The organism is Nocardiopsis codii (assembly GCF_036327455.1).
In the GTDB taxonomy this organism is placed as follows: Bacteria; Actinomycetota; Actinomycetes; order Streptosporangiales; family Streptosporangiaceae; genus Nocardiopsis; species Nocardiopsis codii.
In genome coordinates this window covers 1-57,671 of record NZ_JAUZMY010000029.1, presented here as the reverse complement: position 1 = coordinate 57,671, position 57,671 = coordinate 1, and the positions used below count along the sequence as shown (strand labels likewise).

At 72.4% G+C, this 57,671-nt stretch carries 49 protein-coding genes (1 of these 49 running past the window's edge); 41 read left to right on the top strand and 8 right to left on the bottom strand.

The features are described from left to right. The 3 genes from coaBC to Q8791_RS24815 all read left to right on the top strand — a co-directional run. Window positions 1–215, top strand: the 3' end of a protein-coding gene (gene coaBC, locus Q8791_RS24825; RefSeq protein ID WP_330094245.1) for a bifunctional phosphopantothenoylcysteine decarboxylase/phosphopantothenate--cysteine ligase CoaBC. 976 nt of this gene lie to the left of the window's left edge; the window shows 215 of its 1,191 coding nt (coding positions 977–1,191); the start codon falls outside the window, past its left edge; its stop codon occupies window positions 213–215. Window positions 216–522: 307 nt separating this feature from the next. Continuing rightward, complete coding sequence (gene metK / locus Q8791_RS24820) at window positions 523–1,716, top strand: methionine adenosyltransferase (RefSeq protein WP_330094211.1); 1,194 nt, start codon at window positions 523–525, stop codon at window positions 1,714–1,716. Between the two features lie 152 nt (window positions 1,717–1,868). Next, window positions 1,869–2,561 (top strand): hypothetical protein, encoded by a 693-nt coding sequence (locus Q8791_RS24815; RefSeq protein WP_330094210.1) that lies wholly within the window; start codon window positions 1,869–1,871, stop codon window positions 2,559–2,561. Between the two features lie 128 nt (window positions 2,562–2,689). Here the strand turns inward: Q8791_RS24815 and Q8791_RS24810 are convergent, their stop codons facing one another. Beyond that, a complete protein-coding gene (locus Q8791_RS24810) occupies window positions 2,690–3,922 on the bottom strand; it encodes a DUF349 domain-containing protein (protein WP_330094209.1) in 1,233 nt (410 codons plus the stop codon). Window positions 3,923–4,371: 449 nt separating this feature from the next. On the opposite strand from Q8791_RS24810, the gene Q8791_RS24805 reads away from it, so the two are divergent. After that, entirely contained in the window at window positions 4,372–5,049 is a 678-nt protein-coding gene (locus Q8791_RS24805) for an MBL fold metallo-hydrolase (protein ID WP_330094208.1), read from the top strand. A gap of 267 nt (window positions 5,050–5,316) precedes the next feature. Then, window positions 5,317–7,077, top strand: a complete 1,761-nt coding sequence (gene aspS / locus Q8791_RS24800) for an aspartate--tRNA ligase (RefSeq protein WP_330094207.1) — start codon at window positions 5,317–5,319, stop codon at window positions 7,075–7,077. A 103-nt stretch (window positions 7,078–7,180) separates the two neighbouring features. Here aspS and Q8791_RS24795 read toward each other — a convergent pair whose 3' ends face one another. Continuing rightward, on the bottom strand, window positions 7,181–7,321 hold the full coding sequence (locus tag Q8791_RS24795; RefSeq protein ID WP_330094206.1) for a hypothetical protein: 141 nt from the start codon (window positions 7,319–7,321) through the stop codon (window positions 7,181–7,183). Between the two features lie 581 nt (window positions 7,322–7,902). Here Q8791_RS24795 and Q8791_RS24790 point away from each other — a divergent pair. Then, on the top strand, window positions 7,903–9,954 hold the full coding sequence (locus tag Q8791_RS24790; protein ID WP_330094205.1) for a SpoIIE family protein phosphatase: 2,052 nt from the start codon (window positions 7,903–7,905) through the stop codon (window positions 9,952–9,954). A gap of 79 nt (window positions 9,955–10,033) precedes the next feature. Beyond that, window positions 10,034–11,443 (top strand): replication-associated recombination protein A, encoded by a 1,410-nt coding sequence (locus Q8791_RS24785; protein ID WP_330094204.1) that lies wholly within the window; start codon window positions 10,034–10,036, stop codon window positions 11,441–11,443. 271 nt (window positions 11,444–11,714) lie between these two features. Here the strand turns inward: Q8791_RS24785 and Q8791_RS24780 are convergent, their stop codons facing one another. Beyond that, on the bottom strand, window positions 11,715–13,277 hold the full coding sequence (locus Q8791_RS24780) for a serine/threonine protein kinase (RefSeq protein WP_330094203.1): 1,563 nt from the start codon (window positions 13,275–13,277) through the stop codon (window positions 11,715–11,717). 387 nt (window positions 13,278–13,664) lie between these two features. On the opposite strand from Q8791_RS24780, the gene Q8791_RS24775 reads away from it, so the two are divergent. The 33 genes from Q8791_RS24775 (at window position 13,665) to Q8791_RS24615 (ending at window position 53,274) form a co-directional block, all read left to right on the top strand. Further along, window positions 13,665–14,057 carry a DUF948 domain-containing protein gene (locus Q8791_RS24775; RefSeq protein ID WP_330094202.1) on the top strand — a complete coding sequence of 131 codons (393 nt, stop codon included), beginning with the start codon at window positions 13,665–13,667 and terminating at the stop codon, window positions 14,055–14,057. After that, on the top strand, window positions 14,054–14,335 hold the full coding sequence (locus tag Q8791_RS24770) for a magnesium transporter CorA family protein (RefSeq protein ID WP_330094201.1): 282 nt from the start codon (window positions 14,054–14,056) through the stop codon (window positions 14,333–14,335). Before Q8791_RS24775 ends, Q8791_RS24770 begins: the two co-directional genes overlap by 4 nt. A 213-nt stretch (window positions 14,336–14,548) precedes the next feature. After that, entirely contained in the window at window positions 14,549–15,256 is a 708-nt protein-coding gene (locus Q8791_RS24765; protein WP_330094200.1) for a hypothetical protein, read from the top strand. A 256-nt stretch (window positions 15,257–15,512) separates the two neighbouring features. Continuing rightward, a complete protein-coding gene (alaS, locus tag Q8791_RS24760) occupies window positions 15,513–18,182 on the top strand; it encodes an alanine--tRNA ligase (RefSeq protein WP_330094199.1) in 2,670 nt (889 codons plus the stop codon). A gap of 1,068 nt (window positions 18,183–19,250) precedes the next feature. After that, the gene (ruvX, locus tag Q8791_RS24755) at window positions 19,251–19,736 is read left to right on the top strand and encodes a Holliday junction resolvase RuvX (RefSeq protein ID WP_330094198.1); all 486 of its coding nucleotides are present in this window, start codon (window positions 19,251–19,253) and stop codon (window positions 19,734–19,736) included. Then, the gene (mltG, locus tag Q8791_RS24750) at window positions 19,736–22,162 is read left to right on the top strand and encodes an endolytic transglycosylase MltG (RefSeq protein WP_330094197.1); all 2,427 of its coding nucleotides are present in this window, start codon (window positions 19,736–19,738) and stop codon (window positions 22,160–22,162) included. The genes ruvX and mltG overlap by 1 nt, the downstream gene beginning before the upstream one ends. After that, a complete protein-coding gene (locus tag Q8791_RS24745; RefSeq protein WP_330094196.1) occupies window positions 22,162–22,986 on the top strand; it encodes a shikimate dehydrogenase in 825 nt (274 codons plus the stop codon). The genes mltG and Q8791_RS24745 overlap by 1 nt, the downstream gene beginning before the upstream one ends. A gap of 405 nt (window positions 22,987–23,391) precedes the next feature. After that, window positions 23,392–23,976 (top strand): translation initiation factor IF-3, encoded by a 585-nt coding sequence (infC, locus tag Q8791_RS24740; RefSeq protein WP_330094244.1) that lies wholly within the window; start codon window positions 23,392–23,394, stop codon window positions 23,974–23,976. A 183-nt stretch (window positions 23,977–24,159) separates the two neighbouring features. Continuing rightward, entirely contained in the window at window positions 24,160–24,354 is a 195-nt protein-coding gene (gene rpmI / locus Q8791_RS24735) for a 50S ribosomal protein L35 (RefSeq protein WP_267948934.1), read from the top strand. Window positions 24,355–24,522: 168 nt separating this feature from the next. Further along, window positions 24,523–24,894: a 50S ribosomal protein L20 gene (rplT, locus tag Q8791_RS24730; RefSeq protein ID WP_330094195.1), complete on the top strand. Its 372-nt coding sequence runs from the start codon at window positions 24,523–24,525 to the stop codon at window positions 24,892–24,894. Window positions 24,895–24,921: 27 nt separating this feature from the next. Further along, window positions 24,922–25,770 carry a TrmH family RNA methyltransferase gene (locus Q8791_RS24725; RefSeq protein WP_330094194.1) on the top strand — a complete coding sequence of 283 codons (849 nt, stop codon included), beginning with the start codon at window positions 24,922–24,924 and terminating at the stop codon, window positions 25,768–25,770. Between the two features lie 533 nt (window positions 25,771–26,303). Then, complete coding sequence (locus Q8791_RS24720) at window positions 26,304–27,548, top strand: sensor histidine kinase (protein ID WP_330094193.1); 1,245 nt, start codon at window positions 26,304–26,306, stop codon at window positions 27,546–27,548. A 179-nt stretch (window positions 27,549–27,727) separates the two neighbouring features. Continuing rightward, window positions 27,728–28,846: a phenylalanine--tRNA ligase subunit alpha gene (gene pheS / locus Q8791_RS24715; protein ID WP_330094192.1), complete on the top strand. Its 1,119-nt coding sequence runs from the start codon at window positions 27,728–27,730 to the stop codon at window positions 28,844–28,846. Then, entirely contained in the window at window positions 28,846–31,335 is a 2,490-nt protein-coding gene (gene pheT / locus Q8791_RS24710; protein WP_330094191.1) for a phenylalanine--tRNA ligase subunit beta, read from the top strand. Before pheS ends, pheT begins: the two co-directional genes overlap by 1 nt. A 465-nt stretch (window positions 31,336–31,800) precedes the next feature. Then, a complete protein-coding gene (locus Q8791_RS24705; RefSeq protein WP_330094190.1) occupies window positions 31,801–33,027 on the top strand; it encodes an aminotransferase family protein in 1,227 nt (408 codons plus the stop codon). A gap of 244 nt (window positions 33,028–33,271) precedes the next feature. Further along, on the top strand, window positions 33,272–33,757 hold the full coding sequence (locus Q8791_RS24700) for a MarR family winged helix-turn-helix transcriptional regulator (protein ID WP_330094189.1): 486 nt from the start codon (window positions 33,272–33,274) through the stop codon (window positions 33,755–33,757). 196 nt (window positions 33,758–33,953) lie between these two features. Further along, window positions 33,954–35,369: an NAD(P)/FAD-dependent oxidoreductase gene (locus Q8791_RS24695; protein ID WP_330094188.1), complete on the top strand. Its 1,416-nt coding sequence runs from the start codon at window positions 33,954–33,956 to the stop codon at window positions 35,367–35,369. A gap of 155 nt (window positions 35,370–35,524) precedes the next feature. After that, window positions 35,525–36,553, top strand: a complete 1,029-nt coding sequence (gene argC, locus Q8791_RS24690) for an N-acetyl-gamma-glutamyl-phosphate reductase (protein WP_330094243.1) — start codon at window positions 35,525–35,527, stop codon at window positions 36,551–36,553. 18 nt (window positions 36,554–36,571) lie between these two features. Beyond that, the gene (locus tag Q8791_RS24685; RefSeq protein WP_330094187.1) at window positions 36,572–37,348 is read left to right on the top strand and encodes a bifunctional ornithine acetyltransferase/N-acetylglutamate synthase; all 777 of its coding nucleotides are present in this window, start codon (window positions 36,572–36,574) and stop codon (window positions 37,346–37,348) included. Beyond that, window positions 37,345–38,346 carry an acetylglutamate kinase gene (gene argB / locus Q8791_RS24680; RefSeq protein WP_330094186.1) on the top strand — a complete coding sequence of 334 codons (1,002 nt, stop codon included), beginning with the start codon at window positions 37,345–37,347 and terminating at the stop codon, window positions 38,344–38,346. The genes Q8791_RS24685 and argB overlap by 4 nt, the downstream gene beginning before the upstream one ends. Next, window positions 38,343–39,554, top strand: coding sequence for an acetylornithine transaminase (locus Q8791_RS24675; RefSeq protein ID WP_330094185.1), 1,212 nt, complete (start codon window positions 38,343–38,345; stop codon window positions 39,552–39,554). The genes argB and Q8791_RS24675 overlap by 4 nt, the downstream gene beginning before the upstream one ends. Further along, window positions 39,551–40,495 carry an ornithine carbamoyltransferase gene (argF, locus tag Q8791_RS24670; RefSeq protein WP_330094184.1) on the top strand — a complete coding sequence of 315 codons (945 nt, stop codon included), beginning with the start codon at window positions 39,551–39,553 and terminating at the stop codon, window positions 40,493–40,495. Before Q8791_RS24675 ends, argF begins: the two co-directional genes overlap by 4 nt. Continuing rightward, entirely contained in the window at window positions 40,495–41,028 is a 534-nt protein-coding gene (locus tag Q8791_RS24665; protein ID WP_330094183.1) for an arginine repressor, read from the top strand. Before argF ends, Q8791_RS24665 begins: the two co-directional genes overlap by 1 nt. Before the next feature lie 126 nt (window positions 41,029–41,154). After that, window positions 41,155–42,573 carry an argininosuccinate lyase gene (gene argH / locus Q8791_RS24660; protein WP_330094182.1) on the top strand — a complete coding sequence of 473 codons (1,419 nt, stop codon included), beginning with the start codon at window positions 41,155–41,157 and terminating at the stop codon, window positions 42,571–42,573. A 295-nt stretch (window positions 42,574–42,868) separates the two neighbouring features. Next, the gene (locus Q8791_RS24655) at window positions 42,869–45,391 is read left to right on the top strand and encodes a sensor histidine kinase (protein WP_330094181.1); all 2,523 of its coding nucleotides are present in this window, start codon (window positions 42,869–42,871) and stop codon (window positions 45,389–45,391) included. 1 nt (window position 45,392) lies between these two features. Continuing rightward, a complete protein-coding gene (locus Q8791_RS24650; protein ID WP_330094180.1) occupies window positions 45,393–45,827 on the top strand; it encodes a roadblock/LC7 domain-containing protein in 435 nt (144 codons plus the stop codon). Beyond that, complete coding sequence (locus Q8791_RS24645; RefSeq protein ID WP_330094179.1) at window positions 45,824–46,318, top strand: DUF742 domain-containing protein; 495 nt, start codon at window positions 45,824–45,826, stop codon at window positions 46,316–46,318. Before Q8791_RS24650 ends, Q8791_RS24645 begins: the two co-directional genes overlap by 4 nt. After that, a complete protein-coding gene (locus tag Q8791_RS24640; RefSeq protein ID WP_330094178.1) occupies window positions 46,299–46,895 on the top strand; it encodes a GTP-binding protein in 597 nt (198 codons plus the stop codon). Before Q8791_RS24645 ends, Q8791_RS24640 begins: the two co-directional genes overlap by 20 nt. Before the next feature lie 155 nt (window positions 46,896–47,050). Beyond that, a complete protein-coding gene (locus Q8791_RS24635; protein WP_330094177.1) occupies window positions 47,051–47,968 on the top strand; it encodes a sirohydrochlorin chelatase in 918 nt (305 codons plus the stop codon). Between the two features lie 273 nt (window positions 47,969–48,241). Next, the gene (locus tag Q8791_RS24630; protein WP_330094176.1) at window positions 48,242–50,869 is read left to right on the top strand and encodes a nitrate- and nitrite sensing domain-containing protein; all 2,628 of its coding nucleotides are present in this window, start codon (window positions 48,242–48,244) and stop codon (window positions 50,867–50,869) included. Beyond that, window positions 50,859–51,326: a DUF742 domain-containing protein gene (locus tag Q8791_RS24625; RefSeq protein WP_407942049.1), complete on the top strand. Its 468-nt coding sequence runs from the start codon at window positions 50,859–50,861 to the stop codon at window positions 51,324–51,326. Before Q8791_RS24630 ends, Q8791_RS24625 begins: the two co-directional genes overlap by 11 nt. A gap of 67 nt (window positions 51,327–51,393) precedes the next feature. Beyond that, window positions 51,394–52,617, top strand: coding sequence for an L-2-hydroxyglutarate oxidase (gene lhgO / locus Q8791_RS24620; protein ID WP_330094175.1), 1,224 nt, complete (start codon window positions 51,394–51,396; stop codon window positions 52,615–52,617). Between the two features lie 150 nt (window positions 52,618–52,767). Beyond that, window positions 52,768–53,274: a hypothetical protein gene (locus Q8791_RS24615; protein ID WP_407942048.1), complete on the top strand. Its 507-nt coding sequence runs from the start codon at window positions 52,768–52,770 to the stop codon at window positions 53,272–53,274. A 52-nt stretch (window positions 53,275–53,326) separates the two neighbouring features. Here Q8791_RS24615 and Q8791_RS24610 read toward each other — a convergent pair whose 3' ends face one another. The 4 genes from Q8791_RS24610 to Q8791_RS31880 form a co-directional block, all read right to left on the bottom strand. Then, window positions 53,327–54,016, bottom strand: coding sequence for an HNH endonuclease family protein (locus Q8791_RS24610; RefSeq protein WP_330094174.1), 690 nt, complete (start codon window positions 54,014–54,016; stop codon window positions 53,327–53,329). 151 nt (window positions 54,017–54,167) lie between these two features. Beyond that, window positions 54,168–54,749, bottom strand: a complete 582-nt coding sequence (locus Q8791_RS24605) for a permease (RefSeq protein ID WP_330094173.1) — start codon at window positions 54,747–54,749, stop codon at window positions 54,168–54,170. Next, window positions 54,749–55,378, bottom strand: coding sequence for a TetR/AcrR family transcriptional regulator (locus Q8791_RS24600; RefSeq protein ID WP_330094172.1), 630 nt, complete (start codon window positions 55,376–55,378; stop codon window positions 54,749–54,751). Before Q8791_RS24600 ends, Q8791_RS24605 begins: the two co-directional genes overlap by 1 nt. Further along, a complete protein-coding gene (locus Q8791_RS31880) occupies window positions 55,371–55,529 on the bottom strand; it encodes a hypothetical protein (protein WP_407942047.1) in 159 nt (52 codons plus the stop codon). The genes Q8791_RS24600 and Q8791_RS31880 overlap by 8 nt, the downstream gene beginning before the upstream one ends. A gap of 250 nt (window positions 55,530–55,779) precedes the next feature. Here Q8791_RS31880 and tyrS point away from each other — a divergent pair, with 250 nt between their 5' ends. Continuing rightward, window positions 55,780–57,078, top strand: a complete 1,299-nt coding sequence (tyrS, locus tag Q8791_RS24590) for a tyrosine--tRNA ligase (RefSeq protein WP_330094171.1) — start codon at window positions 55,780–55,782, stop codon at window positions 57,076–57,078. A 413-nt stretch (window positions 57,079–57,491) separates the two neighbouring features. On the opposite strand, the gene Q8791_RS24585 is transcribed toward tyrS, so the two are convergent. After that, window positions 57,492–57,671, bottom strand: a 180-nt coding sequence (locus Q8791_RS24585) for a hypothetical protein (RefSeq protein ID WP_330094170.1), incomplete at its 5' end; no start/stop codon positions are given.

The following is a 57,671-nucleotide window of genomic DNA, read 5'->3' as shown; positions in this document are numbered from 1 at the left end:
CCGACGACGTCGTCGCCAACGGCCGGGCGAAGCTGGAGCGCAAGGGCTGCGACCTCCTCGTGGTCAACCAGGTCGGGGGAGGGCGCGCGTTCGGCACCGAGGACAACCAGGCGGTGGTCCTCGGCGCGGACGGCTCCGCCACGGACATCCCGACCGGGCCCAAGGACGACCTCGCCGACCGGGTGTGGGACCTGGTCGTCGAACGCCTCGCCTGAGCCGCCGTTCGCCGGGTCCCGCGCTCCCGCACGGGCGTACGCACAGGCAGAACGGGTGCCCGCGCCCGAACCGCCTGGGGGCCAGGACTGGATTCCTACCGCCGAGTACGCCACACTTCCAACGGGCGCCCGTGCCGACACGTGACGAATGACGTTTCCGGTACGGGGACGCCCGTCCCCACCAGTCCAGTTACAGTGGACGGATAACCAACCGAGTCGGTCGGCATTGGTCGCCCCGGCAGGCCGCCGGAGCGCAGTCCCGCACCGACACATGTCAGCCAGCAGCCGCTGCAAGGAGTCACGCAACGTGTCCCGCCGCCTTTTCACCTCCGAGTCGGTCACCGAAGGCCATCCCGACAAGATGGCCGACCAGATCAGTGACGCGATCCTCGACGCGATGCTCACCCACGACCCGCGCAGCCGGGTCGCCGTCGAGACGCTGATCACCACCGGTCAGGTCCACATCGCGGGTGAGGTCACCACCCAGACCTACGTCGACATCCCCGCCATCGTGCGCGAGAAGATCCTCCAGATCGGATACGACTCCTCCGCCAAGGGGTTCGACGGTGACTCCTGCGGGGTCAACGTCTCCATCGACGCCCAGTCCCCGGACATCGCCCAGGGTGTCGACACCGCCTACGAGGCGCGCGTCGAGAACGAGGACGACGTCCTCAACCGCCAGGGCGCCGGCGACCAGGGCCTGATGTTCGGCTACGCCAACCGGGAGACCCCGGAGCTGATGCCGCTGCCGATCAAGCTGGCGCACTCGCTGTCGGAGCGCCTGGCCGAGGTCCGCCGCAACGGGACCGTGCCCTACCTGCGCCCTGACGGCAAGACCCAGGTCACGGTCGAGTACGACGGCCAGACCCCGGTCCGCCTCGACACCGTCGTGGTCTCCAGCCAGCACTCCGCGGACATCAACCTGGAGGAGATGCTCTCCCCGGACATCCGCGAGCACGTGATCGAGCCGGTCGTGGCCGCTTTCGGCCTGGAGTCCGACAACTACCGGCTGCTCGTCAACCCGACCGGCCGCTTCGAGATCGGCGGCCCCATGGGTGACGCCGGCCTCACCGGACGCAAGATCATCGTGGACACCTACGGTGGCTACGCCCGCCACGGCGGCGGCGCCTTCTCCGGCAAGGACCCGTCGAAGGTGGACCGCTCGGGCGCCTACGCCACCCGCTGGGTCGCCAAGAACATCGTCGCCGCGGAGCTCGCCGAGCGCGCCGAGGTCCAGGTCGCCTACGCCATCGGCAAGGCGCACCCGGTCGGGGTGTTCATCGAGACCTTCGGCACCGAGAAGGTCGCCCCGGAGCTGATCGAGAAGGCCGTCAAGGAGGTCTTCGACCTCCGTCCGGCCGCGATCGTGCGCGACCTGGACCTGCTGCGCCCGATCTACTCCAGGACGGCCGCGTACGGTCACTTCGGCCGCGAGCTGCCCGAGTTCACCTGGGAGAGCACCGAGCGGGCCGCCGCGCTGCGGTCGTTCGTGGGCGTCTGAGCCCCGGAGACCTCCACCTTCCGTCCCGGTACGGAACCCGCCCCCGGAGTGTTTGCGCCTCCTCCCGCATGGCGCACGACCAAAATGATTACTGCGTGTTATCAACTGTGAACGTAGGGTAATTACCTGTGTTCGCACGCGGAGGAAGCACCATGGCCGTGACCACGGCGATGTCGGCACTGGGCCTGGCCGCCCTGATCGCCCTGCCCGGCGCCCACCACGCGCCCGGCCCGGGCCCGTCGACGCAGGACGAGGCCGTACCGGGGGCGGAGAGCCTGCACGTGTCACTGGAGACCCCCTCCGACGACGAGCGGCCGGCCCCCGGAGACCACGTCGGCTACACGATCCGGGTGCGCAACTCCGGAGCCGAGGCGCTCCCGGAGGCCGAGATCGTCCAGTTCCTTCCGCCGACGGTGCGCTACGTCTCCGGATCGGCCGGGACCAGGGCCGCGGTCGAGGACGGACGGGTCACGTGGACCCAGGACCTGGGACCCGGCGAACGCGCGAGCTTCCGGGTCACCGGGGAGATCACCGGAGTCCTGGAGGACGGCGCGCACCCCGTCACCACCGTGTGCCTGCGGCCGGAGCCCGGCGCCGCACTGGCCGCCTGCTCCTCCGCCGTGCACCGGGTCCACGCGACCGTGCCCCTGGTGTGGGTGGTCGCGGGACTGCTGCTGCTCGCCGTCGCCACCGCTGTCGGCACCGTCGGCTGCCTGTGCCACCCGGGCACACGGCGCCCCCGCCCCGCCCCGGCGGTTCCCGACAACCACACGCCGGAGCCCGCCCCGAACGTCCGGGCGTTCACGGACGAGGCGACCGTCTACGAACTGGACGCGCACCGCTAGCGGCACGGGCGGGGGAGGCGGAGGAGTGCGCCGGCACCCGGCGCCCGGCCCCACCGCGCGGGCCCCGTACACGCGGACGGGCCGCACCCCGGAGGGTGCAGCCCGTCCGCCGCCGGTGACCGACCCGGTCAGCTCAGCTCGTCGAGGGCCTTCTCCGCCTCGGCCAGCCACGCGCGGCGCGCCTCCAGCGCGTCCTCATGCTCCTTGACGCGGCGGGCGTCGCCCCGGTCCCTGGCCTTCTCCAGCTTGGCCTCCAGGCCGGCGATCGCCGACGCCAGCTGGGAGACCGTGTCCCTGGCGCGGGCCAGCGTCTCCGGGTTGCTCCGCTCCCACTCGGCGTCCTCGGCCCGGCGCACGCCGTCCTCGATCTGGCGGAAGGCGCCCTCGAGCTGGTCGCGCACGTCGCGGGGCAGCTCGCCGGCCTCCTCCCAGGCCTCCTGGAAGTCGCGCAGGCGGGCACGGGCCCGGCGCGGCTCGGAGATCCCCGGGATCTCCGCCCTGGCCTCGGCCAGGATGCGCTCCTTGGCGTCGGCGTTCACCCGCAACTCGGCGTCCCGCTCGGCGAAGGTCGCGTTACGCGCGTCGAAGAACCGGTCCTGGGCCGCCTTGAAACGCGTCCACAGTTTGTCCTCGCTCGCTCTGTCCGCGCGACCGGTCCTCTTCCACTGCTGCATGAGGTCGCGGTAGGCGCGGGCCGTGGGCCCCCAGTCGTCCGAGCCCGACAGGGACTCGGCCTCGGCGACGATGCGCTCCTTCTCGACGCGCACCGAGTCGCGCTCCTGGTCCAGGTTCGCGAAGTACGTCTTGCGCCGCTTGGAGAAGGAGTTGCGCGCCGCGGACATCCGCTTCCACAGCGCCTGCTCGGTGGGGCGGTCGGCCCGGGGGGCCTTCTTCCACTCCTCGATGAGCTCGAGCATCCGCTCGCCGCCGGACTTCCAGTGCGTCGTCTCCGCCGCGACCCGCTCGGCCTCGGCGACGATGCGCTCCTTGGTCTCCCTGGCCTGGCCGCGGGCCTCCTCCTGCGCCTGCTTCTGCTCGACCTTGCGCTCCTCGGCGCGGCCGGAGAGCGCGTCCAGGCGCCTGCCCAGGGACTCCAGGTCGCCGACGGCGTTCGCATCGGTGACGGAGGCACGCAGCTTGTCGATGTTCGACATCGCGGTGGCGGCGGACAGGTCCGTGCTGCGGAGCCGCTTCTCCAGAAGCTCCACCTCGGTGACCAGGGCGTCGTACTTGCGTCGGAAGAACGCCAGGGCCTCCTCCTGCGCCCCCGCCTGCCACGATCCGACGACCCGCTCACCTTCGCTCGTGCGGACGTAGACCGTGCCGTCGTCGTCTACGCGGCCCCAAGGGTCCGTGGTCACCGTGTCCTCCTGCTGTCATGAGCCCGGTGTGGGGCGGGCTCGGGTCGTCGCGCCGCTCTCGCGCCGCGTCGTGATGGGAACCACCGTGCTGAGCACGATATCCATACGATCCGACGGGCGGCGACGCGCCGTGATTCACATCGGCGCAGATCATGCGTGTCCGCGCGTCGCCGTGTGGCACTCCGGGCCGCGTACCCGGCCCGTGGAGGCGCAGGTCGGGGCCTCGGCGCACACGACGACGGTGACCAATATGGCATTACCACGCGGTTTGGCAAAGAGGCCAGCCGCGCGCGGTGATCGAATGGTGATCAAACGCTTTCCGCGACGCCCCGGACGGGTCGCCCCTCCTCCCGTGCCTCGGTAGGCTCTGCACCTGAGGGTTCGCGCGTCCGAACCGCGGGCCCGCCCCTCCGACCGCGCACCCAACCGAGGACAGGACGACAACCGCCGTGCTCATCGCCGCACTTCCCACCGGGCCCCTCGCCGCGAACTGCTACGTGCTCGCACCGGCCCCTGGCGGCGACTGCATCATCGTCGACCCCGGCCAGGAGGCCGCGGAGCAGGTCGAGAAGGTGCTGACGGAGCACGCCCTGACCGCCGTCGCGGTCCTGCTCACCCACGGGCACTTCGACCACGTGTGGTCCGCCGCCGAAATCGGTGAGCGCCACGGCGTACCGGTCCACGTGCACGCCGAGGACCGCCGGCTGCTCACCGACCCCGCCGCGGGAGTCGACCCCGGTTTCGCCGAGCAGCTGTCCTCGCTGCTGGGGGAGGGCCCCCACACCGAGCCCGCCGACCTCGTCGAGGTCTCCGGGGGCGACACCCTGACCTTCGCCGGGCTGGACGTCGAGGTGGAGCACACCCCCGGCCACACACCCGGGTCGGTCGTCTACACGGTGACCACGGAGGACGGGGTCCCGGTCATGTTCGCGGGCGACCTCGTCTTCGCCGGGTCCATCGGGCGCACGGACTTCCCCGGCGGCGACCACGACGCCATGCTGCGCAGCCTCGCCGACGCGGTGCTGGCCCGGCCCGACGGAACCCAGGTCCTGCCCGGCCACGGCCCCGCCACCACGGTCGAGCGCGAACGCGCCACCAATCCGTACCTGCGCGATATCGCCGGCTGACCGCAGTCCCGGACGGATCCACCCCCGCAGGAACGACGTGATGACGACCGAACACCACCGAGGCGTCGACAGCCCGAGCGCGTGCCCCTGGCCGCGCGACGGACGAGATATCGGCACCGGCCCCGCCTGAGGCGGGTTCCGGTGGTTTCACACCGCCCTCCCCGGGCCGGGCCCGGGTGCGCGTGGGCGGTGTGCACAGGACTGGCCCGTACCAAAGCGCAGGTCGGGCACACTTGACACGAACCAAGACGCTGAAGGAGAAGTCCGTTGATACGCACGCATGAGGCAGGTGCGTTGCGCGCCGAGCACGCCGGCGCGACCGTTGTCCTCGCCGGCTGGGTGGCACGCCGCCGCGACCACGGCGGCGTGGTCTTCCTCGACCTGCGCGAAGCCTCCGGAGTGGCCCAGGTCGTCGTCCGCGAGGACGACCTCGCCCACGACCTCCGCGCGGAGTACTGCATCAAGGTCACCGGCACGGTCCGGGTCCGGCCCGAGGGCAACGAGAACCCCGAGATCCCCACCGGCTCGATCGAGGTCGCCGCCGACGAGATCGAGGTGCTCAGCGAGTCCGCCCCGCTGCCCTTCCAGCTGGACAGCGCCGCGGACGTCGCCGAGGAGACCCGGCTGCGCTACCGCTACCTGGACATCCGCCGCCAGGAGATGGCCGAGAACCTGCGCCTGCGCTCCAAGGCGACCTACGTCGCCCACGACGTGATGCGCGACCTCGGCTTCGTGTACGTCGAGACGCCGTACATGACCCGCTCCACCCCCGAGGGCGCCCGCGACTTCCTGGTCCCCGTCCGCCTCCAGCCGGGCCACTGGTACGCCCTCCCGCAGTCCCCGCAGCTGTTCAAGCAGCTGCTCATGGTCGGCGGAATGGAGCGCTACTACCAGCTCACCCGCTGCTTCCGCGACGAGGACCTGCGCGCCGACCGCCAGCCGGAGTTCACCCAGATCGACCTGGAGATGAGCTTCGTCGACGAGGAGGACATCTTCGCCGTCGGCGAGACGCTGTTCACCCGCCTGCTGCGCGAGGTGCGCGGCGTCGAGCTGCCCGAGCGGTTCCCGCGGATGCGGTTCGCCGAGGCCATGGACCGGTTCGGCTCCGACAAGCCGGACCTGCGGTTCGGCCAGGAGCTGGTCGAGGTCACCGAGTACTTCGCGGACACCTCGTTCCGGGTCTTCAAGGCCCCCTACGTGGGCGCCGTGGTCATGCCGGGCGGCGGATCCCAGACCCGCAAGGAGCTGGACGCCTGGCAGGAGTGGGCGCGTTCGCGCGGCGCCAAGGGCCTGGCCTACGTGCTCGTCCAGGAGGACGGCACCCTGGGCGGACCGGTCGCGAAGAACCTGTCCGACACCGAGCGCGAGGGCCTGGCAGCCAAGGTCGGCGCCGTCCCCGGCGACGCCGTCTTCTTCGCGGCGGGCAAGCGCTATGACAGCCAGGAGCTGCTGGGGGCCGCGCGCCTGGAGATCGGCAAGCGCTGCGACCTGATCGACACCTCCCGCTGGGAGATCCTGTGGATCACCGACATGCCGCTGTTCGAGGAGGCCGACGAGGAGGGCGCCTGGAAGCCGGTGCACCACCCCTTCACGGCTCCGGCGGTCGAGGACGAGGCCGACTTCCAGGACCACCCGGGCACCACCAACTCCCGGGCCTTCGACCTGGTGCTCAACGGCTACGAGCTGGTCTCGGGCTCCATCCGTATCCACCGCGCCGAGATGCAGCAGCGCGTCTTCGAGACGATCGGCCTGAGCAAGGCCGAGGCGGAGTCGAAGTTCGGGTTCCTGCTGGAGGCGTTCAAGTTCGGACCGCCCCCGCACGGCGGCCTCGCCGTGGGCTGGGACCGGATCATCATGCTGCTGGCCGGCCAGCCGACCATCCGCGAGGTCATCGCGTTCCCGAAGACCGCTTCGGGCGGTGACCCGCTGACCGGGGCGCCCACGCCGATCACCGGGGCCCAGCGGGCCGAGGCCGGTGTCGACGCGGACCCGGAGGCCGAGGCGCAGGCCAAGGCGGACCGGAAGTAGGCAGAGGAAGGCCCTGAGGACTCTGTCGCGGGGGCGGTGCGCGGTGACGCGTGCCGCCCCCGACGTGCTCCCGGGACCGTCTCCCGCATCCCGGGGACGGGGGCTAGCGCTTTCTGCCGCCGCAGCTCCAGCAGGAGTGGTCGACGTCGGTGTTGCTGCTGCCGCACAGGCGGCAGTCCCAGTCCCAGACGGTGCCGCGGACGAACGTCATGACGGCACGCTTGAGCACCAGTGACATGGGCATGTCCTCAAGGGGTCGGAGAATTTCACACTGCATGTTCGGTGCCCGAATTCGACCTACTTTGAACCTTCCTAAACGGTCACACGGAGAAATCTGTCGACTATCGGGCGTAGCCACCCGGGGGGAAGCCGACCGAACCCGGCCCCGGTGCCCCGGTACGGATGCGCCGGGGGCCGCCATCCCCTACCGTTGAAGGCGAATCACCCTTCCCGCGCCGCGATCCACACGTGTCCTGGAGTGAACACGATGTGACAGTGGGGATGTCCCCATTCGCGTGCGGAGTGGTGGCGGAGTGCAGTCTGCGCTATTGAGTCACACGCGCGTAACGATTCACGTCCCGTGTCCGGACGAATGCGGCCATGGGCGTGGAACCCGGCGCCCACCCCCTTCACTGGTGGACCATGGTGGTCCGTGTCCGACCGGGTCCCGTCGGTGCCGGACGGAGCAGGATGTGCCGCCCGCCCGGTCCCACCACCGGAACAGACCCTGCCCCGGACACTAGAATGAGCCGATCGGCACGTTCCAGGGGTGACCGCGCCTGAACGCGGGTGTGACGTCCGAGACGACATGAGGATGAGTCATACGTGAACGGAAAACGCGCTTCAGGCGATGGCTCCGAGAGCACGCTCGCGGGGGCGTTCGCCCACGCTCCGGAACCCATGGTGCTGGCCGCGGCCGACGGCGCGATCGTGCACGCCAACCACGCCTTCACCGAGCTCTTCGGCCGTGAGGGCGCCGACCTCGCCGGGCGCGTGTGGCACGACCTCCTCGACGGCGACGACGCCCAGCGCGGAGCCCACGCCCACGCGGAGGCCGTCGCCGGAAACCGGGGCCGCCGCTCCCGCCTGCACCTGGGCGTCACCGACAAGGGCGCCCGCCTGGTCGAGGTCGAACTGCGCCCCCTGCCCGCACGCGGGGACGAGGGTGCGGGCGACGGCCGCGTCGTCGTCCTGATGCACGTGCTCTCCACCGAGGAGGCCGACCTGCGGGTCGTCGGGGAGCTCCGCACCGACAACTCCGACTCCGTGCTGTGGAGCCTGGACCTGGGCACCGGCCGCCTGCGCGAGCTCTTCGGCCCGACCCCGCTCGGCGCCCTCCTGGCCGGGAACGACCGCGAACTCGAACGCATCCTCGAACGGGTGCACCCCGACGACATCGCCCGCGTCCGCGACGCCATGTCCGCGTCCTTCGCCGGACGGGACTACGAGCAGCGCTTCCGCGTGTTCGACCGCCTCGGCGACGAGCGCTCCCTGCACGTGCGCGCCCGCTTCGTCCCCGGGGACCCCGACCGGCTCGTCGGCATCATCGACGACGTCACCGAGCACGTCCAGCTGGTCCGCCGCCTCGCCGACCGCCGCCGCACCGAGGCCGAGCACGGCCGCCTGGTCACCGAGCTGTCCTCCAAACTCGTCTCGGCCACCACCGTCGACAAGGTCATGGACCTGCTCAGCGACGAGTTCCTGCCGATCTTCGGCGGCGTCCAGGCCGTCGCCCTGTACGTCGAGGGAGGGCTCCTGCGGGGCTCGCCCGACGCACGCACCCGCGGCGGCAACATCGACCACATAGACGGTCGCCGGGCCGACGACACCGACTTCCCCATGGGCGCGGTCATCCAGGACCGCCAGCCCCGCTTCTTCGAGAGCCGTGCGGAGATCATCAGCCGCTTCCCCGCCGCGGTCGAGCTCATGCGCCAGGTGCGCGGCCAGGCCTGGGCGACCGTGCCCATCTTCGGGGACGGCAAGGTCGCCCTCGGCGTCTGGCAGATGGTCTGGGACCGCCCCCACCACGCCAGCCGCGACGAACGCGCGCTCATGCTCACCTTCGCCGGCCTCGCCGGCCAGGCCCTCCAGCGCATCAAGGCCCAGCAGGCCGAACTGGAACTGGCCGACGCCGTGCAGCGCCGCATGCTGCCCCGCCAGGTGGCGAGCTTCCCCGACATGGACATCGCCACCAAGTACCTGCCCTCCCGCGCGGACTGGCGGATCTGCGGCGACTTCTACGACGTCATCGAACTCCCCGACAACAAGGTCGGGCTGCTCGTCGGCGACGTCCAGGGGCACGGGGTCGAGGCCGCCGCGGCCATGGGGCAGATCCGCGTGGCCTTCCGCGCCTACGCCACCAACCAGTCCGACCCCGGCGTGGTCCTCGGCGAGACCAACCGGCTGCTCACCGAGACCGGCGAGATCGTCTTCGCCACCTGCGGCTACCTCGTGATCGACCGCGAGAGCGGCGTCATGCAGGCCGCCTGGGCCGGGCAGCCCCCCGTCGTGCTGGCCTCCGGGAGCGGCTACGAACTGTGGGAGCCCGAGACCGGTCCGCCCCTGGGCGTGCTCGCCGACACCGAGTACGCCGTCACCACCCGCATGCTCCCTCCCGGCAGCACCCTGCTGCTCTGCTCCGACGGCCTCGTGGAGAGCTCCGAACTCCCCATGGGAGACGGCCTCGCCCTGGTCGGCGAAGCCCTCGCAGAGCACTTCGAGGACCCCGAGGCGGCCGCGCACGTCCTCGCCGAGATGGCCCCCGCCGGCCGCGGCGACGACATCGCCCTGCTCATCACCCGGATGACCCCGGTCCCCGCCGCACCCGCGCCGGACACCGCCCCCGCGCCGACCACGACAGCGACGTCCGCGCCCTGACCCCCGCGGGGCGGCACCGCCGCGGACGAGGCTCCGCGCTCCGGCCCGAACGGTCACCCGCCCGACCTACCCTGGGTAGGTGTCCGAAACACTGTTCGACGATGCCGGGGCCGAAGCGGCCAGGGGGCAGGAACCGCTCGCGGTCCGCATGCGCCCCCGCACCCTCGACGAGGTCGTGGGCCAGCGGCACCTCCTGGGCGAGGGCAGTCCGCTGCGCCGCCTGGTCGAGGACGACGCGCCCATGTCCGTGTTCCTGTGGGGCCCGCCGGGAACAGGCAAGACCACCCTGGCCACGGTCGTCAGCAGGGTCACCAAGCGCCGGTTCGTGGAGCTGTCCGCGGTCAACGCCGGAGTGAAGGACGTCCGCGCGGTCGTGGACGAGGCCAAGCGCCGGATGGGCATGCACGGCACGCGCACCCTCCTGTTCGTCGACGAGGTCCACCGGTTCAACAAGACCCAGCAGGACGCGCTCCTGCCCGCCGTGGAGAACCGGTGGGTGAGCTTCATCGGCGCGACCACCGAGAACCCCTTCTTCTCCGTGGTCAGCCCGCTGCTGTCCCGCTCGCTCCTGCTCTCCCTGGAGTCACTGGACGACGACGACGTCCGCGCGCTGGTGGACCGCGCGCTGACCGACGAGCGCGGGCTGGACGGCCGGTACGCCCTCTCCGACGACGCCGCCGACCACCTCATCCGCCTGGCCGGGGGCGACGGGCGCCGCTCCCTCACCTACCTGGAGGCCGCCGCCCTGGTGGCGGGGCCCACCCCGCCGCGGTCCCGCGGCGCCTCGGACGGGGACGGGCCCGCCGCCGGGGAGGACGCCTCCGAGGACGCACGCCCGGGGACCGGGCCGGTGACCATCACCGCCGAGAACGTCGAGCGGGCCGTCGACCGGCACGCCGTGCGCTACGACCGCTCGGGCGACCAGCACTACGACGTCATCAGCGCGTTCATCAAGAGCATGCGCGGCTCGGACCCCGACGCCGCCCTGCACTACCTGGCCAGGATGATCGAGGCGGGGGAGGACCCCCGCTTCCTCGCGCGCAGGATCGTCGTGCACGCCAGCGAGGACGTCGGCATGGCCGACCCCACCGCCCTGCAGACGGCCGTGGCGGCCGCCCGGGCCGTGGAACTCATCGGTATGCCCGAGGCGCGCATCAACCTCGCCCAGGCCGTCATCCACATCAGCCTGGCGCCCAAGTCCAACTCGGTCATCACCGCGATCGACGCCGCCATGGCCGACGTGCGGGCGGGCCTGGCCGGGCCGGTGCCCCCGCACCTGCGCGACGGCCACTACAAGGGCGCGGCCGAACTCGGCCACGGCAAGGGCTACCGCTACGCCCACGACTTCCCCGGCGGGGTGGCTCCCCAGGAGCACGCCCCCGAGGGCCTCACCGAACGCGAGTACTACAAGCCCACCCAGCACGGGGCGGAGCGGCGGTTCTCCGAGGTGCTCCAGCGCATCAAGGGCGTGCTCAAGAGCGGAGGGTAGGCACGCCGGAGGAGGGGGACGCAGATCCCCCCGCCCACCCTTTTACGTCCAGTCTCCACACCAACGGGCGGGTGGCACAGCCCCCGCCCGTTCCTGTGGACAACCCGCCGCGCCCCGCCGCCGCACCCTCGCCGTGCCTCCGGCCGCAGCACCCCCGCAGCATCCCTGCCGTCGCACCTCCCCGCCGTGACCCCGGAGAGGCGGGGCGCCCACGGGCCCCGGGTGCACCGGCCGGCACGGCGCGGAGGGGCGGAGGGGCGGAGCCCCCGGCCTAGTCGGTGTACAACTCCGTGATCTGCACGATCTCGCGGGGGCCCTCGCCCGGCTCCTCGTCGGCGAAGGTGACCTCCACGATCACGACGGGACCCCACGACAGGTAGTCGACGAAGTCGTTGCCGGTCAGCTCCCAGGTGCCGCGCCCCTCCTCGTCGAGGAACACGTGGTCGGGGGCGGCGCAGAACTTCGCGCACAACACCTCGGCGTCGGGCGCGATCGTCGCCTCCGCGGGCTCACCGGCCTCGTCCCACTGCTCCGCCCACGCCGAGTGGCTGGGCAGGCCCTGGCCGCGGATCGGCTCGTCGTCGCGGTCCACCGGGGTGTAGACCCACGGCCCCTCCGCCAAGTCCTCCTGGTCGGCCGGGTCGAACCGCGCCACCAGGGTCCGAGGCGCGTCGTCGGCCGACGGGCTCGCCGCCTCCGGCTCCTCCTCCGAGGCGTCCGCGACCAGGGCCTCCTCGTCCGAGGGCCCCAGCAGCTGCGACACCCCCCACACGCCGGCGCCGACCAGCGCCAGCGCGATCGCCGCGCTCCCGGCCACCAGCAGAGCCCTCGTGGGACGCCTGTTGGACATCCGCCCCTCCAGGCGGATCACCTCGGGCACCCGCGCGGGAGGCTCCACGGCGTGCCACTCGCGCTCCAGAATGCGCGTCAGCTCGTCACGGCCGGTCGGCGCCCCGCCGGCGGGAGCCCCCTCGTCGTCGTGCTCCGACTGCCACACCGCGATCACCGCACCGATGACCTCGCGCAGGCTGGGACGGCCGTCGGCGTCCGGGGCGAGGGCACGGCCCACCACCGGCAGGAGGCCCTTGGAGAGCCCGCTCAGGTCGAAGGCCCCGTTCGCGGCGCGCTCGGCGATCTCCTCGGGTTCCCCGGGGCCGAAGGGGAGCCGGCCCGTCCCGGCGAACGCCACGATCGCGCCCCAGGCGAACACGTCGGAGGCGGGCGTGGCCGCCCCGCCCCGGAACCTCTCGGGGCTCAGCCACGTGGCGCCCAGGCCCCGCATCCGGTCGGGGGAGGCGGCGACCGCGCAGTCCATGATGTGCGGGCCGTGCGACTCCAGCAGCACCTCGCTGGGGCGCAGCGACCCGTGCGCCACCCCCCGCGCGTGCAGCACGGACAGGCCCTCGGCCAGGCCGGTCGCCAGGGCGATCAGCTTGCCGGTGCCCAGACCGCCGCGCTTGGTCACGTAGTGCGACAGCCGCTCGCCCGCCAGGTAGGGCATGGACAGCCACGGCGGGTTCGCGTCGGTGTCGAAGGCCAGCGGCACGACGACCCGCTTGGAGTTCACGTTGGACAGCGCGCGCAGGCGCTTCTCCAGGGCGGGGTAGGCGTCGGGCGACTCCAACTCCGGGGACCTGAGCACCTTCACGGCGACCAGCCGGTCGCTCGCGGTGGACGACGACACGTCGACGGCGGCGTAGACGGTTCCGGTGGCCCCCTGCCCCAGCCGCCCGAGGACGAGGTAGGGGCCGATCCGCGAGGGGTCGTCCGGATAGAGGGGGGCGAGGTCCGGCGGTACCAGTACGGAGATCTCTCGGGGAGAACGAGGGCTCATGGGTGTCCTGTCGATGCTTCTGGGGCAAGGGAGGCTGAGTGTCCGCACATCGTAGTGAAGTTCCCGCCCCGTAGTGATTCTCCAGCAGAGCCGGGCCCGCGTCGATCCCCGCGTCCTCCGCCGGTCGCCGTGCGCGGGGGGTGGGCCGGGGAGTGACCCCCGCCACCCCGCCCGTCACCGTGGCGCCGCCGCGCGCCCGTCGCCGGGACGCGATAGGGTCGGCCGAAACCGGCCCGACCCGTCCGCGGAGGCCCGGTTCACCACTCGGGAGGCCCGACCCGGCGCAGTCACCGGCTCCCCCGCACACCCGGCCCCCAGCCCCGACGCGTGAGCGAGGGGGCCGCAGCACACACTTGAAGTACACCTCTATCTGCTCACGGAGCCCGCATGCTTACCGGAGGAGAGGTCGCCGCGCTCGTCGCCGCGGTGGTCTGGGCGGTGCTGGCCACGTTCATGTGCGTGGCGCTCGTCAAACTGATCAAGCTCATCAACGAGGCGACCAAGGTCGTCTCGGAACTGGGGGACCGCACCCCGCCGCTCCTGGACGACGTCGCGTCCACGGTGGAGCGCACCAACACCTCGCTCGAACGGGTCGAGGAGATCACGGCCAACGTGCAGGCGACCTCCGAGGACGTCTCCACGATGACCGCGCTGACCCGCTCGGTGGTCACCGGCCCCCTGGTGCGGGTGGCCTCGCTCTCCTACGGGGTGCGCCGCGTGCTCGGCCAACGACGCGCGCTGGCCGTGGTGCGGGGCCGCAAGAGGAAGGCGAACCGGTGATCGGCAAACTCTTCTACCTCACCGCGGGCGCCGTCATCGGCGGCTACGCGGTCCACCGGGTCAACCGCGCCAGACGCGCCCTCACGCCCGGCGGTATCGCCGAGCGGGTGGAGGGCCAGGTCACCGAGTACCGGGGCGCCCTGCGCGAACTCAACGACGACCTCGCGGACGCGGTCCGCGAACAGGAGGAGGAACTCCTCCGCCGCTACGCCCCCTCCGGCGGGCGCGACCTGTCCGCCTCCCGCCGCCGCGCGGCGCGGGAGATCCCGGAGGGGTAGGCGGTGGCCCGCGGCTCGCGGCTCGCGGCCCCGGTCCCCTGTGCCCTGGGACACGTGCGCCCGCCGCCCCGTGACACGGGGGAGCGGCCGGGGCCGCCCGGCCCTCCCGCGGCCGGGCCGCGGGCGCGCGTGCCCCACCGGCCCGCGTGGTGACATGTCACGAACTCTCTGTAGGGTCTCGGCACCGGAACCCGGTGCCACGAGAGGCAGAGCGTGAACCCGAACCCCCCGCACCACCAGCCCCCCGGCCACCCCGTGCCGCCGAACGGCCACGCACCTGTGCCCGGTCACGGGCACGGCGGCCCTGCGCGACTGCCCCCGGCTCCCACCCACGGGAGCCGCGATCCCCAGAGGGGACACCCGGGGCACGCCCCCGCCACCCGGCCGCACGCGCAGCAGATCCCGTCGTTCGGGGGCGCGCCCCTGACCGCTCGGATCCTGTTGCTTCTCAGCGCTCCGCTCGGCCTCCTGCTCGCCCTGCCCTTCGTCCTCACGGCGATACGGGAAAGCCCCGTCCTCTTCCTGATCCCCGTCGTCTTCGGGCTCAGCAGTGCGGGGGCGATCGTCCTCGTCATCCTGGCCGAGCGCCGTTCCCGGGCCGTCCGGTGGAGCACCCTCGCCTTCCACGTCCTCGCGCTCGCCCACCTGGTGTTCGTCATGGTCGGCGCACCCGATCCCGGTTCCCCGGGGCCGGGGATCCTCTTCCAGGGGTTGGCGGCCCTGTTCAGCCTCGCGGGCCTCGTCCTCATCGCCACTCCGGAGAGCGGCAGGTACTACGTGAAGCCGACGGGGCAGCCGCCCGCACCCCCGGCAGGCGGCCGCGGCGGGGCTCCCCGCGCCGTCACCGGCGGTGGCCCACAGCAGCCGCCCGCCGGCCCCCACGGTCGGCCCCCGACGGGCGGCCGCGATCCGCACCGGTAGCGGCCCCGCCACGCGGTGGTCCGCCCGCCACGGGGGACGAGCGCGGGGCCCGGCGGTGGTCGGCGGCGATAGCCTTGGAACAACCAGGCCGCCGCGGGTGTCGTCATCAGGACGGGTCCCCGGCGGCCACCCGTAAACCACGCGCGCTGGCAGGCGGTTCCCCCTAGCATGGGCCACCACCGACCACGCGTCAGACGGTCCCGCGCAGGGACGACCCGCCGCCCAGGGCGGCGGAGCCGAGCACAGGAGGGCATCAATGGAGACGGCAGAGATCGCGCGCCGCTTCCTCAGTTTCTTCGAGAAGAACGGACACACCGTGGTGCCCTCGGCAAGCCTCATCGCCGAAGACCCCACGCTGCTGCTGGTCCCCGCAGGCATGGTCCCGTTCAAGCCCTTCTTCCTGGGCCAGCGCACGCCCCCCTACGCCACCGCGACCAGCGTCCAGAAGTGCATCCGCACCAAGGACATCGAGGAGGTCGGCAAGACCTCCCGGCACGCGACCTTCTTCCAGATGCTCGGGAACTTCTCCTTCGGCGCCTACTTCAAGGAGCAGGCGATCCCGCTGGCGTGGGAGCTCGTCACCACCCCGGTGGAGGACGGCGGCTTCGGCATCGACCCGGACCGGCTGTGGGTGACCGTCTACCTCGACGACGACGAGGCCGAGCAGATCTGGCGTGAGAAGGTCGGCGTGCGCCCCGAGCGCATCCAGCGCATGGGCATGGAGGAGAACTACTGGTCGATGGGCGTCCCCGGACCCTGCGGCCCGTGCTCCGAGATCTTCTACGACCGCGGCCCCGAGTTCGGTGTCGAGGGCGGCCCCGAGGCGGACGAGAACCGCTACATCGAGATCTGGAACCTCGTCTTCATGCAGTACGAGCGGGGTGAGGGCGGCGACAAGAGCGGCTTCCCGATCCTCGGCGAGCTGCCCAAGAAGAACATCGACACCGGCCTGGGCCTGGAGCGCCTCGCGGCGGTCCTCCAGGGCGTCGACAACATCTACGAGACCGACATCATCGGCCGAGTCCTGCACCGCGCCGCGGAGCTGACCGGCACCCGCTACGGCGACAAGCACGAGCAGGACGTCATGCTCCGCGTCGTCGCGGACCACGTGCGCAGCGCGGTCATGCTCGTCGCGGACGGCGTCAAGCCCGGCAACGAGAAGGCCGGATACGTCCTGCGGCGCATCCTGCGGCGCTCCATCCGCAACCTGCGCCTGCTGTCGGGCACCGACGCCTTCCACCTGCACGAGCTGACCGCGGTCAGCATCGACGCGATGAAGGACATCTACCCCGACCTGCTCGACAAGGCCGACGTCGTCCACGGTGTGATCGACACCGAGGAGAGGAACTTCGCCGACACCCTGCGCGCGGGCACCACGCTGTTCGGCAGGGCGGCCGAGCGCACCCGCCAGGCGGGCGGCACCACCTTCTCCGGGTCGGACGCCTTCCAGCTGCACGACACCTACGGCTTCCCGATCGACCTCACGCTGGAGATGGCCGCGGAGCAGGGCCTGACGGTGGACGAGACGTCCTTCCGGGAGCTGATGCAGAACCAGAAGAACACCGCGAAGGCCGACGCGAAGGCCAAGAAGCTCGGCAACGCCGACATCTCCCTGTACGCCACGCTCCTGGAGGGCGCCGGGTCGACCGACTTCCTCGGCTACTCCGACGCCGAGAGCGAGTCGCACGTCAAGGGCATCGTCGTCGGCGGCGTCTCTGCGCCCACGGCCCGCGCGGGGGAGAAGGTCGAGATCGTCCTCGACCGCACCCCGTTCTACGCCGAGAGCGGCGGCCAGCTCGCCGACAAGGGCACCCTGACGGTGGACGGCCGCGGCGTCGTGGACGTCGAGGACGTGCAGAAGCCGATCCCCGGCCTGTTCGTGCACCGGGGCACCGTCCGCTCGGGCGAGATCGTCCTGGACGACGTCGTGCACGCGAGCATCGACACGGGCCGCCGTCACGCGATCGAGCGCTCGCACTCGGCCACCCACCTCATCCACTCGGCGCTGCGCAACGCGCTCGGCCCGTCGGCGGGCCAGGCCGGTTCCGAGAACCGGCCCGGCCAGCTGCGGTTCGACTTCACCGCCGACGCCGCGCTCGGCGGCGACCGCCTGGCCGAGGTCGAGGAGGAGGTCAACACGGTCCTGGCCGGCGACATCGCGGTGCGGACCGAGGAGAAGAGCCTGGACGAGGCGTTGAAGATGGGCGCGCTCGCCATGTTCGGCGAGAAGTACGGCGACCGCGTGAGGGTCGTGGAGATGAGCGACTACTCCGTCGAGCTCTGCGGCGGCACCCACGTCCCCTCCACTGCCCGGCTCGGCATCGTGAAGCTCCTCGGCGAGTCCTCCATCGGCTCGGGCGTGCGCCGTGTCGAGGCGGCGGTGGGCGTCGACGCGTTCAAGCGGCTGTCCAAGGAGTCGGCGCTGGTCGGCCAGCTGTCCGAGCAGCTCAAGACCCCGCGTGAGCAGCTGCCCGAGCGGATCGACACCATGGTCTCGCGGCTGCGGGCCGCGGAGAAGGAGATCGAGAAGCTGCGCGCCTCCCAGGTGCTCCAGGCGGCCGGTTCGATCGCCGACGGGGCCCGCCGCCACGGTGCGGCGCTGGTCGTGGCGGCCTCCGCCCCGGAGGGTGCGAGCGGCGACGACCTGCGCACCCTGGTCCTGGACGTGCGCGGGCGCCTGGGCGAGGAGGAGCCGGTGGTCGTGGCGATGACGGCCGTGCCCAAGGACCGCCCGGTCGTGGTGATCGCGACCAACAAGGCCGCGCAGAAGGCCGGGATCAAGGCCGGAGACCTGGTGGGCGTCGCGGCCCGCGCGCTCGGCGGCGGTGGCGGCGGCAAGCCGGACATCGCCCAGGGCGGCGGCACCGACGCGACCAAGGTCGAGGAGGCGCTGCGCGCCGTGGAGGCGCGCGTCGCAGGGGCCTAGGAGCCACGCGGGCGGTGGCCGGAGGGCATGACCGTGCCGCCCCGCGCAGAGGTTCCCCGTACTTCCAGGGGACCACGCGCGGGGCGGCCGGGGAACCCTTCGGCCACACCTGTGGACGGCCCCGGTCCCGGTACGGTCCGCGGTGGCGGTGACCCTCCGCCATCCGCCCTCCCCTCCCAGGAGCCGCCGCCCTCACGCCTGTCGCCTGCCGTCCTCCGGGACCGCTGTTCGCCTGCCGCTCCGCACCCGTCCGGTCCCGCGACGGGGGCCGGGCGGACACGGCGACGAAATCACGAATAGTCACACAGGGCTCTGTAATGTAACTCTGTGTGAATATGAGGGTGATCGCAGGAGAACCTGTCCCGTGCCGCCGGGTCCCGTCCGGGACCCCGTCGGCGGCCGGGGTGGTGGCGAGCCTCTCACCCGGGGCCCACCTCCCGCCCGGCCCCGGCGCTCCGCACCTCCGGCCGGGGCACGCCCCCTGCCGTCGACGGGCCCGTCGCCCGGCGCCGGACGCACTCCGCGACCCGAGCCGGACGCGCCCCCCCGGCTCGCACCCCGGCCCAGCTCACCGGGCGCGCACGGCGCCTCCGCACCGGCCCTGCCGACCACGGGGGTACCCGATGCCGTGCCCCCTCCCCGGCGGGTCCGGCAGCGCCCCACGCAGACGTCCTCCACCACGGCCCGGGCGTCGGAGGAGGGGCGCCTGTGGGTGAGCACGCGGCGGAGGGCGTGCGCGGGGGCCACCGGCCGCCCCGTGGTGGGACGAGTGTGATTTACACTCGAACCGAACGCGCCCGCTACGAACCCCGTCGCGCCCCCCTCGCACGGGACTGCCGGTACGGGCAGGGGCCCCGGACGCCGACGACGGCTGCCGAGGCTGCGCACTGTCATCGAATCGGGCATACTGTGGCGCGTCACAGCCGATCACACGGCTGTCTGCGCGGAGCTTCCCGCAATCCAGCTGACGAACAGGACCACCGTGTTGAGGATGCCCCGACCGCGGTGCCGTGCCGCCAACCGCACGGCCCGACCGCGGACCAACCCCGGGCCGGGGAAGAGGTCCTCTTGAGGCACGGTGTACGCCTGGCCGTCGACCCGGGCAACGCCCGCATCGGTGTGGCCGCCAGCGACCCCAGTGGTACTCTCGCGAGCCCGGTGGAGACCATCCCGCGCGGCAGGGGAGACAAGCAGCGCATCGCCCTGCTGGTCCTCGAACGCGAGGCGCGGGAGGTCGTCGTGGGCTACCCTGCCTCACTTTCGGGTGAGGAGGGCCCCGCCGCCCGCTCCGCCAGGGAGTTCGCCGGCTCCCTCGCCGTACTCCTGTACCCCGTCCCCGTCCGCCTGGTCGACGAACGCCTCACCACGGTGACCGCCCAGAGCCAACTGCTCTCCGGCGCCTCCTTCGCCAAGAAGGGCGCCAGGGGCGGCCGGGCCCGCAGGTCGGTCATCGACCAGGCGGCGGCCACCGTGCTCCTCCAGAGCGCCTTGGACCAGGAACGGTCAACAGGCCAGCCCCCGGGCGAGATCGTCCGCTCCAGCCAGGGAGAATGATGAACGACAGGGATGACTACCCCGAAAATCCCTATCGTGGACGTAACGACCGCGAGCGCGGTTACGACTACGACCCGCTCAGCGACCCGCTGCCCGCACAGCCGCCCTCGCGCGGCCGCCGGGCGCGTCCTGAGCCCACGGCGTGGAACGACGGCCCCGCCGCCCCCGAATCCGCCGGCACCGGCGGATACCGCGGTGACGGCAGCTCCACCGACGAGTTCCGTGCCGCCCGGCACGACCCGGCGGGCAATGACGCTCCGCCGCCCGGACGCCGCCGCAGGGCCGAACCCCCAGCCGAGCCGCCGTCGGCACAGCCCCGCCGCACGGGTGCCGCCGACGCCCTGCGGGGAGGGCGGGCCGCCCGTTCCGGAGCCAACCGCTCCAGGGAGGCCGACGCTCCGAGGCCAGGGAACCGGTCCCAGCCGCAGGACCCCCCGCCTCCGCACCGCGGCTCCGCCGCCGACCCGACCCAGGACGCGCTCGCCGCGCTCGCCAACCTGGGCGCCCCCTCGGCGCCCGCCCGCCCCGCCGAACCCGCGCGACCCCAGGAGCGCTCCGACGCCGAGCCTCCGCCCCGCCGCGCGCGCCGGGCCCAGGCCGACCCCGAACCCCCCCGCCGCCGTGGTGCTCCGGTGGAGGAGGGTCCCGCCGACACCGGTGAGCTGCCGGTGGAGGAGGAGACGGGCCGTCGTGGCCGCCGCAAGCGCGGTCGTCGTGACGACGAGCCGACGGGCGGTTTCCTGGACGACGCGCCCGAGGACAGCGGAGCCTTCGACTCCGGAAGCTTCCCCGGTCTGACCGGATCCGCCGACACGGGAGCGTTCGCCGCCGTGCCCGGGCCGTCGCGCCGTCGCGGCGCCGGACGCAAGCGCGCGGACCGTGTCGAGGAGGAGCCCCGCGGCGCCGTGCACGACCCCGACCCGGAGGAGGAGCCGGTCTCCGGCGCCTTCGACGAGGTGGAGGAGGCGCCCAGGAGCCGTCGCGGCGGGCGCCGCCGCAGGCGCGGAGCCCCCGTGGAGGAGACGCCCCTCGAAGCTGACGCCCCGTACGAGCGGGACGAGGCCGACGACTCCGGTGCCGACGCACCCGAGGAGGAGCCCGAGCCCGATCCCGAGCCGGCGGGACGCCGCAGCCGCCGCAGGCGCGGCGGGGAGGACGAGGACGGCGAGCCCGCGGGCCGCCGTGGCCGCCGCAAGCGCGGAGGCCGACGCGTCGAGGAGCCCGAGGAGGAGGTCGACGAGTACGAGGAGCCCGGGCTCGCCGACATCGCCGAGGCGTACGGGGGCGGCCGCAGCAGCCGCAGGAAGGCCAAGGAGCTCAAGCGGGCCCGGGCCAACGCGAACCGCAGGGGCAAGGGCCGCCGCGGCGGTATGAGCAAGGGCCTCGTGGTCGTGCTGGTCCTCGTCCTGCTCCTGGTGGTCGGGGGCGGCGGCTACGCCGTCATGCGCACCTACGTCTTCCCGCCGGACTTCACCGGCGAGGGCAGCGGCGACGTCGTGTTCGTGATCGACGAGGGCGAGAGCGGTTCCACCATCGCCGGCAACCTCGCCGACCAGGGGGTCGTCGCCAGCTCGCGGTCCTTCGTCAACGCCCTGGACGCCGTCCCGGCCGAGGAGATCGGCGACGGGCTGGTTCCCGGCACCTACGGCCTGGCCGAGGGCATGAGCGGAGAGGCCGCGGTGGCCGCGCTCCTGGACCCCGCGAACCGCCTCGGCGGCCAGGTCACCATCCGCGAGGGCCTCCGCAACGAGCAGGTGCTGGAGGAGCTCTCCGAGACCACCGGCGTCTCCCTGGAGGAACTCCAGGAGGCCCACGCCCAGGTCGAGGAACTCGGACTCCCCGACTACGCGGAGGGGGCGCCGGCGGGCTACCTCTTCCCGGCCACGTACCGGTTCGACCCGGACACCGAGGCGATGTCCATCCTCAAGACGATGGTCACCCGGTACCGCGAGGTCGCCGAGGAGATGGACCTGGAGGACCGTGCCGCCGAACTGGGGTACGAACCCGACGAGATCATGGCGATCGCGTCCATCGTCCAGGCCGAGAGCGGCAAGCCCGAGGACATGCCCAAGATCTCGCGGGTGACCCACAACCGCCTCGACATCGACATGAACCTCCGTATGGACAGCACCTGCTTCTACGCCATCGGCGAGTACGGCATCGCGCTGAGCAACGAGCAGCTGACCGCGTGCCAGAACGACACCAGCGGGTTCGACACCTACCACAAGAGCGGGCTCCCGCCCGGTCCGTTCGTCGCACCGGGCCAGGACGCGATCGAGGCCGCCCTGAACCCGGAGGAGGGCGACTGGCTGTTCTTCGTCGCCACCGACCCGGAGAACGGCGTCACCGAGTTCGCCACCACGGAGGCGGAGTTCAACGAGCTCAAGGAGAGGTTCGAGGAGACCTGGACGGGTGGCGGGGAGTAGTGCGGGCCGCAGTCCTCGGGTCCCCGGTGGCCCACTCCCTCTCCCCGGTCCTGCACACCGCCGCCTACGCGGCGATGGGGCTGGAGGAGTGGTCCTACGGCCTGTACGAGTGCGGTGAGGAGGAGCTGGACCCCTTCCTCGCCGGCCTCGGCGCGGAGTGGGCGGGCCTCTCCCTGACCATGCCCCTCAAGCGCCGTGCACTGGACCTGGCCGACACGGTGACCGACCTGGCCCGCCAGGTCGGCGGAGCCAACACCCTGGTCCGCCGCGGTGCGGGCTGGGAGGCGCACAACACCGACGTCGCCGGGATCGCCGCCGCCCTCACCGAGGCCGGCGCGGAGTCGCCCCGCGACGCGGTCGTCCTGGGCGCGGGGGCCACGGCGGCGTCCGCCCTCGCCGCGCTGCGCCTGCTGGGGGTGGTCTCGACGGTCACCGTCCTGGCCCGCGACCCCGCCAGGACGGGGGAGGTGACCGCCGCCGCCGCGCGGCTCGGCCACCCGGTGGAGATCGCCCCCCTGTCCTCGGTCGACGAGCACCTGGACGTGGACCTGGTGGTCTCCTCCCTGCCCTCCGGGGCCGCGGACCGGTACGCCTCACGGCTCGCCGGCTCGCGGGCGGACCTGTTCGACGTCGTGTACGCGCCCTGGCCCACCCGCGCGGCGGAGGCCGTGGCCGGGCGCGGGGGGCGGACCGTGGGCGGGTTCCCGATGCTGCTGCACCAGGCCGTCGCCCAGGTCCGGCTGATGACCGGTGTCGCCGACGTCCCGGTCGAGGCCATGCGCGCCGCCGGCGAGGCCGAACTGGCCCGCCGCGCGGCGGCCTGACGGCTCCGGGCCGTGCGGTCGTGCGCGCGGGTCGACCCGCGCCCGTCTGCTGCTATATTGGGAACGTAATCGACTTGGTCCGGTGTGTCTCACACCGGAGCCGCAAGCGGAGATGATCCTCCCACCTGCCGGGTACAGCTCGCGTAGGTTCCGGTTCTGACGATCGAGAGCTCGCGCTCTGTTCGTCGGGCACCCGTGTCCGGGGTGTCCGATGCGCGCGGTGCCCCTCGTCAGGAATATCCGATCGGATCACCCCGCTTGCACACGCTGGCGGGGTTTTCGCTGTACGGGGACCCCGACGCTATCGGGTGGCCCGACGGACTCGGGCGGCCCGGTCGAACAGATCGTCCGCCGCCTGGCGGACGGTCGGTCCCAGGTAATCCGAGAAAGCTAGGGAGGGGTCTCATCAGCGCCGAGCCCCGTATCAATGACCGCATCCGGGTGCCCGAGGTCCGTCTCGTCGGACCCAACGGTGAGCAGGTCGGAATCGTCTCCGTGCAGGACGCGCTGCGTCTGGCCCAGGAGTCCGACCTCGACCTGGTCGAGGTCGCGCCGACCGCGCGCCCGCCGGTCGCCAAGCTGATGGACTACGGCAAGTTCAAGTACGAGTCCGCGGTCAAGGCCCGCGAATCGCGCAAGAACCAGTCGAACACGATCATCAAGGAGATCAAGCTCCGCCCGAAGATCGACCCGCACGACTATGAGACCAAGAAGGGTCACGTCGTCCGGTTCCTCAAGAGCGGGGACAAGGTCAAGGTGACGATCATGTTCCGCGGCCGCGAGCAGTCCCGCCCCGAGTTGGGCCGTCGACTGCTGGCACGGCTGGCCGAGGACGTCCAGGACCTTGGCACCGTGGAGTCGCAGCCCAAGCAGGACGGCCGCAACATGGTCATGGTGATCGGCCCGCACAAGCGGCGGTCCGAGCACAAGGCCGAGGCCCGTGCGGCGGCGGGGGACAAGACCCGCCGCGAGCAGGGCGAAGCCGTCTAGCGGCGGAAGTAGTCCCCCACCGCCCGGACGCCGGGAAGGCACCGGGTGGTGGGGTGGGCTGTGCACACACGGCCAGGATGCGTCGGGGTACCGGCGCGCAGGGGTCCCCGCTGTAGCAGCGGAAGAACCGTGCCGTCCGCCTCACGCGGGTGGCACGCCGACGGAGTAGGAGACACGGCGAACATGCCGAAGAACAAGACCCACAGTGGGGCCAAGGACCGCTTCAAGGTCACCGGCTCCGGCAAGATCATGCGCCGCCGTGCCAACAAGAACCACATCCTTGAGCACAAGACCTCCAAGCGCAAGCGCAAGCTGGGCAACGAGGCCGTGCTTTCTCCCGCGGACACCAAGAGCATCAAGAAGCTTCTCGGCAAGTAGTAGCGAGAACCTTCCCCTCCCTCCCGGAAGCGCCCACGTGCGGGGTCCAGCCAGCACGGTGACGGCCCCCGGGAGGGGACAACCCGAAGCGAACACGGCCGCCGAGCTCCTCAGAGCCGGGCCGGTCGGCGCGCCGCGCGCGCCGGAAGACACAACGAGGGAGTCACTGTGGCACGCGTGAAGCGGGCTCTCAACGCCAAGAAGAAGCGCAAGGTCGTTCTCGACCGGGCGAGCGGCTACCGCGGGCAGCGTTCGCGCCTGTACCGCAAGGCCAAGGAGCAGATGCTCCACTCGATGACCTACTCCTACCGGGACCGCAAGGACCGGAAGGGGCAGTTCCGTCGCCTGTGGATCCAGCGCATCAACGCTGCCTCCCGCGCCAACGGCCTCACCTACAACCGCTTCATGCAGGGCCTGAAGCTGGCCAACATCGAGGTCGACCGTCGCATGCTGGCCGAGCTGGCCGTCAACGACGAGGCCGCGTTCGCGACCCTGGTGGAGTCGGCCAAGAAGGCCCTCCCCACCGAGGCCGCCGCGTAAGCGGTACGGACCGAGCAGCGAGTAGCGATGGCGAGCCACGAGTTCACGAGTATCCGGTCACCCAGGATCAAGGGGGTTCGGCGGCTCGCCAAACGCACCTTCCGCCAACGGGAGCGGCGCTTCCTCGCGGAAGGGCCGCAGGCGGTACGTGAGGCCCTCGCCGCCGCCGACGGCGGCGAGGGGCGGCCCCCCCGGGGAGGGAACGCCCCCGGCGTCGTGGAGGTCTACGCCACCGCGGAGGCCATGCAGCGCCACATCGATCTGGTGGACGCCGCCCGCGAGGCGGGCGTGCCCACCCACAGGGTCAGCCTGGACGTGATGTCGGAGCTGGCCCAGACGGTGACCCCCCAGGGGATCATCGCGATCTGCGAGTTCGTCGACGTCCCCTTGGACCAGGTCGGTGACGTCCGCCTCGCGGTCGTCCTCTCCCACGTCCGGGACCCCGGCAACGCGGGCACGGTGCTGCGCACCGCCGACGCGGCCGGCGCGGACGTCGTCATCTTCACCGACGCCTCCGTCGACCCCTACAACGGCAAGTGCGTGCGGGCCTCCGCCGGAAGCCTGTTCCACCTCCCCGTGGTCGTGGGCGTCCCCGTCTCCGGCGCGGTGGACTTCCTGCGCGGCAGGGGAGCCAAGGTGTGGGCCGCCGACGGCGGCGGCACGAGGGACCTCCACGGTGTCGCCGACGGCGGTGATCTGGACGGTCCTGTCGGATGGGTGTTCGGCAACGAGGCCTGGGGCCTGCCCGAGGAGATCGTCGGTCTCACGGACGGCGCCGTCAGCGTTCCGATCTACGGCGGGGCCGAAAGTCTGAATCTGGCCACGGCCGCAGCGGTGTGCCTGTACACCACCGCGAGGCAGCAGCGGCGCTCCTGACCCGCTTCCAGTACCACCCGATCGTGCCAGCTCACGTGCCGGATCATCACTCCGCGTAGTTGGCGCCGGGGGTACGGAAAGCCCTTCCCTCGACCCCTCTGCTCCCGGTGACCGGGCGATCACGGTCTGCCCCATCCACCCGAAATGCACGTGCACGGGGCCCGAGTGCAGATAGGGTCTGACCAGGATCACGGAGGTTCATGCGCGTTGTGCGTGAACCCCGGCGGCCTACCCGTGTCACGGGTGGGGAACTGCGCGGGCCCGCCGTCACCCGGCAGGCTTGACGACACCGTGTGAGCAGACCTCGCACGGGAGGGCCGACGATCCCTGTTCCCGGGTGGCGGGGCGCGCGGAGGGTGCTTGTACGCTCGTCTCCCGTCGTACGCCCCATCCCGGGCCGCAAGGCGTACCAGGTGGAAGTGCAGGGTAGACAACCTGCGGTGGTGTCCTCGGGCATTCGCGGACACGGCCGGTCAGCGGTCCTCGGCCCAGGAACCTGCGGTCGTGGACCTTCAAGGGGAGCGGGGAGAGGCGTGGGCAGCGGCCGGAAGGCGGATCACCCGGCGGAGGACTCGGGCGGCGGAGCCGCCCACCCGTCGGACGACCCCGGGCAGGGGGACGGCCCGGCCGACGCCCCCGCAGGGGCGGTCGAGACGCACCGACGCTCCCTCCGGGGCGGTTCCACCCTGCGTGACGACCCGCCCTCCGTCGCATTCCTGGACGTCGCCGGGGCCTCCGCCGGTCTCGCCGGAACCCCCCTGCACGCCGACGACCTCCCCGACGGCGTCGTCGTCGCCGACGCGGCGGGCCGCGTCGTCCTCTTCAACGCCCAGGCGGCACAGCTCACCGGTGTCCCCACCGAATCCGCGCTCGGCCGCGACTACCGCTCCGTCATGCCCCTCGTCGGCCACGACGGCCACGACTGGTGGGAGGCCAGCGACCCCTACGGCGGTGCACGGGACAGGGTCCGCCAGCCCGAGCGGGCCCTCTTCCTGCCCGACGAGCGCGAGATACTCGTCGCCGCGCGCTACGTCCGGGCCCGCCCCGGCGGAGAACTCGTCCGCCTGGTCCTGACCCTGCGCGACGCCTCCACCCGCGCCGAGCGCAGCCGCGCGGACCTGGTCTCCGAGGTCGCCCACGAACTGCGCTCCCCCCTGACCAGCGTCAAGGGCTTCACCTCCACCCTGCTCACCAAGTGGGAGAGGCTCACCGACAAGCAGAAGCTGTTCATGCTGGAGACGGTCAACGCCGACGCCGACCGCGTCACCCGCCTCATCCACGACCTGCTCGACGTGTCCCGCATCGAGTCCGGACGCCTGGAGATCCGCCGCCAGGTCGTCGACCTGCCCGGCGCCGTGCGCCGGGTCGTCGCCGGATACGTCGCCGCGGGCGAGCCCGAGGACCGCTTCCGCGTCGAGGCCCGCGGTGACCTTCCGCAGATGTGGATCGACTCCGACAAACTCCACCAGATCCTGTCCAACCTCGTCGAAAACGGGGTGCGGCACGGCGCTGGTACTGTCAGTATCGTGATCGAGCCCTGCGAGGGAGGAACAGCGGTGTCGGTGCGCGACGAAGGCCAGGGCATAGCGCCCGAGACCATTCCGCGCGTCTTCCGCCAGTTCTGGCGCAGCAAGCGCCGGAGCGGGACCGGCCTCGGGCTGTTCATCGTCAAGGGCCTCGTCGAGGCCCACGGCGGCACGATCACCGTCGGACGCGCCCCCAGCGGCGGCGCCGAGTTCCGATTTACCATGCCCGCCGGGACGCCCGAGTTCGTCTGAACCCTCAGACCTCCAGCGCCCCCGGTGGGCTCCACGGCGTGTCCCGGACCCGGCAACGGTTCCTTCCCCGGGCATGCTCGACATCCGCCTGTGCTCTTCCTGTCGGCTTCGTCCGCCCCGTCGCGGACCGTGACTGCCGCCCGACCCCTCCGCGGGGGACGGCGGCGAGGCAACCAACCATGTCTGCACCGAACAATTCCTTCGACCCGGTCGAGGTGACCTCCCTGCACCCCGACGAGGTCGCCCGCATGCGCGAGGAGGCGCTGGCCGCCATCGAGGCCGCCGGCGACCTCGCCGAACTCAAGGAGGTCCGGCTCGCACACGCGTCGGACCGCTCCCCGCTGGCCCTGGCCAACCGTGAGATCGGCGCCCTGCCGCCGGCCGCCAAGGCCGAGGCGGGCAAGCGCGTGGGCGGTGCCCGCCGCGACGTCGGCCAGGCGCTCAAGGACCGCCAGGCCGTCCTGGAGAACGAGCGGGACGAGCGGGTCCTCATCGAGGAGCGCGTCGACGTCACCCTGCCGTGGGACCGCGCCCCGCGCGGCGCCCGCCACCCGCTGACCACGGTCGCCGAGCGGATGGCCGACATCTTCGTCGGCCTGGGCTTCGAGGTCGCCGAGGGCCCCGAGGTCGAGGCCGAGTGGTTCAACTTCGACGCGCTCAACTTCCAGCCCGACCACCCCGCCCGCACGATGCAGGACACCTTCTTCGTGGAGGGGCCCGACGGCGGCGAATCCGGCCTGGTCATGCGCACCCACACCTCGCCGGTGCAGGTCCGCGCGCTCCTGTCGCGCGAACTGCCGGTGTACGTGGTCGCGCCCGGCAAGACCTTCCGCACCGACGAGCTCGACGCCACGCACAGCCCTGTCTTCCACCAGCTGGAGGGCCTGGTCGTCGACCGCGGCATCACGCTCGCCCACCTGCGCGGCGCCATCGACGCCTTCGTCGAGAACATGTTCGGGGCGGGCCTGCGGACCCGCTTCCGCGCCTCCTACTTCCCGTTCACCGAGCCGTCCGCCGAGGTGGACATGGAGTGCTTCGTGTGCCGCGGCGCGTCCGTGGGCGACCCCGACGCACCGTGCCGCACCTGCTCCAGCGAGGGCTGGATCGAGATCGGCGGCTGCGGCGTGGTCAACCCCCGGGTGCTCACGGCCGCCGGAGTGGACCCGGAGGTCTACAGCGGCTGGGCCTTCGGCCTCGGAATCGAACGGACACTGATGTTCGCGCACGGAGTGCGCGACATGCACGACATGGTCGAGGGCGACATCCGCTTCACCTCGGCGTTCGGGAGTGAGAACTGATGCGCGTCCCCCTTTCCTGGCTGCGGGAGTACGTCGACCTTCCCGCGGACGTCTCCGCGCGCGACCTCGCGGACCGGCTGACCCTGGCCGGCCTGGAGGTCGAGACCGTCGACGAGCTCGGCACCGACCTCACCGGCCCCATCGTCTACGGCCGCGTGCTCGAGATCGAGGAGCTCACCGGCTTCAAGAAGCCCATCCGCCACTGCCGTGTGGACGTCGGCGACGCCAACGGCACGGGTGAGCCGCAGGAGATCGTCTGCGGTGCCCGCAACTTCGCCGAGGGCGACCTGGTCGTCGTCTCCCTGCCCGGAGCGGAGCTGCCCGGCGGATTCCGGATCGGCGCCCGCAAGACCTACGGCAGGATGTCGGCGGGCATGATCTGCTCGGCGAGCGAGCTGGGCCTGTGGGAGGACCACAGCGGCATCGTCGTGCTGCCCGAGGGCTTCGGCGCCACGGGCGAGGACGCCATCGGCCCCCTGGGCCTGCGCGAGGACGTCCTCGACATCGCCGTGACCCCCGACCGGGGCTACGCGCTGTCCGTGCGGGGCGTCGCCCGCGACACCGCCGCCCTGTACGGGGCGGCATTCCGCGACCCCGCCGACGTCGCCGTCGCCCCGCCCACCGGCGAGGGCCAGGCGGCCGAGATCGACCCGGCGCTGTGCGACCGCTACGTCCTGCGCGGCACCACGGGTTTCGACCCCGACGCCCCCAGCCCGCTGTGGATGAAGCGCCGCCTGCACCAGAGCGGTGTACGGCCCGTCTCCCTGGCCGTCGACGTCACCAACTACGTGATGCTCGAACTCGGCCAGCCCCTGCACGCCTGGGACCGGGCGGCCATCCGGGGCCCGCTGCGGGTCCGGGCCGCCGAGGCGGGGGAGAAGCTGGAGACCCTGGACCACGTCCGGCGCTCCCTGGACCCCGACGACACCCTCATCGCCGATGACAGCGGGCCCGTCAACATCGCGGGCGTCATGGGTGGTCTGACCACGGAGATCTCCCTCACCAGCACCGAGGTCCTGGTCGAGGCCGGCCACTTCGACGCCATGCACATCGCCCGCGCCTCGCGGCGCCATCAGCTGTCCTCCGAGTCCTCCCGCCGCTTCGAGCGCGGCGTCGACTCCGCGGTCCAGCTCGCCGCGGCCACCCGCGCGGCCGAGCTCCTGGCCGAGCTGGGTGGCGCGACCGTCGAGACCGACTACACCCACATCGACCGGACCGCCGCACGCGAGCCCATCGTGGTGCGCGCCTCGCACGCGAGTTCCGTCGCCGGCGTGGACTACCCCGAGGGCGCCGCGGAAGCGTGGCTGCGCGTCATCGGCTGCCGGGTCGAGTCGGACGGGGACGTCCTCGTGGTCACCCCGCCGACGTGGCGGCCCGACATCACCGACCCCAACGACCTCGCCGAGGAGGTCATCCGCTTCGAGGGCTACGAGAACATCCCCTCGATCCCGCCGCGTGCCAGGAGCGGGCGCGGCCTCACCGCCGGGCAGCGCCTGCGCCGGGCGGTCGGCCGTACCCTCGCCGACGCCGGGTACCACGAGGTGCTCAACTACCCCTTCGTCGGCGAGCGCGACCTCGACGGCCTCCAGATCCCCGCCGACGACGACCGCCGTGTCAGCCTGCGCCTGGCCAACCCCCTCAACGAGGAGGAGCCGCTGCTGCGCACCACGCTGCTGCCGGGCCTGCTCAAGGCCCTGGCCCGCAACGTGGGCCGCGGTCTCACCGACGTGGCGCTGTTCGAGACGGGCCTGGTCTACCTGCCCAAACCGGGCGCCACCCGCGCCCCGCTCCTGCCGGTCGACCGCGGCCCCGGGGCGGAGGAGCTCGCCGAGATCGAGGCGGCCGTGCCCCACCAGCCGCGGCGCGTGGGCGCCGTGCTGACCGGGAACTTCGAGCGCGCCGGATGGTGGGGCCCCGGCCGTGCGGCCACGTGGGCCGACGCGGTACAGGCCGCCCGGGACGTCGCACGGACCGCCGGGGTCGAGCTGGAGGTCGAGGCCGGCCAGCACGCCCCCTGGCACCCGGGCCGCTGCGCCGCGCTCTACGTGCGGGTCGGGGGCGAGCGCCTGCTCGTCGGCCACGCGGGTGAGCTCCACCCGCGCGCGGTGAAGGCGTTCGGCCTGCCCGAGCGCTCCGCGGCCGTCGAGGTCGACCTGGACCGCATCGAGCGCGCCCGACCGCCAGTGGCCGCCCCGGAGGTGTCCACCTACCCGGTGGCCACCCAGGACGTGGCGCTGGCCGTGGACGCGTCGGTTCCGGTCGGCCTCGTCAGCGACGCCCTGGCCGAGGGCGCGGGCGACCTGCTGGAGAGCGTCCGGCTGTTCGACGTCTACACCGGCGAGCAGGTCGGAGAGGGCCGCAAGTCGGTCGCCTTCACCCTGCGCTTCCGGGCGGGGGACCGCACGCTCACGGCGGAGGAGGCCGGTGCGGCCCGCGATGCCGCCGTGGCTCTGGCCGCCGAGCGGACCGGCGCGGTCCAGCGCGGCTGACCTGCGCCCACGGCCCGGACGGGCGAGGCGGGTCCGGTCACTTCCGACAGGGGAGTGACCGGACCCGCCTCTTTGTGTTAAGACAGTGCTGCGAACTCTGTTCCGAGGGGCTGCATGTTGCGAAACGCCTCGCTGAGGAGTCCGGATTCCAGACTAATTTGAGGCCCGTTTTTCCAGCCCAGTAAGGGTTTTGGTGCGATCTGGCGGGGGTAGCCGGAATGAAGTTTGGGTTTCGGGGCATGAATCTTCCTTTTGGCTCTTGCTGTGAGGTGGGTCGCAAGATTAGCCTGCAAGCACCTGCCACATCCGGGCGCCCGGTGTAGGTCGGATCAACCTGAGTTTTCCGCTGCGCGCTTGCGCATGACACGGCTCGGAGGTCGCCATATGACCGAAACGGTTGTCTCGTCCGCGCTCACTCCCAAAGAGCACAGGGAGCCCAGTCGTCTCTGGCACACTTTCTGCGATATGAACACCGTGGCCAGAGGCCCCGAGTTCATGGTGACCCGCGCCGACGGCGTGTGGCTGTGGGACACCTCCGGGGACCGGTACCTCGACGGTACCGCCAGTCTCTGGTACTGCAACGTCGGGCACGGGCGCACCGAGATCGCGGACGCGGTCCACCGCCAGATCAGCACTCTGGACGCCTACACCGTCTACGGGGACTTCTCCAACGGTCCCGCCGTGGAACTCAGCGAACGGCTGGCCGCGCACGCGCCGGTCGCCGACCCCAGGGTGATCCTCACCTCCGGGGGAGGGGAGTCCATCGAGACCGCCGCCAAGCTCGCCCGGCGCTACTGGGCGGTCATGGGCCAGCCTGAGCGCACGCACCTCATCAGCCGGACCGGCGGCTACCACGGGCTGCACGGCTTCGGTACGAGCATCTCCGGCATGGACCGCTTCCGCAACGGCTACGGCCGGCTGGTCGAGGACACCTCGGTGGTGCCGCACGACTCGGCGGCGGCCCTGGAGGCCGAGATCCTGCGGGTCGGCCCGGAGCGGGTCGCCGCGTACTTCGCGGAGCCGGTGATCGGTTCGGGCGGCGTCTACCCGCCCCGGGACGACTACTTCACCGAGGTCGCCCGGATCTGCCACAAGTACGGTGTGCTGTTCATCGTCGACAGCGTCATCTGCGGGTTCGCCCGGATGGGGAACTGGTTCGGCATCGAGAGGTTCGGGGTGAGCCCGGACATGGTCGTGTTCGCCAAGGGCGTCTCCAGCGGCTACCTGCCGCTCGGCGGCATCGTGGTCAGCGGACGCGTGGCCGATCCGTTCTACAACGGCGAGGGCAACGCGTTCATGCACGGGACCACCTACGCCGGGCACCCGACGGCGTGCGCCGCGGCCATGGCCAACCTGGACATCCTGGAGCGCGAGGACCTCTTCACCGTGTCGCTGGAGGTGGAGCGGCACCTGGACGTCGCACTCCAGGGACTGGCCTCCCACCCGCTGGTGGCCGAGGTCCGTTCCGGGGTCGGGGTGATGGGCGGGGTCGAGCTCACGGAGGAGGCGCTGACCGGCCGGGGGATCACCACGGCGGAGGTGTTCGCCGAGGCGCGTGCCCGCGGCGTCATCGTCCGGCCGATCCCCACGTCGCTCCTCGTCTCGCCGCCGCTGGTCATCACCTGGGAGCAGATCGACCACCTGGTGTCCACGCTCTCCGCGGCGCTGGACGCGGTGGCCGCACGCCACTGAGGACCGGGTCCCGCCGCCTCCGGGGGGTGCGGCGGGACCCGGTCGAGAACGACGGGGACGCCCCTTCGCGAGAACCGGTCCCCGACCCCAACGCCTGGTACGTCCTGTCGACGGACCGGGCGTGACGCGTTCCCGCGGAAAACCCTTGAGAAGTCTCAGCATTCGAGTAATGTTTACTGGGAAGATATTTCTTGTGGGTGGGATGCGAGTCGGTGTCCACCCCGGTACGGACAGGGAGTGGGCCATGACCGCACAGCCGATCGACGCCGCTGAGGCCGCCGCGCCGAGCGACGACGACCTCATCACCGCCTGGGGGCTGGTCCACGAGGCGATGAACGCCATCCAGCCCAAGCTCCTGGGCGGTATAACCCCGGACGGCAAGGACATGGCGGGGCCGTGGTTCGAAGTCCTCATCCGGCTCCAGCGCACTCCCGGACACCGCCTCCCGATGAGCCGGCTGGCCCGGGAGGTCAGCCTGAGCACGGGCGGGTTCACCAAGCTCGCGGACCGGCTCGAGCGCGAGGGCTATCTCGTGAGGGAGAACTGCTCGTCCGACCGCCGGGTCGTCTACGCCGCCCTCACGGAACAGGGGCTGGACTTCATAGGCAGGGCCCGGACCAGCCACGTCGCACGGCTCCGTGAGCACGTGCTCGCCCCCCTCGGTACCGACGGGGTGCGACAGCTCGCCACCATCGCGCGCACTCTCCGTGACAACTCGTGTAGTGGATGAGCGTTGCGGGTAGTGACAGGGAGTAGTCAAATCCCTCCTCTTGTAGCGGGCGGAACGGCGCGTGGGAGTCGAAAACATCCCATGGGTTGACGTTCCCGTGTAGGTTGGCGGGAGTTCGTGGGTTCCGCGCGGGAATGGGCCGCGGGCACGCAAGGTTCCGGGGGGAATGATGAGACCGTTCACCACTGCGGCGCAGATGAGGCCGATTCCCCGGTCCTCACGATTCGCCAACGGGGGCGTTTCCTTCTGGTTTCGGGACATGGGCCTCCCCGAACGCAGGCCGTCCCTCCCGGGGGCCGCTGACTACGACGTCTGCGTGGTCGGAGCCGGTTACACAGGCCTGTGGACCGCCTACTACCTCAAGAAGGCGCAGCCGGACCTGAGGGTGGCGATCATCGAACGTGAGTTCGCAGGGTTCGGCGCCTCCGGCCGTAACGGAGGGTGGCTCTCCGCGGAGTTCTCGGGCTCCCGTGAGCGTTACGCAGAGTCACACGGTAAATCCTCGATGATCGCCCTCCAGCGGGCCATGATGGAGACCGTCAACGAGGTCGTCGCCGTCGCGGACGCGGAGGGCGTCGACGCCGACGTCGTCCGGGGAGGCATGCGCCTGGTCGCCACCAACGCGGCCCAGCAGGAGCGCCTGACCGCAGAGATCGAGTACCTCCAGGAATGGGGCTACTGGCCCGACGACATCCACCTCCTGGCCCACGACCACGAGCCCCGGCTGTCCGTGGCGGGGGCGGTCGCCTCGGCCTACTCCCCGCACGCCGCGCGCGTGAACCCCGCCAAGCTCGTCACCGGGCTGGCCCGCGCGGTGGCCGACCTCGGTGTCGACCTCTTCGAGGACACCGCCGTCGAGGAGATCCGCCCACGGCGGGGCGCGGCGCGACCGGCGGTCGTCACCGGCCACGGCACGGTCACCGCCGACCACGTCGTCTGCGCCACGGAGGGTTTCACCTCACCCCTGCGCGGTCAGCGCCGCGACTGGATCCCCATGCGCTCCTCGATGATCGTCACGGAGCCGATCCCCGCGGAGCTGTGGGAGAAGATCGGCTGGGAGGGGCGCGAGGTCCTGGGCGACGCGGCGCACTCCTACGTCTACGCCCAGCGCACGGCGGACGACCGCATCGCCATCGGAGGGCGCGGTGTGCCGCACCGGCCCGGCCCCGACCAGGACGGTTCCACTCAGCCGCAGGAGATCGCCGGGCTGTGGCGCGCCCTCACCCGGATGTTCCCCGACGTGGCCGACGTGCCGGTCGAGCACGCCTGGTCCGGAATGCTCGGGGTGTCGCGCGACTGGTGCCCGAGCGTGCACATGGACGCCGACTCCGGCCTGGGCTGGGCCGGCGGCTACGCGGGCAGCGGCGTGGCGGCGGCCAACCTGGCCGGGCGCACGCTGCGCGACCTGGTCCTGGGCCGTCGGACGGAGCTGACCCGCCTGCCGTGGGTCGGACACAAGGTGCGCGGCTGGGACCCCGAGCCCCTGCGCTGGGCCGGTACGCGGGTCGTCCACGGCCTGTACCGCACCGCGGACCGCCGCGAGTCCAAGACCGAGGACAAGGGGCACACGTCCCGCCTCGCGGGGATCGCCACCCGCATCGCGCGCCGCTGAGGCGGCCCGGGGCCGCCCCGGCCCCGAGCCCACGACCCTCCGACCCCGCCTTCCGCGCGGCCCCTCCCGGAACGGCGGGGTCATTTCGCACTAGGTTGCATAAACTTGCAGTGGGATGCATGATAGTCCAGTCAGACGAGTTGAGGGGGAGCGGCATGGGATACAGCGCGGCGATCGCCGGAGCCAGCGGCTACGCGGGGGGCGAACTCCTGCGACTGCTCCTCGGCCACCCCGAGATCGAGATCGGCGCGGTCACCGCCGCGAAGAACGCCGGAACCCCGCTCATCCAGCACCAGCCGCACCTGCTGCCCCTGGCCGACCGCGTCCTGGCCCCCACCGACGCCGACGCACTGCGCGGGCACGACATCGTGTACCTCGCACTGCCGCACGGCCAGTCCGCCGACATCGCGCAGCAGCTCGGCGACGGCGTCCTCGTCGTCGACTGCGGCGCCGACTTCCGGCTCAACGACGCCACAGCCTGGGAACGCTTCTACGGAACCCCGCACGCCGGCACCTGGCCCTACGGCCTCCCCGAGCTCCCCGGACAGCGGGAGCGGCTCGCCGGCGCCAGCCGTGTCGCCGTCCCCGGCTGCCACGTCACCGTCGCCACCCTCGGCCTGTTCCCCGGCCTGGCCGAGCAGCTCGTCGAGCCCGACCTGACCGTCGTCGCCGTCACCGGCACCTCCGGCGCGGGCAAGGCCCCCAAGCCCAACCTGGTCGGCAGCGAGATCATGGGGGCCCTCAGCCCCTACGGGGTCGGCGGCACCCACCGGCACAACCCCGAGATCATCCAGAACCTCACCTCCGTGACGGGCGAGCCGGTCCGGCTCTCCTTCACACCGGTGCTCGCACCGCTGCCCCGCGGCATCCTCGCCACCTGCACCGCGCCCCTCCGGCCCGGCGTCACCGCGGACCAGGTCCGCGCCGCCTACGAGACCGCCTACGCGGACGAACCCTTCGTCCACCTGCTCCCCGAGGGCACCTGGCCCAGCACCGCCATGACCCTGGCCGCCAACACCACCCTCGTCCAGGTCACCGTCGACCCCGAGGCGGGCCGCATGGTCGCGGTCGCCGCCCTGGACAACCTCACCAAGGGCACCGCCGGCGGCGCCGTGCAGAGCACCAACATCGCCCTCGGGATACCCGAGACCGTCGGCCTGCCGCTCACAGCGGTCGCGCCCTAGGACGAGGACCACACCACCGTGAGTGTCACCGCACCCCTCGGCTTCCGCGCCGCCGGAGTCGCCTCCGGGCTGAGAGCAGACGGAGCCCGGGACGTCGCCGTCGTCATCAACGACGGCCCCTCCCGCGCCGCGGGAGCCGTCCTCACCAGCGCCGGGGACGCAGCAGCGCCCGTCCTGTGGACCCGCCAGGTCGTCTCGGGAGGGCGCGTGCGCGCCGCCGCCCTCAACTCGGGCGGCGCCAACGCCGGCACCGGCCCCCTCGGCTTCCAGGACGCCCACGCCGAGGCCGAGCACACCGCCGGCCTGCTGGACGACTCCGCCGCCGAGATCGTCCTGTGCTCCGCCGGCCCCGTCGGGCCCCGCCTCCCCCTGGACACCGTCCGCGCGGGCCTCACCGCGGCGGTCGCCGAGGCCGGCCGGAGCGGAGGGCTGCACGCGGCCGACGCCGTCCGCACCACCGACACCGTCGTCAAGATCGCCTTCAGGCGCGCCGACGGCCACACCGTCGGCGCCATGGCCAAGGGCCCCGACGCCTCCCTGTCCACCGGGCTGTACGTCCTCACCACCGACGCCGACATCACCGGGGAGCAGTGCGGGCGCCTGCTGGCCGACGCCGTCGGGAAGACCCTCGGCCCGCTGACCGCCACCAACGACACCGTGCTGCTCATGGCCAGCGGAGCCAGTGGCACCACACCCGACGAGGACGCCCTCGCCGCACTGCTCACCGAGGTGCTCGCAGAGCTGGCCGCACAGGTCAGCGCCGACACCCCCGACACCGACGAGAACCCGACATGATCGCGCGCTCAGCACATCCGACAGCGGACCAGGCCCAGGCCATCGACAAGGCCTCCCACCTCATCGAGGCGCTGCCGTGGCTCTCCCGCTTCCACGGCCGCACCGTCGTGGTCAAGTACGGCGGCAACGCCATGATCAGCGAGGAGCTGCGGGTCCGCTTCGCAGAGTCCATCGTCTTCCTGCACTACGCGGGCCTGCGCCCCGTCGTCGTCCACGGCGGCGGCCCCCAGATCAGCGCCCAGCTCGATCTGGCCGGGGTCGAGTCCCGCTTCACCGCCGGGCTGCGCGTCACCACGGACGAGGCCATGGACATCGTCCGCATGGTCCTCACCGGACAGGTCAACCGCGAGATCGTGGGGCTCGTCAACCAGCACGGACCCTTCGCGGTGGGTATGTCGGGCGAGGACGCCAACCTCCTCGTCGCCGAGCGCAAGAGCGTCGAGGTGGACGGTGAGACCGTCGACATCGGCCGGGTCGGCGAGGTCACCGAGGTCAACCCCGGTGCCGTCGCCGCGCTCATCGCCGACGGCCGCATCCCCGTGATCTCCAGCATCGCCCGCGCGGACGACGGCGGCGTCTACAACGTCAACGCGGACACCGCGGCGTCGGCCCTGGCGGTCGCGCTCGACGCCGGCAAGCTCATCATGCTCACCGACGTCGAGGGCCTGTTCGCCGACTACCCGGCCAACACGGAGCTGATCAGCCGCCTCACGGTCGAGGAGCTCAAGGCCGTCCTGCCCTCCCTGTCCTCGGGCATGCTCCCCAAGATGGAGGCGTGCCTGCGCGCCGTCGAGGGCGGCGTCCCCCAGGCCCACATCATCGACGGCCGCGTCCCCCACTCCCTGCTCCTGGAGGTCTTCACCGACCAGGGCGTCGGCACCATGGTCGCCGACCAGCAGCTGGAGGCCGGACTGGTCACAGGAAACGGACACATCCCGCGCCCCGGGCGCACCAGCGACACCACCACCGCCGTCACGAACGCAGGAGGCGCACAGTGACCAGCAGTTCCACCCTGCGCGAGCGCTTCGCCGCCTCGCTCATGCCCAACTACGGCGTTCCGCCCGTGGCCCTCACCCTCGGCCGCGGATGCGAGGTCTACGACGCCGACGGGCGCCAGTACCTCGACCTCATCGCCGGGATCGCCGTCTCCAGCCTCGGACACGGACACCCCGCCATGGTCAAGGCGGTCGCGCACCAGGCGGCGACCCTCGCCCACACCAGCAACCTGTTCGTCCACGAGCGCGAGGTCGAACTGGCCGAGCGCCTGGTCGGCCTGCTCGGAGGCGACGCCAAGGTCTTCTTCGCCAACTCCGGCACCGAGGCCAACGAGGCGGCCCTCAAGCTGGTCAAGCGCGCCGCCGGCCCGGGACGCCACTACTTCGTCGCCGCGACCGCGGGTTTCCACGGACGCACCTCCGGCTCCCTCGCCCTCACCGGCAAGGACTCCATCCGAGAGCCCTTCGGCCCGTTCGGCATGGACGTGCGCTTCGTCCCCCACGGAGACCTGGACGCGCTCCGCGAGGCCGTCGACGAGTCCTGCGTCGCCGTGTTCACCGAACCCACCCAGGGGGAGGCCGGGGTCGTCCCCGCACCCGAGGGCTACCTCGCGGGGGTCCGCGAGATCTGCGACGAGACCGGCGCCGCCTTCGTCCTCGACGAGATCCAGAGCGGCATCGGCCGCACCGGGGAGTGGTTCGCCCACCAGGCCGAGGACGTGCGCCCCGACGTGCTCACCCTCGCCAAGGGTCTGGGCGGCGGGCTGCCGATCGGCGCCTGCGTCGGCTTCGGCGAGTACGCCGACGCCTTCCACAAGGGCGACCACGGCTCCACCTTCGGCGGGAACCCCGTCGCCTGCGCCGCCGCCCTCGCCGTGATCGACACCATCGAGAACGAGGGCCTCCTCGCCCACACCTCCGTCATGGGCGACCTCCTCGCCGAGCAGCTCGACGGCATCGACCACCCCCTGCTCTCGGGACAGCGCGGCTCCGGGCTGTGGCGGGCGCTGGAACTCTCCGGCCCGCACGCCGCCCACGTCCAGGAGCAGGCCGCCGTCCGCGGGTTCCTCGTCAACGCGGTGTCCCCCGACGCGGTGCGGATCGCCCCGCCCCTGGTCATCACCCCCGAACAGATCGGCGTGTTCATCGAGGCGCTGCCGACCATCCTGGACGCGGCGGAGGCCGCGGCGACGAAGGAGCAGCAGCCGTGACCCGCCACTTCCTGCGCGACGACGACCTGACCCCGGACGAGCAGGCCAGGGTCCTCGACCTCGCCGACGACATGAAGGCGGACCGCTTCGGCCACCGGCCGCTCGCCGGCCCGCGCACCGTCGCCCTGATCTTCGACAAGCCGTCCACCCGGACCCGCCTGTCCTTCAGCGTCGGTGTCTCCGACCTCGGGGGCAGCCCGCTCGTCCTGGACTCCGGCAGCACCCAGATGGGCCGCGGCGAGCCCCTGGAGGACACAGCCCGTGTCCTGGAGCGCCAGGTCGCCGCCGTCGTGTGGCGCACCTTCGCCCAGAGGGACCTGGAGACCCTGGCCGCCCACATCTCCGTCCCGGTGGTCAACTCGCTCACCGACGAGTTCCACCCCTGCCAGATCCTCGCCGACCTCCAGACGATCCGCGAGCACAAGGGGAGCCTGGCGGGGCTCACCCTCGCCTACCTCGGCGACGGCGCCAACAACATGTCCCACTCCTACCTGCTGGGAGGGGCCACCGCCGGACTCCACGTCCGCGTGGGCGCGCCCGAGGGCTACCACCCCGACCCCGAGGTGCTCGCCCGCGCGGCCCGGATCGCGGAGCGGACCGGCGGATCGGTGTCGGTCACCACCGACCCGGCACAGGCCGCGGACGGCGCCGACGTCCTGGCCACCGACACCTGGGTCTCCATGGGCCAGGAGGGCGAGGCGGGCGACCGCGAGGCGCCCTTCCGCCCCTACATCGTCGACGCCGCACTGCTCTCCTCCGCGGACCCCGAGGCGATCGTCCTGCACTGCCTGCCCGCCTACCGGGGCAAGGAGATCTCGGCCGAGGTCATCGACGGTCCCCGGAGCGTCGTGTGGGACGAGGCCGAGAACCGCCGCCACGCACAGAAGGCACTCCTCGCCTTCCTGCTCGAAGCCAGTGACGCAGCCGGCCCCGATCAGTGATGACGGGCGAGAACGGCGGCACCGCGCCGATGACCAAGGCGGCCAGGCACGCCCGGATCACCGACGTCCTCACCCGTGAGGACGTCCGGTCCCAGGGCGAACTGGCCCGCCGCCTCGCCGAGGCGGGCGTCCAGGTCACCCAGGCCACCCTGTCCAGGGACCTGGACGAACTGGGCGCGGTCAAGCTCCGCACCGCCGCCGGCCACCTGGCCTACGTGCTGCCGGGCGAGGGCGGCGAACGCCTCCAGCGCACCCGGCCCGACAGCCTCGACCTCGAACAGGTCTCCGGCGCCCGCCTCACCCGGCTGGCCGAGGACCTGCTGGTCTCGGCCGAGGCGTCCGCCAACATGGTCATCGTCCGCACCCCGCCCGGAGCGGCGCAGTACCTGGCGTCGGCCATCGACCACACCGACTTCCACGCCATCCTGGGCACCATCGCGGGAGACGACACCATCATGGTGATCTCCCGCGACCCCCAGGGCGGCGAGGAGCTGGCCGCCGCCCTCCTGAGGCTGGCGGACCGCAGACCGTAGCCGCGACCGCGCTGCCGCGGGCGAGGCGCCCGCGTGCACGCCGGGTGCGCCGCGGCAGGAGACACCCCGGCGGTGCGGAGCCGTCCCGGCCCCGTGCCCCCACCCACACACGTCAAGGAGACCACCATGGCCGACCAGCCCGAGGCGCTGCGCCTGTGGGGAGGCCGTTTCGAGGGCGGCCCCGACCAGGCCCTGGCACGGCTGTCGCTGAGCACCCACTTCGACTGGCGACTCGCCCGCCACGACATCGCCGGCTCGCGCGCCCACGCCCGAGCCCTGCACCGTGCGGGCCTGCTCGGCGCCGACGAGCTGGACCGCATGCTCGCGGGCCTCGACGAGCTGGAGACCGACGTGGCGTCCGGGGCGTTCACCCCCGTCCTGGAGGACGAGGACGTGCACACCGCCCTGGAACGCGGCTTCATCGAGCGGGTCGGTACGGAGCTCGGGGGCCGCCTGCGCGCCGGCCGCTCCCGCAACGACCAGATCGCCACCCTCGTGCGCATGTACCTGCGCGAGGAGGCCAGGGAGATCGCCGACCGGCTCCTGGACCTCGTCCAGGCCCTGGCCGACCAGGCCGGGGCCCACCCCGGCGCCGCCATGCCCGGCCGCACCCACCTCCAGCACGCCCAGCCGGTGCTGCTCGCCCACCACCTGATGGCGCACGCCTGGCCGCTGCTGCGCGACATCGAGCGGCTGCGCGACTGGGACCGCCGCGCCGCGGTGTCCCCCTACGGCTCCGGTGCGCTCGCGGGTTCGTCCCTGGGACTGGACCCGCGGGCCGTCGCGGGCGAGCTGGGCTTCCCCGACTCGGTGGAGAACTCGATCGACGGCACCGCCGCCCGCGACGTCGTCGCCGAGTTCGCCTTCGTCACCGCGATGATCGGCGTCGACCTGTCCCGGCTCTCGGAGGAGATCATCCTGTGGGCGACGAAGGAGTTCTCCTTCGTCACGCTCGACGACGCCTTCTCCACCGGCTCGTCGATCATGCCGCAGAAGAAGAACCCCGACGTCGCCGAACTGGCGCGCGGCAAGGCCGGCCGGCTCGTCGGAGACCTCACCGGCCTGCTCACCACCCTCAAGGGGCTGCCGCTCGCCTACAACCGCGACCTCCAGGAGGACAAGGAGCCGGTGTTCGACGCGGTCGACACCCTCCACCTCCTGCTGCCCGCCATGACGGGCATGGTCGCCACCCTGACCTTCCACACGGACCGGATGGCGGAGCTGGCGCCGCAGGGCTTCTCCCTGGCCACCGACATCGCTGAGTGGCTGGTGCGCGAGCGGGTTCCGTTCCGCGAGGCGCACGAGATCGCGGGCGCCTGCGTGCGGGTGTGCGAGGAGCGCGGCATCGACCTGCCCGACCTCGGCGACGACGACTTCGCCGCGATCTCCGGGCACCTGACCCCGGCGGTGCGCGAGGTCCTCACCGTCCACGGATCGCTCGCCTCCCGTTCCGGGCGCGGCGGAACCGCCCCCGTCCGGGTGGCCGAGCAGCTGGAGCGGCTCCGCGCCGGCGTCGAGGAGCACCGCAAGGCCTTCCGGGCGTAGCGGTCCCGGCCCCGTCGCGGGCGCGCACCCCACGGGGGGCGCGCCCGCGGTCGTTCGCGCGGCCGCGCCCCACACACGCCTCCGCGTTCCCTCCCAGCCTGCGGGATCCATTTCGTCATTCCCCCCGCACCCGTCCCCCGGGTGCTGTAGCGTCCTGAGTCTGCGGGCACCATGCGTGGCCCCCCCTGTGCACAACGTGACTGACCCCCCAGGTGCAGCGACCCTTCGGCGCGCCTCAGGGGACGGCGCAGCCACACCCGACCGGGGCCCGCGACCAGTCCGTGGGAGGAACACAATGGGGCAGTCGGGAGGCGCCGGCCGCGGTATCAGGGCGCAGATCAACAAGATCGTGCTCATCCCCAGCATCACCTTCCTGGTGCTGTTCGTGGTGCTCAGCACCGCGACACTGGCCCAGGCGGTCTCCCTGCGCGCAGCCGTCGGCGAGGGGCGCGCCGGGATCCAGCTCGCGGCCGCACTCGGCCTCCTCCAGGAGGAGCGACGCCTGAGCGCGGAGTACATCGCGGCTCCCGGGGCGCGTACCCGGGCGGCCCTCCAACAGGAGGCCGAGCGGACCGACGAGGCACTCGACGAGGTCCGGGGCCTGCGCGAGACCATCGGCGACCGGGAGGACCCGGCGACCGCGTCCCTCAACACCGAGTTCTTCGACTCCCTGGCGGGCGTCCAGGAGATGCGAGCGGACAACCTCGCCGCCCCCGGGCGGGCCGACAGCACCGCTGCGGCCTACACCGCCGCCATCGGGCAGGGCATCCGCCTCTACGCCGGCACCGCGCGCGCTCTCGACAACGGCCCCGCCTCCTCCGAGGCCTCCGCCGCCACCGACCTGATGTGGGCCCAGGAGAGTTTCAGCCACGCCGACGCCGTCGTCAGCGCCGTCATCGCCCGCGGGGACCTCGACCGCGACCAGCAGACCCGGGTCGCCGAGCTCACCGCCGACGCCCGCCACCGCGTCGACACCGTCCACCCGGGCACCGCGCCCGACGACCGCGACCCCCCGGCCCTGGCGGCCCTGGCCGGGAGCGGGGCGTGGCAGGACGCCCTCGCCATCGCCGACACGATCGCCCGCCACGAGGCCCCCGTCAGCGTCGACCCCCTCACCGCCGAGGTGGTCCGCGACCCGGCGCCCCCGCCCGGTCTCGACGGTTGGCGCCAGGTCGCGGACCAGGTCAACGCGGACCTCGGCGTCATCACCGCGGACAGGACCGCGTCCGTCGTCACGGCCACCGAGGACGCCAGCACCTGGATGCTCACGCTCGCCCTGGGCGGCGGCATCACCTCCCTGTTCGCGGGCACCGTCGCCTACGGGGTGGCCGCCCGCTCCGCGGGCCGCCTCACCTACCGGCTCGCCAAGCTCCGCGCCGACACCCTGGGAACCGCCCGCAGCGACCTGCCGCGCATCGTGCGCCGGCTGGAGGCGGGCGACCAGGTCGACCTCGACGCCGAGATGAAGCAGCTGGACCACGGGGACGACGAGGTCGGACAGGTCGCCGACGCCTTCAACATCGCGCAGCGCACCGCCGTCGGTGCGGCCGTCAAGCAGGCCGACATCCGCGCGGGGGTCAACCGGGTCTTCCTCGGCATCGCCCACCGCCACCAGTCATTGCTGCAACGGCAGATCCAGCTGCTGGACCGGGTCGAACGCGAGGAGGAGGACCCCGACCTGCTGGAGAGCCTCTTCCAGCTCGACCACCTGGCCACCCGGGGCCGCCGCCACGCCGAGAACCTCATCATCCTGGGCGGGGCCCAGCCCGGACGGCGCTGGCGCCACCCGGTTCCGCTCATCGACATCCTGCGGGGCGCCATCTCCGAGACCGACGAGTACGCCAGGGTCAGGCTGACGTCCGTGCCGGACCTGGCACTCGCGGGCGCGGCCGTCGCGGACGTCATCCACATGCTCGCCGAGCTGGTCGAGAACGCCACCGCCTACTCGCCGCCGCACACCGAGGTCACCATCGCCACCGAGTCGGTGCCCAAGGGCGTGGCCATCGAGATCGAGGACCGGGGTCTGGGCATGCCCGAGGACGTCCTGACCAGGTCCAACAGGACTCTCGCCGAGGCGCCCGAGTTCGACGTCATGGCGCCGGGCGCGGACTCGCGGCTGGGCCTGTTCGTCGTGGCGCGCCTCGCCGTCAAGCACGACATCAAGGCCCAGCTGCGTCCCTCGCCCTACGGGGGGACCAGGGCCGTGGTGCTCGTCCCCGGTGTCCTGGTCGCCTCGTCCTCCGCGGCCTCCGAACGGCCCCCGGTCGCCGCCCGCCAGGCCGCCCGGGAACGGCGCCGCCAGGAGGAGGCCGACGCCTCGGACCTGCTCGCCGACGGGCACGCCCCCCGGCGGGTCAGGCCCGTCCTGCGGCCGGTTCCCCCGCACCGGGAGGACGACCACGACCCCGCCGCCGACTACGGAGGCTGGGATTCCACACTCCTACGCCGGGTCCAGGCCCCCGAGGCCGGCCAGGACCCGTTCGACCCTTCGGCCGCGCGGGCCGCCACCGCCCCGGACACGGGAGCGGTGCGCGATGCCCGCGTCGGTGCCGGACCCGACAGGGAGGGGCTTCCCAGGCGCAGGCGCCAGGCCAGCCTCGCCCCCCAGCTCAGACAGGAGGCCGAACAGGAGCGGGCCTCCCCGGACTTCCCAGGCCCCACGCAGAGGAGCCCCGAACAGGCACGTCGGATGATGGACGCCTTCAGCGCCGGGACCCGGCGCGGACGGGAGGCGGACGTCGATTTCGACGGGCGCGAACACGGCAGTGACGGTCAGGTCGGTGGCAGCGCCGACGATCACACGGGAGAAAGCGACTGAGATGGTGGGCAAGAGCAACGCCGCGGACAACCTGGACTGGCTCCTGGACGACCTGGTCGTCCGCGTCGTCGGCGCCGAGCACGCGATCGTGCTGTCGGCCGACGGGCTGCTGCTCGGACGCTCGAGGAGGTTGGCCTCTGACGACGCCGAGCATCTGTCGGCGCTGGCATCCGCGTTCCAGAGCCTCGCTCGGGGCACGGGACGGCACTTCGGCGGCGGCGACGTCCGTCAGACCGTGGTCGAGATGGAGCACTCCTACCTCTTCGTCACCGCCGCGGGGGAGGGTGCCTGCCTCGCGGTGCTGGCCACGGAGGACGCCGACGTGGGGCTGGTCGCGTACGAGATGAACCTGCGGATCAAGCGGGTCGGCCAGTTCCTCACCGCGGCGCCGCGCAGGCCGGGACAGCTCACGACCATGGGGGGTGCCGGTTCGTGAACACCTCCGAGGAGCAGCGCGGGACGGGGTGGACCGGTCCCGCGCCCGGCAAATCGGGAACAGGCCCGTTCCCCCGGCGCCCGGCGCCGCCCTGGAACCGGGGGAGGGGCCACCCGACCTCGGAGGGTCCCTCGGGGGGCGTCGGAGACGCGCCTGCCGGGTCCCTGGTCCGTCCCTACACGATGACCAGGGGCCGCACCCGCCCGCCCACGGGCCAGAAGCTGGACATGATCACCATCGTGGTGGCGGCCCGTGACCGGGAGGAGCGGGCCCTGGAGCCCGAGTACCAGGCGATCATGCGGCTGTGCCGCAGACCCATATCGCTGGCGGAGATCTCCGCCAGGCTCGACATCCCCCTGACCGTGGTGCGGGTGCTCCTGGGCGACCTCGTCGCCGCCGGCGATGTGCGCACCCGTGCGTCCGCGCCCGTCACACGGCTCCCCGAGAAGAAAGTACTTCAGGCGGTACTCGATGGCATCCGCAGACTCTGAGAACCGGCCGCCGGAGGCGATCCCGCAGGCCGTCAAGATCATCGTCGCCGGGGGGTTCGGCGCGGGGAAGACCACCCTGGTCGCCTCCGTCAGCGAGATCACCCCGCTCAGCACGGAGGAGGTGATGACGGAGGCCAGCTACGGGGTGGACGACCTCGGAGGGGTGGAGGAGAAGACCACGACGACGGTCGCCCTGGACTTCGGCCGCATCACGATCAACTCCGACATCGTCCTGTACCTGTTCGGCGCCCCCGGCCAGAACCGGTTCTGGTTCATGTGGGACGAACTGGCGGAGGGCGCCCTGGGAGCGGTCGTCCTGGCCGACACCCGCCGCCTGCACACCTGCTTCCACGCGGTCGACTTCTTCGAGCGCAGGGGTGTGCCGTTCGTGGTCGCGGTGAACCGCTTCGACGCGTCCGTCGACTACCGCCAGGAGGAGGTCCGGGAGGCCCTGGACATCTCCGACGACGTGCCGATCGTCATGGCCGACGCCCGTGAGCGCGATTCCTGCAAGGAGGTGCTGGTGGAGCTGGTCACCCACGTGATCCAGGGCCGCAGCCCCGTGATGAGCGGCTGATCCGGGCGAGGCCTCCCCCCGGCCCCCCACCGGGGGAGGCCTCGGTATACGTTCAGGAGACACGCCCGTCAATATGGTGTTGAACGCTACAATGTCGCGTCAGTGACCACCCGTCCGACTGGGCGCCCCAATCCGCCTCTCATCTGAATCCTGGTATGCGAAACTCTGACCGACTTCCCCCACGCGAACTGCCCAAGCGGCGTTCCGGCCGCCACCGCAACCCGCTGTCCTTCGACAACTGGTTCGGCACTCCCGCGCTCATCATGGCGGTCCCGGGCACGGCCGAACAGGCCAAGGGCGCCGACGGCGAGTCGATCGGTGCCCGGATGGCAGACCTCGTGCGGGCCTACCGCCCCGAGGTGACCATCCGCTACGGGCACGTCGAGGGCGACGAACAGACCCTGGCCGAGGCGCTCGCCGACCTCGGCCCCTCCGACGAACGGCCGCTGGGCGGCGTCGTCGTCCCGCTGGTGACCGCCCCGCACCGGCGGGTGTCGGCCGCGATCGAGGACGCGGCGGTCCGGGCCGGAGCCGACGTGCGCGTCACGGAAGGGCTCGGCCCGCACCCCATGCTCGCCGAGGTCCTGCACCTGCGGCTGGCCGAGGCCGGATACGTCCGCGCCGACCGCATGCGGCTGATCAGTGTGGTCGCCCGCAACACCACCATGGCGGACGGCGTCGTGGTGGGAGCCGTCGGCGGCGAGGGAGCCGTCGGCGCCGCGGGGGTGACCGCTGTCCTGCTCGCCGCCCGCCTGGGTCTGACGGTGCTTCCCGCGGACCTGGAGAACGAGGCCTCGGTGGAGCAGATCGTCGGCCAGCTGCGCCAGGGCGGCTGCCAGCGCCCGGTGATCGCGCCCAGCGCCCTGGGGCCGGAGCTGTCCGTCCAGGAGATGGAGGGGATCGCGGCACGCCTCGGCGCCCGGCTCGGCGCGCCGCTCGGCGCGGACAGCCTCCTCGGCAAGATCGCCGCCCTGCGCTACGCCGAGGTCCTCAACTCCCTGGGCGTGGAGCAGCCGCCGACGGCGGAGGAGCTGCCCGCACCGGTGGGTTCCCGGCACCGACCGGAGGCCTGAGGAGCGCGACACGCCGTGTGCCGGCGAGCGCCGGAGAACGTCGAGAAGGGGCCGTCCGTGGCAACGGGCGGCCCCTTCGCTGTCCCCACCTGCGAGTTTGCCGCGCTCGGATGATGCCGCTAGCACAGTCGGGACGTTTTCGCCCGAGAGAAAAGACAACTGCTAGTGATCATTTGACAGCATACGGCAACGATTCTTCGATAGCCTCGGCAGGGCGAAAAGCAGCCGAGGCGCCCTCCCGGGCCCCGGTGTCCGCACAGGCCGGAGGGGGCCATGCGCAGAAACCGCGACAACGCTTCCACGATCCGAGGGCAGCTGACCCGTATCGTGCTCATCCCGAGCCTGTGCTTCCTGACGCTCTGGCTCGTCGTGGCCGCCGTGGGCATGGTCCAGGCGGTCCAGCTCATGGGCGCGGTCACCCAGGCCCGTGAGGGGACCGCGGTCTACTCACGCGCCGCCGACGAGCTGCGCGTCGAGCGCAGGCTCTCCCTCGTCTACCAGGGGCGCTTCGAGAGCGGCGGGCCCGACGCGGAGGCGGGTGCGGCCCTCGACGAGCAGCGGGCGGCCACCGACACCGCGCTCGGGGCGGCCGTCGAACTCGCCGAACGCCTGAGCGGCACCCGCGACGACGAGGTCCAGCGCAGCGCGGCCGCTCTCACGAACGGCCCCGAGGTCCTGGCCGCGCTCCGCACGCGTATCGACGAGCACGCCGCCGGCCGGGAGGAGGCCCTCCTCGGCTACGGGGAGATGCTCGACGCCACCACCGACGCGACCACCGCCCTGGTGCACACCACCGACGGCGGTGAGAACCTCACCGACGCCGTCCTCACCAGTGAGCTCCTCGGCGCCGGCGCCGAGAACGCCACAGCCGACGCCCTGCTCGCGGGGAGCATCGCCCGCGGGGAGATGAGCTACGCGGAGACGGCGCACTTCACGTACCTGACCGCCTCCTACCGGGACACCCTGGAGTCGGCCGCGGCCGTCATGCACCCGAGCGTGCGGGAACGCTACGAGGAGATGACCGCCACGCAGGAGTGGGACCGCACCGAGGCCCTCAGCCGTCAGGTGGTCACCCGGCCCCCGATCACGGAGTCCGGGCCGGACGCCGACGGCGAGGTGGAGGGCGTCCCGGTCGCCGAGCTGAACACCGCCGTCGACGTCGACGCGGGGGAGTGGGACGAGGCATCGCCCGACGCCGTGGCCCACCTGGACGCACTGGCCCTCGCCCAGGCGGAGCGCACCGTCGACCTGGCGTGGAGCGCGGCCCTGCTCCGCGTGTCGCTGGGGGCGGCGGCGGCCGTGACACTCCTCGTCGGCGGCGTGGCGGCGATCGCCGTCGTGGGCCGGTCCTCACGCCGCCTCACCGAGCGACTCCTCCGTCTGCGAAGGCAGATCCTGGAGCGCGACGAGGACCTGCCCGACATCGTCGACCGGGCCCAGCGGGGCCGGAAGGTCGACGTCCAGGAGGAGCTTCCGCCGCTCGACGAGTGCGGTGACGACGAGATCGGGCAGGTCGCCGAGGCCTTCGACAGCGCCCAGCTGACGGCGGTGGAGGCAGCGGTGCGCCAGGCCGAGATCCGCCGCGGCGCCAACCGCGCCTTCCTCGGCATCGCCTTCCGCAACCAGAACCTCGTCCAGCGACAGCTGCGCCTGCTCGACGAGATCGAGTACCACGAGCAGAACCCCGACGCCCTCCGCCGGCTGTTCCGCCTCGACCACATGGCCACCCAGGCGAGGCGCTACGCCGACAACCTCATCATCCTCGGCGGCGGTCAGTCGGCGCGGCGCTGGAGGCAGCCGCACCCGCTCGTGGACGTGCTCCGCGCCGCCATCGCCGAGACCGAGGACTTCGAGCGCGTCCGCCTGACGTCCGCCCCCCGCGTGCTGATGCACGGCCAGGTGGTCGCCGACGTGGTCCACCTCCTCGCCGAGCTGGTCGAGAACGCCACCCAGTTCTCCCCGGCGGGCACTCCGGTGGACGTGAGCTGCACTCCGTCCGCCGAAGGCCTGGTGGTCGAGGTCGAGGACCGCGGGCTGGGAATGTCCGACCACGGCTACGCGGCGGCCGAGCGGACCCTCAACCAGCCTCCCGAGTTCGACGTGATGGCGCTCCCGGACGACCCGCGCCTGGGTCTCTTCGTCGTCGCCCGCCTCGCCGAGCGGCACGGGGTGCGGGTGTGGTTGAGGCCCTCCCCTTACGGGGGCACGCGCGCGACCACGCTCATCCCCAAGTCTCTGCTGGAGCCGGTGGAGAACCCGGTGACGGTCTCGGGCTCCTCGCAGGCCGCACAGGGGGCCCCGGGTCTGACCGGTCCGCAGAGTGCCGTGCGTCCGGCCGGGCCCACCGGTCCCCAGGGTGTCGTACCGCCGTACGAGCACACCGGGCCCCTGAGCGCGGTCCCGTCCTTCGGGAACGGTGCATGGGGCGCCGAGCCCTCCTACGGGCCCCGCGGACCACAGACGGCGCCGATCGCCCGCATCTCCGACGGGTCGCGCGACCCCGCTCTGCCCGGAGGGTGGGGGGACTCCCGGGCAGCCGCTCCCGTGCCCGCTCACGGGAGCCCCGGACCGTCTGCCGGACCCACCGGACCCCAGGGGGGCCTGCACGCGGACGGCAGGGGTTTCACCGCCGACCGCGACGGTCCCCGGAAGCCCGTGCTGCCGACACGGCCCACCCCCGCCCAGGGCGCCCCGCCGTCGCACGACCCGGACGCCCCGACCGGCCCGCAGAGCGCCGTCACGCACGAGCACGGGGAAACCGCGCAGGGGGGAGAACCCGGCGGCCCCCGGCATCCCGCGCTCCCGCAGCGGGCAGGACTCCGCCGCGGCAGCGGACCCACCGGCCAGGGAGCCCCACGGACGCCCGCGCCGACACCACCGGGGGGACACGGTGAGCGCTGAGGGCACGCCCACGCACCGGCCCGCGGACGGGGCCCACGAGGCGGGTCCGGTGCCGGGCCGGACGCAGGATCGGCCCGACCGCGCGGGCGGGTGCGGGGAGGAGCGCTTCCTGCGCCCCTTCGCGGTCGCGGCGGGGGACCCCGAGGGCCGTGCGCTCGACGGGCCCGCCGACGACCCGGCGCCCTGCGGGATCGACCTGCTCGCCCTGGTCGTGGCGGCCCGCACCCCCGGTCGGCGCGAATGGCTGCGGCCCGAACGCGAGACCATCCTCGAACACGCACTGCACGCCCGCACCGTCGTCGAACTGGCCGCGGAGGTGGGCCTGCCGGTCGGGCAGGTCAGGGGCATCGTCACCGACATGGTCGCCGAGGGGGCGCTCCAACGGTGCGGCCCCTCCCGCCCTCTCGGCCGCGGCGACATCCTGCACGCCGTCCTCGTCGGCCTGCGCTCGCTCTGACCACGGGCTCCCCGGGGCGGTCCTCCCCGCCCGCACGGAACCGCGCCGGGGTTGCTAGCGTGCGGCCATGCGCAGCACCGAACACATCGGCATCATCGGAGCGGGAATCGTCGGACTCGCCCTCGCGCGCCGGCTCGCCCTCCACCGCCCCGGCACCCGGGTCACCGTCCTGGAGAAGGAGGACCGGGTAGCCGCGCACCAGACCGGACACAACAGCGGAGTCGTCCACGCCGGGCTCTACTACCGCCCCGGCTCCCTCAAGGCCACGCTCTGCCGCCGCGGGGTGGGACTGCTCAAGGACTACTGCGCCGAGCACGCGTTGCCCTACGAGGAGGTCGGCAAGGTCCTCGTGGCCTCGGACGCCGAGGACGAGGCACGCCTGGACGACATCGAGCGCCGCGCAGAGGAGAACGGGGTGCCGGGCGTCAGGCGGCTCGGCCCCGAGGGGCTGCGCGAGATCGAACCCCACGCCGCGGGGATCGCCGCACTGCACTCGCCCAGTACGGCCATCACCGACTTCGTCGCCGTCGCCGAACAGCTCGCCGACGACGTCCGCCGTTCCGGGGGCAGGGTCCTGCTGAACACCCCCGTCATCGACCTTCGGCAGGACCACGACGGAGTCAGCGCCCTCACCGGGGATCCGCGCGGGGAGCGGGCCATCCACCGGTTCGACCGGCTCGTGGTCTGCGGCGGCCTGCACAGCGCCCGCCTCGCCCGGATGGCGGGTGCGGCCGACGACCCCCGGGTCGTGCCCTTCCGGGGCCACTACCACGAACTCGTCCCCGAACGCAGCCACCTGGTCAACGGGCTGCTCTACCCCGTCCCCGACCCGCGGTACCCCTTCCTCGGGGTGCACCTGACCCGCCACGTCCACGGTGAGGTCATGGCGGGTCCCAACGCCATCCTCGCCACCGCACTGGAGGGCTACAGCGCCAGGGACCTGAGCGCCGGCGACCTCGCGAGCACCCTGACCTGGCCGGGGTTCTGGCGTCTGGCGCGCCACCACTGGGCGGTGGGGGCCCGGGAGTCCCTCGTGTCGGCCTCGCGCGCCGCCTTCGCCTCCCAGGCCCGCAAGCTCCTGCCCGAGCTGGTCGCGGCGGACCTCCGCCCGGCGCCGGCCGGGGTGCGCGCGCAGGCGCTGGGCCGGGACGGCTCGCTCCTCGACGACTTCCGGGTGGACACCCACGGCCGGGTCGTGTGCGTGCGCAACGCGCCCTCGCCCGCGGCGACCTCGTCACTGGCGATCGCCGAGTTCCTCACGGACACGTTCGTCCACCGGGCCCGCGGGTAGGACCCCGACCCGGTCCCGCACCGGCACCGGGCGTGTCGCCGCCGGGTTGTCCACAGGCCGGAGAAGACTCTGGTGGTGGCCTCCGAGGCGTCCCACCATGGAAGTCAGCGGTGGTCCGGGACGGTCCCACGACCGTCGCCGGAGGTGAACATGTCCGTTGTCCGGTGGATCGCGGTGGCACTCGCCACCGCGCTCGCGCTCGCACTCACGGCGGCCTCGGCCGCCACCAGCCCACGAGGGGGAGAGTTGGACGGTTTCAGCATCGGGCACCTGCCCGCACAGATCGACGACCGGACCTCGGTCTCGGACTTCGACTACGAGTGGGGTGACGTGTCCTTCTCCACCCGGGTCTGGGAGAGGGCCGTGGAGGGGGGAGGGGCCAGGGTCGTTCTCCAGGTCCTGGTCATGCGCGGCGCCACGCTCGCCGACCTGTCCGCCGTCCGCGCGTTCCTCACCGAGTACCACGAGCGTTCGCCCGACTGGGCGCTCGAGGAGTTCGACAACAACGGCCACACCGCCCTGTACGGCGAGACCGAGGCCTTCTGGGCCCCGGCCAAGGGTGTGGCGGTGGAGGTCAGGGACTCCTTCGGCCTGGTCGGCGAGGAGGAGCTCCTCGCCACGGCCAGGAGCATCGGTCCGAGCGAGGCCTCCGGCTGACCGGCAGGGGCCCCGGCCGACCGGGGCCCCGCGCCCTCACCGGAACGGTGGATCAGCAGCCGGAGAGGACGTCCCGCAGCGCGGACTCCTCGTCCGGGTCCACGGTCAGGTCCCACACGTGCTTGACCTCGATCCAGGACACCACGTAGTCGCAGTGGGAGGACTCCAGGGGAGGCATCCACTCTGCGGGGTCGGCGTCGCTCTTGGACCGGTTGGTCGAGGCGCTCACCGCCCACAGCTGGGTGGAGTCCATGTCGTTGGCGAACCGTCCCCGCTCCTCGGTCGTCCACGCGTGGGCCCCCGAACGCCAGCCCTCCTTCAGGGCGACCATGTGGTCGATGTCGATGTCCTGCGCATCGGTGAAGGTCTCCCCGTCGTAGGCGCTGTACCACGAGCCGGACACCGGCTTGCAGTCCTCGTCCGTCTCCACGGCGTCACCGTCGCGTACCAGGACGGCCTGGCGGGTCGTGCAGTTCTCCTGGACGTTGGTGTCCCAGTGGGGGAACAGCGCCCGGTCGTACCCGGGGGGATCGTCCTCCTCCTCGATCCGCAGTTCCTCCAGCTGGGAACGGGCCTGCTCCACGGACAGCTCCGATGCGGGGGCGTCACCGCCCTGCGGCCCGGCGGTGGCCTCGGGCTCCAGGTCGATCACACCCAGCTGGTACAGGACGAACACGGCGACGACGAGCACACCGACCACGGCGGACAGTCCGCCGCCGATCTTCGACGACTTCTTGGGCATCAGGGGACTCCACAACAGGTCGGGCACCACACAGGGGGCGAAACGGTCGTGTCCACCAGCTTGACCCATGCCCGCGCCCAGCGGGAACTCCGCCCGGGGTCAGGAATCCCTCACCGGGGCGGAGCCGCGGACCCGGTGTGGAGAGGGGGAATCAGGAGGCGGTGAGGTCGTACACGAACGACCCCACCAGGAGGAGGCCGATGCCGGTGCTGTAGAGCCACGCCCGGGTGCGGTTCGGGTGGTCCCGGAGGGTACGCCACGCGTACAGGACGGTCCCGGCCAGGACCAGCGCTCCCTCCACCACCGCGGCCGCCGCCGGGAGCTCCCACAGGCCCAGACCGAGCAGCGGCAGGTCACCGGCGCCGCCGGGCAGGAACGGCATGTCCGGCCGGTGGACGAGGAGGTCCAGTACCCAGTGGCTCAGCACCACACCGCCCAGGACGAGGCCGGCGTCCCGGCCCCAGCGACCCCGGAGGAACACGTGCACCAGCCCTCCCACCAGGAGCGCCAACACCAGATTGCCGACCAGCGAGTGCGTGTACGGCGCAGAGATGAGCAGCGACCCGTACCCGGTCAGGCCGGCCTCGGCGGGAACACCGGCCTCCATCCCCGCCACGGCGAGCGGCGCGAACAGGAGGTCGGGCACCTGGGTCGCCACCAGGAGGGCGCCCATGGGCAGAGCCGGCCGCCAGGCCTTGACGACTCCCGCCACCCCGAAGTGTCCCGCGAACATCAGTGCCGTCCTGTCGTCGTCTCGTCCGCCGTGCTCCCGTACGTCTGCGGCCGCGGACCGGATGCGGCTCCCGGCCACTGCTCGAAGGCACGCACGAACCCCTCCACCAGGAGGGCGAAGCTCTCGTCGACGTCCTCGGGCAACCCGAACCCGCCGTTCGTCTCCAGGTCCACGAACCCGTGCAGCGCGCTCCGCAGGGCCCGGATCGCGTGCACCGTCTGGCCCTCGGCGATCCCGAATCCGCGCAGCACCGCCGCGAGCACCGCGACGGGGTCCGGGGAGAGCTCCACGTGGGCGCCGGCCAGCTCGGGCGCCTGTTGCAGGGCCGCGTAGCGCCCGGGATGGGCGTGGGCGTAGCCGCGGTAGGCGTCGGCAGCCGCGCGCAGCGCCTCCGGACCGGACCGGCCGACCGCGGCACGCTGCACCCACACACCGAGGCCCGCGGCCCCCAGCACCGCCACCTCACGGCGGAGCCCCGCCAGTCCGTCGACGTGCTTGTACAGGCTGGGCGTCGCGACCCCGAGCCGTTTGGCGACAGCGGCGAGGGACAGGCCGGCGAACCCCTGTTCGTCACTGAGCACCGCCGCCTCCTCGGCGACCGACGCGGGGGTGAGTCCTGCCCTAGGCATGCGATCCGACCTCCGCGACGAGGTCGAACATGCCGGGTGCGCAGACCAGGAGGGGCCCGGCCCCCCCGGCTCCGTGGAGGTCGTAGGCGATCCGGCCCGGGGGACGCTGGAGGCGGTGCATGCTGTGCCCTTCCGTATGGCTCATGCTCATAGCCCAAAAGCTAATTCCATTAGCTAAGGATGTCAACAGGCGGAGCGCGGGCGTGAGGGGGCTCGGAGGGAGGTGCGGCGAGCCCGCCCTGTCCGCCCTGTCCGCGCGGGGCGCGGACCGCGCGACCGGCGGCGCCGACGCAGCCGATAGCGTGGTGGCGAGGTAAAACCGGGTGATGCCCCGCGGCATCGCGCCTAGACTTCAGGGCAGATCGGGCCCTGGGGCCCGCCTAACAACAGAGAGCAACACAGTGACCGACATCATCGACGAACTCCAGTGGCGCGGACTCCTCGCGCAGACGACCGACCTTGACGCACTCCGCAAGGCCCTCGCCGATGGTCCGATCACCCTGTATTGCGGCTTCGACCCGACGGCGGGCAGCCTGCACGTCGGCCACCTCACCCAGATCCTCACCCTCGCCCGCTTCCAGCAGGCCGGACACCGTCCGATCGCGCTCGTCGGCGGAGGCACCGGACTCATCGGCGACCCGAAGCCCAGCGCGGAGCGCCAGCTGAACTCGGTGGACACGGTCCGGGGCTGGGTGGACAACCTCGCAGGGCAGCTGTCCGCGTTCCTGCGTTTCACGCCCGAGGGCGAGCAGGCGGGCGCCACCGACGCGGTGCTCGCCAACAACGGTGACTGGCTCGGCGAGATCAACGCGATCGAACTGCTGCGCGACGTGGGCAAGCACTTCAGCGTCAACCAGATGCTGGCCCGGGAGACGGTGAAGAGCCGGCTCGACGGCGAGGGCATGAGCTACACCGAGTTCAGCTACGTGCTGCTCCAGTCCTACGACTACGTCCAGCTCTACCGGCGCTACGGCTGCACCCTCCAGACCGGGGGCTCGGACCAGTGGGGCAACATCACCGCGGGCCTGGACCTGGTCCGTCGGATGGACGGCAACGAGCCGCACGGCCAGGCGCACGGGCTGACCACGAACCTGCTCACCAAGGCGGACGGCACCAAGTTCGGCAAGACGGAGTCCGGCACGATCTGGCTCGACCCCGAGCTGACCTCGCCGTACGCCTTCTACCAGTTCTGGTTCAACGCGGACGACCGTGACGTGGTCCGCTACCTGAAGACCTTCAGCTTCCTCTCCGAGAGCGAGATCGCCGAGCTGGAGCGCCAGACGGAGGAGCGCCCCCAGGCCCGCGCCGCCCAGCGCACCCTGGCCGAGGGCCTCACCACGCTGGTGCACGGCGAGGAGGAGTGCCGCAAGGTCAAGGAGGCCAGCCTCGCGCTGTTCGGGCGCGCGGACCTGTCCGAGCTGGACGGACGGACGCTCGACGCTGCCCTGGCCGAGGTGCCCAAGGCCGAGGTCACCGGTCCCGTCGACGACCTGCTCGTCGCCGACCTGTTCGCGCAGAGCGGTCTGACGCCGAGCAAGTCCGCAGCACGCCGCGCCATCCAGGAGGGCGGCGCGTACGTGAACAACGTGAAGGTCACCGACGTGGAGGCCAGGCTCAGCACCGCGGACGTCCTCCAGGAGCGCTTCGTCGTGCTGCGCAAGGGCAAGCGCAACATCGGCGGCGTCGTCCTCGACGGCTGACGGCAGGTTGCTGTCGTGGGCCGGCGCCCCTCCGGGCGCCGGCCCACGGTCGTCTCCACGGTGCTCCCGCCCGGGAGACTTTGCGACCCGGTGAGGGTTTCGGCCAGGAATCAGCCGGGCACGATCATCGTTGTCTGACACAACTGCCGACGTGCATCGCGAGCCCGTGTGGGGATCGCACACGTCAGGGGCCTTCAGAAGCCGCCCGCGACGGGGCGACGAGGTCCCGGAGCGCCGGTACGGCAACGGCTCCGGGTTCTGGCTTGACGTCTCCCCCCAGCCTCCCTATACTCGAAAGAGTCGCTGCGGCACGGCGGGCGTCCACTTGGGACAGGCCCTGCACCGGTCCGCGATCGGCGACACAACCTCCTCTCTGAAACACCCGGTTCGAGCACTGCTCGGGCCATGTAAACTCAGGGAGTCGCTTCAAAAGCCAAGTCCATTCGGACAAAAGCAAACGAAGCAGAACGGGCTTTACCCCGATCACGAACCACAAACCGCCGATTTGGCGGGGCGCGGAACACCTGATAAAGTAAAGACACAACAAAGCGGAAACGCAGACGCCTTCCACGGAAGAGCACACGGTCCACCAG

What these genes read in the sequence shown, in the direction of transcription:
- Q8791_RS24815 (WP_330094210.1), top strand. Translation starts at nt 1,869, where the DNA reads ATGGCCGTGACCACGGCGATGTCGGCACTGGGCCTGGCCGCCCTGATC.
- Q8791_RS24795 (WP_330094206.1), bottom strand. Translation starts at nt 7,321, where the DNA reads ATGCCCATGTCACTGGTGCTCAAGCGTGCCGTCATGACGTTCGTCCGC.
- Q8791_RS24780 (WP_330094203.1), bottom strand. Translation starts at nt 13,277, where the DNA reads ATGAGCCCTCGTTCTCCCCGAGAGATCTCCGTACTGGTACCGCCGGAC.
- Q8791_RS24775 (WP_330094202.1), top strand. Translation starts at nt 13,665, where the DNA reads ATGCTTACCGGAGGAGAGGTCGCCGCGCTCGTCGCCGCGGTGGTCTGG.
- alaS (WP_330094199.1), top strand. Translation starts at nt 15,513, where the DNA reads ATGGAGACGGCAGAGATCGCGCGCCGCTTCCTCAGTTTCTTCGAGAAG.
- mltG (WP_330094197.1), top strand. Translation starts at nt 19,736, where the DNA reads ATGAACGACAGGGATGACTACCCCGAAAATCCCTATCGTGGACGTAAC.
- rpmI (WP_267948934.1), top strand. Translation starts at nt 24,160, where the DNA reads ATGCCGAAGAACAAGACCCACAGTGGGGCCAAGGACCGCTTCAAGGTC.
- Q8791_RS24725 (WP_330094194.1), top strand. Translation starts at nt 24,922, where the DNA reads ATGGCGAGCCACGAGTTCACGAGTATCCGGTCACCCAGGATCAAGGGG.
- pheS (WP_330094192.1), top strand. Translation starts at nt 27,728, where the DNA reads ATGTCTGCACCGAACAATTCCTTCGACCCGGTCGAGGTGACCTCCCTG.
- pheT (WP_330094191.1), top strand. Translation starts at nt 28,846, where the DNA reads ATGCGCGTCCCCCTTTCCTGGCTGCGGGAGTACGTCGACCTTCCCGCG.
- Q8791_RS24705 (WP_330094190.1), top strand. Translation starts at nt 31,801, where the DNA reads ATGAACACCGTGGCCAGAGGCCCCGAGTTCATGGTGACCCGCGCCGAC.
- Q8791_RS24700 (WP_330094189.1), top strand. Translation starts at nt 33,272, where the DNA reads ATGACCGCACAGCCGATCGACGCCGCTGAGGCCGCCGCGCCGAGCGAC.
- Q8791_RS24695 (WP_330094188.1), top strand. Translation starts at nt 33,954, where the DNA reads ATGAGGCCGATTCCCCGGTCCTCACGATTCGCCAACGGGGGCGTTTCC.
- argC (WP_330094243.1), top strand. Translation starts at nt 35,525, where the DNA reads ATGGGATACAGCGCGGCGATCGCCGGAGCCAGCGGCTACGCGGGGGGC.
- argB (WP_330094186.1), top strand. Translation starts at nt 37,345, where the DNA reads ATGATCGCGCGCTCAGCACATCCGACAGCGGACCAGGCCCAGGCCATC.
- Q8791_RS24665 (WP_330094183.1), top strand. Translation starts at nt 40,495, where the DNA reads ATGACGGGCGAGAACGGCGGCACCGCGCCGATGACCAAGGCGGCCAGG.
- argH (WP_330094182.1), top strand. Translation starts at nt 41,155, where the DNA reads ATGGCCGACCAGCCCGAGGCGCTGCGCCTGTGGGGAGGCCGTTTCGAG.
- Q8791_RS24655 (WP_330094181.1), top strand. Translation starts at nt 42,869, where the DNA reads ATGGGGCAGTCGGGAGGCGCCGGCCGCGGTATCAGGGCGCAGATCAAC.
- Q8791_RS24650 (WP_330094180.1), top strand. Translation starts at nt 45,393, where the DNA reads ATGGTGGGCAAGAGCAACGCCGCGGACAACCTGGACTGGCTCCTGGAC.
- Q8791_RS24640 (WP_330094178.1), top strand. Translation starts at nt 46,299, where the DNA reads ATGGCATCCGCAGACTCTGAGAACCGGCCGCCGGAGGCGATCCCGCAG.
- Q8791_RS24635 (WP_330094177.1), top strand. Translation starts at nt 47,051, where the DNA reads ATGCGAAACTCTGACCGACTTCCCCCACGCGAACTGCCCAAGCGGCGT.
- Q8791_RS24630 (WP_330094176.1), top strand. Translation starts at nt 48,242, where the DNA reads ATGCGCAGAAACCGCGACAACGCTTCCACGATCCGAGGGCAGCTGACC.
- lhgO (WP_330094175.1), top strand. Translation starts at nt 51,394, where the DNA reads ATGCGCAGCACCGAACACATCGGCATCATCGGAGCGGGAATCGTCGGA.
- Q8791_RS24615 (WP_407942048.1), top strand. Translation starts at nt 52,768, where the DNA reads ATGTCCGTTGTCCGGTGGATCGCGGTGGCACTCGCCACCGCGCTCGCG.
- Q8791_RS24610 (WP_330094174.1), bottom strand. Translation starts at nt 54,016, where the DNA reads ATGCCCAAGAAGTCGTCGAAGATCGGCGGCGGACTGTCCGCCGTGGTC.
- Q8791_RS24605 (WP_330094173.1), bottom strand. Translation starts at nt 54,749, where the DNA reads ATGTTCGCGGGACACTTCGGGGTGGCGGGAGTCGTCAAGGCCTGGCGG.
- Q8791_RS24600 (WP_330094172.1), bottom strand. Translation starts at nt 55,378, where the DNA reads ATGCCTAGGGCAGGACTCACCCCCGCGTCGGTCGCCGAGGAGGCGGCG.
- Q8791_RS31880 (WP_407942047.1), bottom strand. Translation starts at nt 55,529, where the DNA reads ATGAGCATGAGCCATACGGAAGGGCACAGCATGCACCGCCTCCAGCGT.